This window comes from Erwinia sp. V90_4 (assembly GCF_029967685.1).
In the GTDB taxonomy this organism is placed as follows: domain Bacteria; phylum Pseudomonadota; class Gammaproteobacteria; order Enterobacterales; family Enterobacteriaceae; genus Erwinia; species Erwinia aphidicola.
On sequence record NZ_JASCAQ010000068.1, the window covers coordinates 1 to 49,911 of the forward strand.

General features: G+C 54.8%; 47 protein-coding genes and 4 tRNA genes. 14 read left to right on the forward strand and 37 right to left on the reverse strand.

Annotated elements, in window-relative coordinates; translation table 11 throughout:
* Positions 1 to 96 precede the first annotated feature (96 nt).
* From QLG07_RS22210 to sdhC, 20 genes are all read right to left on the reverse strand, one after another.
* Positions 97 to 172: transfer RNA gene (locus tag QLG07_RS22210), tRNA-Lys, on the reverse strand.
* Between the two features lie 164 nt (positions 173 to 336).
* Positions 337 to 1,140 (reverse strand): cell division protein CpoB, encoded by an 804-nt coding sequence (gene cpoB / locus QLG07_RS22215; RefSeq protein WP_133624159.1) that lies wholly within the window; start codon positions 1,138 to 1,140, stop codon positions 337 to 339.
* 9 nt (positions 1,141 to 1,149) lie between these two features.
* Entirely contained in the window at positions 1,150 to 1,668 is a 519-nt protein-coding gene (gene pal, locus QLG07_RS22220; protein ID WP_048916711.1) for a peptidoglycan-associated lipoprotein Pal, read from the reverse strand.
* Positions 1,669 to 1,712: 44 nt separating this feature from the next.
* Positions 1,713 to 3,005 carry a Tol-Pal system beta propeller repeat protein TolB gene (gene tolB / locus QLG07_RS22225; RefSeq protein ID WP_048916712.1) on the reverse strand — a complete coding sequence of 431 codons (1,293 nt, stop codon included), beginning with the start codon at positions 3,003 to 3,005 and terminating at the stop codon, positions 1,713 to 1,715.
* A 107-nt stretch (positions 3,006 to 3,112) separates the two neighbouring features.
* On the reverse strand, positions 3,113 to 4,396 hold the full coding sequence (gene tolA / locus QLG07_RS22230; protein WP_099753592.1) for a cell envelope integrity protein TolA: 1,284 nt from the start codon (positions 4,394 to 4,396) through the stop codon (positions 3,113 to 3,115).
* 29 nt (positions 4,397 to 4,425) lie between these two features.
* Positions 4,426 to 4,857 (reverse strand): colicin uptake protein TolR, encoded by a 432-nt coding sequence (gene tolR / locus QLG07_RS22235; RefSeq protein ID WP_048916715.1) that lies wholly within the window; start codon positions 4,855 to 4,857, stop codon positions 4,426 to 4,428.
* 13 nt (positions 4,858 to 4,870) lie between these two features.
* The gene (gene tolQ, locus QLG07_RS22240) at positions 4,871 to 5,548 is read right to left on the reverse strand and encodes a Tol-Pal system protein TolQ (RefSeq protein ID WP_180276721.1); all 678 of its coding nucleotides are present in this window, start codon (positions 5,546 to 5,548) and stop codon (positions 4,871 to 4,873) included.
* A gap of 5 nt (positions 5,549 to 5,553) precedes the next feature.
* Complete coding sequence (gene ybgC / locus QLG07_RS22245; RefSeq protein ID WP_048916717.1) at positions 5,554 to 5,958, reverse strand: tol-pal system-associated acyl-CoA thioesterase; 405 nt, start codon at positions 5,956 to 5,958, stop codon at positions 5,554 to 5,556.
* A gap of 251 nt (positions 5,959 to 6,209) precedes the next feature.
* Positions 6,210 to 6,503 carry a cyd operon protein YbgE gene (ybgE, locus tag QLG07_RS22250; RefSeq protein WP_048916718.1) on the reverse strand — a complete coding sequence of 98 codons (294 nt, stop codon included), beginning with the start codon at positions 6,501 to 6,503 and terminating at the stop codon, positions 6,210 to 6,212.
* Positions 6,503 to 6,613, reverse strand: coding sequence for a cytochrome bd-I oxidase subunit CydX (gene cydX / locus QLG07_RS22255; protein ID WP_099753591.1), 111 nt, complete (start codon positions 6,611 to 6,613; stop codon positions 6,503 to 6,505). The genes ybgE and cydX overlap by 1 nt, the downstream gene beginning before the upstream one ends.
* Positions 6,614 to 6,629: 16 nt before the next feature.
* Positions 6,630 to 7,769: a cytochrome d ubiquinol oxidase subunit II gene (gene cydB, locus QLG07_RS22260; RefSeq protein WP_282470175.1), complete on the reverse strand. Its 1,140-nt coding sequence runs from the start codon at positions 7,767 to 7,769 to the stop codon at positions 6,630 to 6,632.
* 15 nt (positions 7,770 to 7,784) lie between these two features.
* Positions 7,785 to 9,353, reverse strand: a complete 1,569-nt coding sequence (cydA, locus tag QLG07_RS22265) for a cytochrome ubiquinol oxidase subunit I (protein ID WP_099753589.1) — start codon at positions 9,351 to 9,353, stop codon at positions 7,785 to 7,787.
* 608 nt (positions 9,354 to 9,961) lie between these two features.
* Positions 9,962 to 10,834 (reverse strand): succinate--CoA ligase subunit alpha, encoded by an 873-nt coding sequence (gene sucD, locus QLG07_RS22270; protein WP_048916721.1) that lies wholly within the window; start codon positions 10,832 to 10,834, stop codon positions 9,962 to 9,964.
* Entirely contained in the window at positions 10,834 to 12,000 is a 1,167-nt protein-coding gene (gene sucC / locus QLG07_RS22275; protein ID WP_048916722.1) for an ADP-forming succinate--CoA ligase subunit beta, read from the reverse strand. Before sucC ends, sucD begins: the two co-directional genes overlap by 1 nt.
* Positions 12,001 to 12,088: 88 nt before the next feature.
* The gene (odhB, locus tag QLG07_RS22280; RefSeq protein WP_048916723.1) at positions 12,089 to 13,312 is read right to left on the reverse strand and encodes a 2-oxoglutarate dehydrogenase complex dihydrolipoyllysine-residue succinyltransferase; all 1,224 of its coding nucleotides are present in this window, start codon (positions 13,310 to 13,312) and stop codon (positions 12,089 to 12,091) included.
* 13 nt (positions 13,313 to 13,325) lie between these two features.
* A complete protein-coding gene (sucA, locus tag QLG07_RS22285) occupies positions 13,326 to 16,133 on the reverse strand; it encodes a 2-oxoglutarate dehydrogenase E1 component (RefSeq protein WP_282470176.1) in 2,808 nt (935 codons plus the stop codon).
* Between the two features lie 230 nt (positions 16,134 to 16,363).
* Complete coding sequence (locus QLG07_RS22290; protein WP_048916725.1) at positions 16,364 to 17,080, reverse strand: succinate dehydrogenase iron-sulfur subunit; 717 nt, start codon at positions 17,078 to 17,080, stop codon at positions 16,364 to 16,366.
* A 15-nt stretch (positions 17,081 to 17,095) separates the two neighbouring features.
* On the reverse strand, positions 17,096 to 18,862 hold the full coding sequence (gene sdhA / locus QLG07_RS22295) for a succinate dehydrogenase flavoprotein subunit (RefSeq protein WP_099753588.1): 1,767 nt from the start codon (positions 18,860 to 18,862) through the stop codon (positions 17,096 to 17,098).
* Positions 18,862 to 19,209, reverse strand: coding sequence for a succinate dehydrogenase membrane anchor subunit (sdhD, locus tag QLG07_RS22300; protein ID WP_048916727.1), 348 nt, complete (start codon positions 19,207 to 19,209; stop codon positions 18,862 to 18,864). Before sdhD ends, sdhA begins: the two co-directional genes overlap by 1 nt.
* On the reverse strand, positions 19,203 to 19,592 hold the full coding sequence (sdhC, locus tag QLG07_RS22305; RefSeq protein ID WP_048916728.1) for a succinate dehydrogenase cytochrome b556 subunit: 390 nt from the start codon (positions 19,590 to 19,592) through the stop codon (positions 19,203 to 19,205). Before sdhC ends, sdhD begins: the two co-directional genes overlap by 7 nt.
* Positions 19,593 to 20,227: 635 nt before the next feature.
* Here sdhC and QLG07_RS22310 point away from each other — a divergent pair.
* Positions 20,228 to 21,511 (forward strand): citrate synthase, encoded by a 1,284-nt coding sequence (locus QLG07_RS22310; protein WP_048916730.1) that lies wholly within the window; start codon positions 20,228 to 20,230, stop codon positions 21,509 to 21,511.
* Between the two features lie 90 nt (positions 21,512 to 21,601).
* Here the strand turns inward: QLG07_RS22310 and nei are convergent, their stop codons facing one another.
* From nei to QLG07_RS22365, 11 genes are all read right to left on the reverse strand, one after another.
* A complete protein-coding gene (gene nei, locus QLG07_RS22315; protein ID WP_282470177.1) occupies positions 21,602 to 22,393 on the reverse strand; it encodes an endonuclease VIII in 792 nt (263 codons plus the stop codon).
* Positions 22,394 to 22,410: 17 nt separating this feature from the next.
* A complete protein-coding gene (pcp, locus tag QLG07_RS22320) occupies positions 22,411 to 23,052 on the reverse strand; it encodes a pyroglutamyl-peptidase I (RefSeq protein ID WP_048916732.1) in 642 nt (213 codons plus the stop codon).
* Positions 23,053 to 23,059: 7 nt separating this feature from the next.
* Positions 23,060 to 24,049: a DUF979 domain-containing protein gene (locus tag QLG07_RS22325; protein WP_282470178.1), complete on the reverse strand. Its 990-nt coding sequence runs from the start codon at positions 24,047 to 24,049 to the stop codon at positions 23,060 to 23,062.
* Positions 24,049 to 24,777 (reverse strand): DUF969 domain-containing protein, encoded by a 729-nt coding sequence (locus QLG07_RS22330; RefSeq protein ID WP_282470179.1) that lies wholly within the window; start codon positions 24,775 to 24,777, stop codon positions 24,049 to 24,051. The genes QLG07_RS22325 and QLG07_RS22330 overlap by 1 nt, the downstream gene beginning before the upstream one ends.
* A gap of 64 nt (positions 24,778 to 24,841) precedes the next feature.
* Entirely contained in the window at positions 24,842 to 25,579 is a 738-nt protein-coding gene (gene pxpA / locus QLG07_RS22335; RefSeq protein WP_282470180.1) for a 5-oxoprolinase subunit PxpA, read from the reverse strand.
* The gene (gene pxpC, locus QLG07_RS22340; protein WP_048916736.1) at positions 25,563 to 26,501 is read right to left on the reverse strand and encodes a 5-oxoprolinase subunit PxpC; all 939 of its coding nucleotides are present in this window, start codon (positions 26,499 to 26,501) and stop codon (positions 25,563 to 25,565) included. Before pxpC ends, pxpA begins: the two co-directional genes overlap by 17 nt.
* A complete protein-coding gene (pxpB, locus tag QLG07_RS22345) occupies positions 26,495 to 27,151 on the reverse strand; it encodes a 5-oxoprolinase subunit PxpB (protein WP_048916737.1) in 657 nt (218 codons plus the stop codon). Before pxpB ends, pxpC begins: the two co-directional genes overlap by 7 nt.
* A 141-nt stretch (positions 27,152 to 27,292) precedes the next feature.
* Positions 27,293 to 28,036 carry a type 2 GTP cyclohydrolase I gene (locus tag QLG07_RS22350; protein WP_048916738.1) on the reverse strand — a complete coding sequence of 248 codons (744 nt, stop codon included), beginning with the start codon at positions 28,034 to 28,036 and terminating at the stop codon, positions 27,293 to 27,295.
* A gap of 2 nt (positions 28,037 to 28,038) precedes the next feature.
* Entirely contained in the window at positions 28,039 to 29,466 is a 1,428-nt protein-coding gene (gene phrB / locus QLG07_RS22355; RefSeq protein ID WP_282470181.1) for a deoxyribodipyrimidine photo-lyase, read from the reverse strand.
* A 14-nt stretch (positions 29,467 to 29,480) separates the two neighbouring features.
* Positions 29,481 to 30,437 carry a DUF523 and DUF1722 domain-containing protein gene (locus QLG07_RS22360; RefSeq protein ID WP_282470182.1) on the reverse strand — a complete coding sequence of 319 codons (957 nt, stop codon included), beginning with the start codon at positions 30,435 to 30,437 and terminating at the stop codon, positions 29,481 to 29,483.
* 155 nt (positions 30,438 to 30,592) lie between these two features.
* On the reverse strand, positions 30,593 to 30,799 hold the full coding sequence (locus QLG07_RS22365; RefSeq protein ID WP_048916741.1) for a YbfA family protein: 207 nt from the start codon (positions 30,797 to 30,799) through the stop codon (positions 30,593 to 30,595).
* 281 nt (positions 30,800 to 31,080) lie between these two features.
* On the opposite strand from QLG07_RS22365, the gene kdpE reads away from it, so the two are divergent.
* Positions 31,081 to 31,764 carry a two-component system response regulator KdpE gene (kdpE, locus tag QLG07_RS22370; protein ID WP_099753583.1) on the forward strand — a complete coding sequence of 228 codons (684 nt, stop codon included), beginning with the start codon at positions 31,081 to 31,083 and terminating at the stop codon, positions 31,762 to 31,764.
* Positions 31,765 to 31,824: 60 nt separating this feature from the next.
* On the opposite strand, the gene pgm is transcribed toward kdpE, so the two are convergent.
* Positions 31,825 to 33,465, reverse strand: a complete 1,641-nt coding sequence (gene pgm, locus QLG07_RS22375) for a phosphoglucomutase (alpha-D-glucose-1,6-bisphosphate-dependent) (RefSeq protein ID WP_048916743.1) — start codon at positions 33,463 to 33,465, stop codon at positions 31,825 to 31,827.
* Between the two features lie 24 nt (positions 33,466 to 33,489).
* Positions 33,490 to 34,044: a replication initiation negative regulator SeqA gene (gene seqA, locus QLG07_RS22380; RefSeq protein ID WP_282470183.1), complete on the reverse strand. Its 555-nt coding sequence runs from the start codon at positions 34,042 to 34,044 to the stop codon at positions 33,490 to 33,492.
* Positions 34,045 to 34,306: 262 nt separating this feature from the next.
* On the opposite strand from seqA, the gene ybfF reads away from it, so the two are divergent.
* From ybfF to fur, 4 genes are all read left to right on the forward strand, one after another.
* Positions 34,307 to 35,071, forward strand: coding sequence for an esterase (ybfF, locus tag QLG07_RS22385; protein WP_133624172.1), 765 nt, complete (start codon positions 34,307 to 34,309; stop codon positions 35,069 to 35,071).
* Positions 35,072 to 35,419: 348 nt separating this feature from the next.
* Complete coding sequence (gene ybfE / locus QLG07_RS22390; RefSeq protein ID WP_048916746.1) at positions 35,420 to 35,701, forward strand: LexA regulated protein; 282 nt, start codon at positions 35,420 to 35,422, stop codon at positions 35,699 to 35,701.
* A gap of 138 nt (positions 35,702 to 35,839) precedes the next feature.
* Positions 35,840 to 36,370 carry a flavodoxin FldA gene (fldA, locus tag QLG07_RS22395; protein ID WP_048916747.1) on the forward strand — a complete coding sequence of 177 codons (531 nt, stop codon included), beginning with the start codon at positions 35,840 to 35,842 and terminating at the stop codon, positions 36,368 to 36,370.
* Between the two features lie 395 nt (positions 36,371 to 36,765).
* Positions 36,766 to 37,209 (forward strand): ferric iron uptake transcriptional regulator, encoded by a 444-nt coding sequence (fur, locus tag QLG07_RS22400; protein ID WP_048916748.1) that lies wholly within the window; start codon positions 36,766 to 36,768, stop codon positions 37,207 to 37,209.
* Between the two features lie 51 nt (positions 37,210 to 37,260).
* Here fur and mtr read toward each other — a convergent pair whose 3' ends face one another.
* The 4 genes from mtr to nagE all read right to left on the reverse strand — a co-directional run bounded on the left by mtr (position 37,261) and on the right by nagE (position 43,021).
* Positions 37,261 to 38,508 carry a tryptophan permease gene (gene mtr, locus QLG07_RS22405; protein ID WP_048916749.1) on the reverse strand — a complete coding sequence of 416 codons (1,248 nt, stop codon included), beginning with the start codon at positions 38,506 to 38,508 and terminating at the stop codon, positions 37,261 to 37,263.
* Positions 38,509 to 38,624: 116 nt separating this feature from the next.
* Positions 38,625 to 39,014, reverse strand: coding sequence for a hypothetical protein (locus QLG07_RS22410; protein WP_099753580.1), 390 nt, complete (start codon positions 39,012 to 39,014; stop codon positions 38,625 to 38,627).
* 108 nt (positions 39,015 to 39,122) lie between these two features.
* Positions 39,123 to 40,790 (reverse strand): glutamine--tRNA ligase, encoded by a 1,668-nt coding sequence (gene glnS / locus QLG07_RS22415; protein ID WP_048916751.1) that lies wholly within the window; start codon positions 40,788 to 40,790, stop codon positions 39,123 to 39,125.
* A 281-nt stretch (positions 40,791 to 41,071) separates the two neighbouring features.
* Positions 41,072 to 43,021 carry a PTS N-acetyl glucosamine transporter subunit IIABC gene (gene nagE, locus QLG07_RS22420; RefSeq protein ID WP_282470185.1) on the reverse strand — a complete coding sequence of 650 codons (1,950 nt, stop codon included), beginning with the start codon at positions 43,019 to 43,021 and terminating at the stop codon, positions 41,072 to 41,074.
* 337 nt (positions 43,022 to 43,358) lie between these two features.
* Here nagE and nagB point away from each other — a divergent pair, with 337 nt between their 5' ends.
* The 8 genes from nagB to QLG07_RS22460 all read left to right on the forward strand — a co-directional run bounded on the left by nagB (position 43,359) and on the right by QLG07_RS22460 (position 49,814).
* Positions 43,359 to 44,159 carry a glucosamine-6-phosphate deaminase gene (nagB, locus tag QLG07_RS22425; protein ID WP_048916752.1) on the forward strand — a complete coding sequence of 267 codons (801 nt, stop codon included), beginning with the start codon at positions 43,359 to 43,361 and terminating at the stop codon, positions 44,157 to 44,159.
* 83 nt (positions 44,160 to 44,242) lie between these two features.
* Positions 44,243 to 45,391 (forward strand): N-acetylglucosamine-6-phosphate deacetylase, encoded by a 1,149-nt coding sequence (gene nagA, locus QLG07_RS22430; protein ID WP_282470184.1) that lies wholly within the window; start codon positions 44,243 to 44,245, stop codon positions 45,389 to 45,391.
* Between the two features lie 7 nt (positions 45,392 to 45,398).
* The gene (locus QLG07_RS22435) at positions 45,399 to 46,619 is read left to right on the forward strand and encodes an N-acetylglucosamine repressor (protein ID WP_048916754.1); all 1,221 of its coding nucleotides are present in this window, start codon (positions 45,399 to 45,401) and stop codon (positions 46,617 to 46,619) included.
* 21 nt (positions 46,620 to 46,640) lie between these two features.
* A complete protein-coding gene (locus QLG07_RS22440) occupies positions 46,641 to 47,393 on the forward strand; it encodes an HAD-IIA family hydrolase (protein ID WP_062818349.1) in 753 nt (250 codons plus the stop codon).
* 265 nt (positions 47,394 to 47,658) lie between these two features.
* Positions 47,659 to 49,323, forward strand: a complete 1,665-nt coding sequence (gene asnB / locus QLG07_RS22445) for an asparagine synthase B (RefSeq protein ID WP_048916756.1) — start codon at positions 47,659 to 47,661, stop codon at positions 49,321 to 49,323.
* A gap of 221 nt (positions 49,324 to 49,544) precedes the next feature.
* Positions 49,545 to 49,621 (forward strand) — tRNA-Met (locus QLG07_RS22450).
* A gap of 10 nt (positions 49,622 to 49,631) precedes the next feature.
* Positions 49,632 to 49,716: transfer RNA gene (locus QLG07_RS22455), tRNA-Leu, on the forward strand.
* 23 nt (positions 49,717 to 49,739) lie between these two features.
* Positions 49,740 to 49,814, forward strand: a tRNA-Gln gene (locus QLG07_RS22460).
* Positions 49,815 to 49,911: the final 97 nt, after the last annotated feature.

The following is a 49,911-nucleotide window of genomic DNA, read 5'->3' on the forward strand; positions in this document are numbered from 1 at the left end:
CCGACCCCCTCCGTGTAAAGGAGATGCTCTACCAACTGAGCTAATCACCCATATCGAAACTTTAAAGCACGGTTTACACCGCTTAAAACTTAATAGTGGTGGGTCGTGCAGGATTCGAACCTGCGACCAATTGATTAAAAGTCAACTGCTCTACCAACTGAGCTAACGACCCACTTTTGTGCTGCTGGCGTCTCTTAACATATCCCCCGGCAACGGCGGCATATATTACTGATTTGAATTTCCAGCGCAACCACTATTTCAGGTTAAGCTGTTCAACTGCTTAGCTTTCACGCGGTAAGACCAGAATTCAGGCGAAATCTGGCCAGATGGCGCAAATTAAAGAGCGGCCGAACGTTTTTGCGCCTGTTTCGCTGCATCAGTATTAGGGTAAAGTTTTACCACCTGCTGATACACCGCTTTGGCTTTTGCCTTGTCGCCTTTTTCCTGCATGATCACCCCCACCTTCAGCAGCGCATCGCCACTCTTCGGTGATTTAGGGTAATTTTTTACTACGGTGGCAAAATAATAGGCCGCGTCGTCTTTTTTACCTTTGTTGTAATTCAACTGTCCCAGCCAGTAATTGGCATTCGGCTGGAAGGTGGAATCCGGATACTTCTTCACAAAGGCCTGAAAAGCGGCGATCGCCTGATCGTACTGCTTTTTCTCCAGCACCAGTGCCACTGCGGCATTGTAGTCGGTGTTGGCATCACCGCTTTGCACAGGCGCAGCAGCAGCGGCGGCAGGAGCCGCCGCCGCGTCGCTACCTGACGCACCGCTATTGCCTGCCGCAGCATCGCCGCCAGCTGCTGCTGCGTTAGCATTTGCGCCACCGCTGCTCAGACTGTCGATCTGCTGGTAAAGGCCTTTCTGACGTTCCACAACCTGGTTCAGCTGATAGCTGTTTTCCTGGATCTGACCACGTAACTGGTCAATATCATTTTGGTTAGCGGAAAGTTGCTGCTGAAGCTGCTGGAGGAGCTGTGCCTGAGCATTAGAAATACGCTCAAGAGTGGTGACGCGGTCTTCAACCGAGCCAGAGCCAACGTTACTGATTGTTGCCTGGGCATTAGCGGCCCAGGGGGCCGCTACGCCAATCAGTAACGACAGACTCAACAGGTGAGTTCTGAAGCTACTAATCATGTGATTCTCTTAGTAAACCAGTACTGCACGACGGTTTTTAGCATAAGCTGATTCGTCGTGACCCAGTACTGCAGGTTTTTCTTTACCGTAAGAAACGATAGAGATCTGGTCAGCAGAAACGCCTTTACCCTGCAGGTACATTTTCACAGCAGTAGCACGACGCTCGCCCAGTGAAATGTTGTACTCAGGAGTACCGCGCTCATCCGCATGACCTTCTACGGTCACTTTGTAAGATGGGTTGCTACGCAGGAAGTTTGCGTGTGCATCCAGCATCTGAGCGAATTCTGACTGGATGTCAAACTTGTCCAGACCGAAGTAAACGATGTTGTTTTTCTGCAGTTCTTGCATCTGCAGACGTGCCTGCTCGTCAGAAGACATGTTACCGCTGTTCATGCCGCTGTTAGAACCGTCACCCATGCCCATACCGTTGGTCTGGTCATTGTTGTTGTTCTTGTGAGAGCTACATGCAGCCACTGCGATTACTGGCAGTGCCAGCAGTAAGCCTTTCAGCACTTTGTTCAGTTGCATTATTTAATTCCTATTATAGTTTGCCATACATATTTACACATGCATCACAGATACGGCGACCAGGCAGGAAATTTGACCTGTCCATCGGTTGCCGGAAGACGCGCTTTGAAACGCCCATCCGTCGAAACCAACTGCAATACGGAACCCATCCCCTGAGTAGAGCTATAGATTACCATCGTGCCGTTAGGTGCGAGACTTGGCGTCTCATCCAGGAACGTGTCCGTTAATTGTTGAACGGCTCCCGTTACCAGATCTTGTCGAGCGACGTGTTGAGCGCCGCTGTTGGTGCTGACCATCACCATTGATTTGCCATCAGTGCTTACGTCGCCATCCTGGTTTTGACCGCCTTCCCAGGTAATGCGCTGCGGCGTGCCGCCGTTAACACCAATTTTATAAATTTGCGGACGACCGGCCTGGTCGGAGGTATAGGCCAGAGTCTGGCTGTCCGGGAACCAGGTCGGTTCAGTGCTGTTGTAACGACCGTCGGTCACCTGAGTGATCTGGCCTGAACCCAGGTTCATCACGTAGAGATTCAGACTGCCGGTTTTCGACAGTGCGAATGCCAGCTTAGAACCATCGGGTGAGAATGCAGGCGCACCGTTGTGACGCGGGAATGAGGCTACCTGTTTAATTGCACCGTTAGCCAGCGTCTGAATCACCAGCGCAGACTTACCGCTTTCAAAGGTCACATAAGCCACTTTACTCCCGTCTGGAGACCAGGCAGGGGACATCAATGGCTGCGGTGAACGGTGAACCACAAACTGGTTGTAGCCGTCGTAGTCGGAAACGCGCAGTTCATACGGGAACTGGCCGCCGTTGGTCTGCACCACGTAAGCAATACGCGTACGGAATGCACCTTTAATGCCGGTCAGCTTTTCAAAGCTCTCATCACTGGCGGTGTGTGCGGCGTAGCGCAGCCACTGCTTGGTGACTTTGAACTGGTTTTGCGCCAGTACCGCACCAGGGTTACCCGAGGTGTCGACCAGCTGGTAAGAGACGGTATAGCTACCGTCAGCGCCCGGCTGAACCTGGCCCACAACCACCGCATCAATACCCAGCGCGGTCCATGCAGCGGGCTGCACTTCGGCAGCAGAGGTAGGCTGCTGTGGTAAACGTGAACGATCGATTGGGTTAAATTTACCGCTGTTACGTAAGTCGGCAGCAACGATGCCACCAATATCTTCCGGTGCTGCACCCGGGCCGTCCCACTTAAACGGCACAACGCCGATAGGACGCGCGGTGTTCACACCCTGAGTAATTTCAATGCGAACTTCTGCATGCGCAACCGCGACAAACAGCATTAAAACGCTCAGCGCTACACGAAATGCCTGCTTCATTATTTCTCCCTTACCCGGACATAGCACCCGTGGTAAATAGCCTTGTAATCAACAAACCTAAGAGTACGACATGGTGAACATAGTTCAACATGCCGCTTATTACCGAATTATTGTGGCTTGAAACGCATCGGGGCGTTTTTGAACACCTCATAAACCGCCTGCGAAGGGGGTTTAGGAATGCGAGCCTGCTTAGCTGCCGCTATGGCCGCCTGGCAAAGTGCCGGGTCACCACCTTCAGACTGAACACTGATCAACATACCATCCGGAGCTAGCTTAATTCGCAGATCGCAGGTTTTACCGGCATAAGTACTCGCGTCGTAGAACTTGCTCTGAATGGCAGCTGTAATTTGCCCCAGATAACCATTAATCTCCGCGCCAGATGCCCCTGCAGTTTTCTGGTTGCCCTGCCCTGCAGCCCCACCGCCTCCGGCAGCTTTACCGGACTTCGGCGCATTTTTACCTGAAGTCAGGTCACCCAGCAGGTCACCGACATCACCAGACTCTTTCGCGGCTTCCGCTGCGGCTTTCTTCTTGGCGGCGGCATCGGCTTTGGCTTTCGCCGCAGCGTCAGCTTTTGCCTGAGCGGCAGCATCAGCTTTGGCTTTGGCCGCGGCCTCGGCTTTTTCTTTCGCAGCAGCAGCGGCTTTCTCTTTCGCCTCTTCTGCGGCTTTGGCTTTCGCATCGGCAGCAGCCTGCTGTTTCGCTTCCTGGGCTGCTTTCGCATCCGCCGCTGCTTTCGCTTTGGCTTCCGCGGTCGCCTTGGCTTTCGCATCGGCCACGGCTTTCTCTTTAGCGGCTTCTGCTGCGGCCTGCTTCGCTTCGGCCTCAGCTTGTTTCTTCGCATCAGCAGCGGCTTTTTTAGCCTCTTCTGCCGCTTTTTTCTGGGCGTCAGCCGCAGATTTCGCCTGGGCATCTGCCTGAGCTTTGGCATCGGCTTTCGCTTTTGCCGCGGCGGCTTCTGCCTGTTTTTGCTCTTGTTGAGCCTGCTTCGCCGCGTCCGCTGCCTGTTTCTGCTCAGCCGCCTGTTGTGCGGCCTGCTGTTTGGCTTCTTCCTGCGCCTGCAGACGCTCTTTCTCCATCTGCTTTAGCTGCTTCTGTTCAGCAGCCTGCTTTTGCTGCAGCTCTTCCGCCTGCTGCTGCGCCTGTTTCTGGCGCTGCTGCTCGGCACGTTTGCTTTCGCTCTGCTGATTTTGCTGACGATTGTACTGTTCTACCACCGCGCCAGAATCGACCATCACTGCATCAATATCGCTACCGCCACCGCCGCCGCTGGCGTCGATGTTTTCGTCAAACGAGCTCCATACCAGTAGTGCAATCAAAATGATGTGCAAAATGACTGATACGGTTATGGCACGTTTTAACTTTTCGTCTTGCTCGGTTGCCTTCGACACTCTCGGTTCCCAAAAACGGTTCGAATGAATTAAATCGGCTGCGTCATTAATCCGACAGACTTAACGCCGGCCTGATGCAGCAAGTTGAGCGCCTTGATGATCTCGTCATAAGGCACTTCTTTGGCTCCGCCAATCAGGAACACGGTTTTCGGGTTAGCCGTGATGCGACGCTGCGCCTCGGCAACCACCTGTTCCGGTGGCAGCTGCTCCATCCGATCGTGATCAACCACCAGGCTGTACTGCCCGACTCCGGAAACTTCGACGATCACCGGAGGGTTATCATCGCTGGAGACGGTCTTAGAATCCGTTGCGTCCGGCAGATCGACTTCCACGCTCTGGGTGATGATCGGCGCCGTTGCCATGAAAATCAGCAGCAGCACCAGCAGCACGTCCAGCAGCGGTACGATATTTATCTCGGACTTAACTTCGCGGCGACCACCGCGACCACGTTTTCTGGCCATGCTAACCTCCGACTTACTTGCTGACGTCGCTTGAGAATGCCTGACGATGCAGGATAGCCGTGAACTCTTCCATGAAGTTATCGTAGTTCTGCTCCAGCTTGTTAACACGCTGGCTCAGGCGGTTATAGGCCATAACCGCCGGGATGGCTGCAAACAGACCAATCGCCGTGGCGATCAGTGCTTCAGCGATACCCGGTGCCACCATTTGCAAGGTGGCCTGCTTCACCGCGCCCAGCGCGATAAAGGCATGCATGATCCCCCACACCGTACCAAACAGGCCGATATATGGACTGATTGAACCGACGGTGCCAAGGAAAGGAATGTGGTTTTCAAGCGCTTCCAGTTCACGGTTCATGGAGATGCGCATAGCGCGCGTCGCGCCTTCTACCACCGCTTCCGGCGCGTGATTGTTGGCACGATGCAGACGGGCAAACTCTTTAAAGCCTGCGTAGAAAATCTGCTCAGAACCGCCCAGCTCATCGCGACGGGCCTGGCTTTCCTGATAGAGACGAGACAGCTCGATACCAGACCAGAACTTATCTTCGAAGGCATCCGCATCACGCGTGGCAGCATTCAGAATACGGGTACGCTGAATGATAACGGCCCAGGAGGCGATAGAAAACCCGATCAAAATCAACATGATAAGTTTGACCAGAAGGCTCGCCTTCAGGAACAAATCAAGAATGTTCATGTCAGTCACTGCTTGAACTCCGCGACAATAGACTTGGGAAGCGCTATCGGCTTCATTAGATGTGGATTGATGCAGGCAATAAGGACTTCTGCTTCATTGAGCACACGGCCTTCTGCATTAACGATGCGTTGTGCGAATGTCATGGTCGTTCTGCTCATGGCAATGACCTCGCTCTGCACGTCGAGCATATCATCGAGACGGGCAGCTGCAAGGTAATCGACCGTGATACGACGCACGACAAAGCCGACCTGCTGTTCCAGCAAAGCCTGCTGATTGAAATGGTGCTGGCGCAACATTTCAGTCCGTGCCCGTTCATAAAAAGCGACATAGCTGGCATGGTAAACCACACCACCGGCGTCGGTATCTTCGTAATAGACACGCACCGGCCATCGAAACAGCGTTGTACTCACTCTACATCCCGGTAATGCTAATCATTGGTACAGGAAAACGTTGCTACTATACGCAAGAGCTAACTGCTTGGGAATGGATTGCCAGAGGGTTACGAAAATAATTATCCGGCGGTAACAACTTCACTGATTTCAGCATATTTGTTAAACAATGATTGACAAAAAAGCAGGTAAAAAAAGATTGGCGAAGGCGGGAATGAAGTGGAATTTAGCGGGAAAAATTATGGGCCAGAGAAACCTGGCCCATGGCATGCTTAAAGGAAGAAAAATCCGACCCCGCTCAGCAATATCAGCAGCGCGGGCAGTGGCGCAAATAACCCACGCCAGCGCAGACGCTGGGGGCGGAATCCGACACCGTGGATCACCCCGGCACACACCGCCCACATCAGCAGTAACCCCTGCCAGATTGTCAGCTCGCTGCTGTTGGCTGCGAAGCGTGACGGGTCCCAAAACATGCAGCCCGCCAGCAGCAACGCCGCCACCAGGGACAGCGCCCGTAACGGGCCCTTATCCATCAGTTGATAAAGACGAGCGATGCCCTCCCCCATTACGATTTCTCTTCAGCGCTTGCCGCTTCAGCCTGCTCTAACGCCAGGGCTGTAATAATACCGAAGGCACAGGCCAGCAGCGTGCCGAGGATCCAGGCAAAATACCACATGATGACGCTCCTTCTGTTAATAGAGAGAATTGCTGTTACCTTCAATATGCTCTTTGGTCAGGCGACCGAACATTTTGTAGTAACACCAGGTTGTATAAGCCAGGATGATTGGCACAAAGATAATGGCTGCCACGGTCATCACTTTCAGGGTCAGCAGCGTCGACGTGGCATCCCACATCGTCAGGCTGACGTTAGGTACGGTGCTGGAAGGCATCACGAACGGGAACATCGCTACCCCCGCAGTCAGGATCACGCAGGCCATGGTTAGGGAAGAGAAGACAAATGCCCACGCCCCTTTCTCCAGCCACGAACACATAATGGTCAGCAGCGGCAGCACCACGCCCAGCGCCGGAATGCTCCAGAGAATCGGTGCATTATTGAAATTCACCATCCAGGCACCCGCCTGCTGACTCACTTCTTTCACCAGCGGGTTGGACGGGCCGTTATGATCCAGTACCGAGGTCACCACGTAACCATCAATCCCGTAAACGACCCAGATGCCTGCCAGCACAAAGCACACCATCATCACCAGCGCACAGATCTGCGCGGTAATGCGCGCGCGCAGGTGCAGCTCACCCACGGTACGCATCTGCAGATAAGTTGCCCCCTGAGTCAGGAACATCATCAGGCTAACGATACCTGCCAGCAGGCCAAACGGGTTAAGCAGCTGGAAGAAGTTGCCGGTGTAGAACAGGCGCAGGTCAGTATCAATATGGAAAGGCACGCCCTGCAGCAGGTTACCGAACGCCACCCCGATCACCAGCGGTGGTACAAAGCTGCCAATAAAGATTGCCCAGTCCCACATTCCACGCCAGCGCGGATCTTCTATTTTCGAGCGGTAGTCAAAACCGACCGGACGGAAGAACAGCGAGGCCAGCACCAGGATCATCGCCACGTAGAAGCCGGAGAAGGCCGCCGCATAAACGGTAGGCCAGGCGGCAAACAGTGCACCGCCGGCAGTGATCAGCCAAACCTGGTTGCCGTCCCAGTGCGGGGCGATACTGTTGATCATGATGCGGCGTTCGGTATCGGTACGGCCGAGAATGCGCGACAGCACCCCCACCCCCATATCGAAACCATCGGTGATGGCGAATCCGATACACAGGATGCCAATCAGCAGCCACCAGATAAAACGCATTAGTTCATAAGTTAACATGTGTGCACTCCTGTCTTATCGAACCGGCTGCGGCGCAGTGGCGGACTGTTCAAAGTGATAGCGCCCGGTTTTCAAGCTGCTTGGGCCAAGGCGCGCAAACTTGAACATCAGATACATTTCAGCGACCAGGAATAGCGTGTACAGACCGCAAATCAGTCCGATGGAGAACAGCAGATCGCCAATGGTCAGTGACGAGTTCGCCACGGCGGTTGGCAGCACTTCACCGATGGCCCACGGCTGGCGGCCGTATTCAGCAACAAACCAGCCTGACTCAATGGCGATCCACGGTAACGGAATACCGTATAGCGCGCATTTAAGTAGCAGCGGGCACTTGCCGATGCGATTGCGGATCACCGACCAGAACGACAGGCCGATAATCAACAGCATCAGTACGCCACACAGCACCATAATGCGGAATGAGAAGTAGAGCGGCGCCACGGCAGGAATCGAATCTTTAGTGGCCTGCTGGATTTGTGCTTCGCTGGCATCCGCCACGTTCGGCGTATAGCGTTTCAGCAACAGCCCGTAACCGAGGTCCTTCTTGGCCGCGTTGAATTCAGCACGTACGGCAGGATCCTGATTGCCGGTGCGAAGCTGCTGCAGCAGCTGATAAGCCTTCATGCCGTTACGAATACGCACTTCGTGCTCGCTCATCAGCTCTTTCAGGCCGGTCACCTGCTTATCCACGGAGCGAGTGGCAATTAAGCCCAGCGCCCAGGGGATCTGAATAGCATAGTTATTGCGCTGTGCTTCCTGATCGGGAATACCAAACAGGGTAAACGCCGCCGGGGCTGGCTGGGTTTCCCATTCGGCTTCAATAGCCGCCAGTTTGGTTTTCTGCACGTCACCGACTTCGTAGCCTGACTCATCACCCAGCACGATGACGGAGAGGATAGCGGCCATGCCAAAGCTGGCGGCAATGGCAAAGGAGCGTTTGGCAAAGGCCATATCGCGCCCGCGCAGAAGATAGTAGGAGCTGACCCCAAGGATAAACATCGCACCGCAGGTATAGCCTGCCGCCACGGTGTGAACGAATTTAACCTGAGCAACGGGGTTGAGGACCAGTTCAGAGAAGCTGATCATCTCCATGCGCATGGTTTCGAAATTGAAATCGGAGGCAACCGGGTTTTGCATCCAGCCATTTGCCACCAGAATCCACAGCGCAGAAAGGTTTGAGCCTAATGCCACCAGCCAGGTCACAGCCATATGCTGTACTTTACCCAGACGATCCCAGCCGAAGAAGAATAGCCCGACAAAGGTGGATTCAAGGAAGAACGCCATTAAACCTTCAATGGCGAGCGGAGCACCGAAGATATCCCCGACATAGTGAGAGTAGTAAGACCAGTTGGTGCCGAACTGAAACTCCATGGTAAGTCCGGTGGCGACGCCCAGAGCAAAGTTAATACCAAATAACTTGCCCCAGAATTTGGTCATATCTTTATAGATCTGTTTGCCGGACAGAACATATACGGTTTCCATGATTGCCAGTAAAAACGCCATACCCAGCGTTAATGGCACAAACAGGAAATGATACATGGCAGTCAAGGCAAACTGTAATCGCGACAGTTCGACAATATCCAACATTTCGACTCCTTGCTCCGCTAGCAGATCGCGCTGAATAATACCCGAGTAAAACACTCAGTTATTCTCGACGAAATCTCCAACAAATGAAATTTTATCCCATGGTAGTTTTCGACGCAGGGCGCGACGCCTTAGCCTGACGACTAAAGGTTACCAACGGCTTAAACACGCTAATTTTAGAGGTTTTACTATTGTACGCCTTTATACACACAACTTTAAAGCGGTTTTGTGACGACAGTATTATTTTTCCCTTTTCACATCAATTTGCTGAGCGGTATAGGTAAACCCGCCAAATTGATACAGCGCAATTTAAACTAAAAGCTAAGACACTTTCCAGCAATAAAGACGATAAATAAAACTGCTTTTCTTGATCCAGATTAAGATAATGACTGGCATTAATATGGTAGCAAAAAGGAGATGTTAAGTTATTGTATGCGCTTTCCAGATGGGCGTTAAATATAAACACAAGATCGTGCTTATTTTAGGTTAAATGATTTTTACCTGATGGAGGGATAAAAAATAAAGTTAAATCTCAAGCTGATAAAAGTGTGGCATAAGAAGATAAAAAAGCCACCCGCAGGTGGCTTTTTTTGCTGTATTGCACAGCGTGCTTACTGAGGCAGAACCGCTTTCACCGCGTCGCCGATGTCAGCCAGGCTGCGCACGGTTTTCACGCCTGCCGCTTCCAGGGCAGCAAACTTCTCATCAGCTGTCCCTTTACCGCCTGCAATAATTGCACCCGCATGGCCCATACGCTTACCTTTAGGCGCGGTCACGCCTGCAATGTAACCGACAACCGGCTTGGTGACGTACTCTTTGATAAACGCAGCCGCTTCTTCTTCTGCGCTACCACCGATCTCACCGATCATCACAATCGCTTCAGTCTGTGGGTCGTCCTGGAACAGCTTCAGGATATCGATAAAGTTAGAGCCCGGAATCGGGTCACCACCGATACCCACGCAGGTAGACTGGCCGTAGCCAATATCTGTAGTCTGCTTAACGGCTTCATATGTCAGCGTACCAGAGCGGGAAACGATACCGATACGGCCCGGCTGGTGGATGTGACCTGGCATGATGCCGATTTTGCACTCGCCTGGGGTGATAACACCCGGGCAGTTTGGACCGATCATACGCACGCCAGCTTCATCCAGCTTCACTTTTACCGTCAGCATATCCAGCGTTGGAATACCTTCAGTGATGGTGATGATCAGCTTGATGCCTGCATCGATAGCTTCCAGGATACCGTCTTTGCAGAACGGAGCAGGAACATAGATCACAGAGGCAGTTGCCCCCGTGGCTTCTACGGCTTCGCGTACGGTGTTGAATACCGGCAGACCGAGGTGCTCAGTACCGCCTTTGCCTGGGGTGACACCGCCAACCAGCTGAGTACCATAAGCTAATGCCTGCTCGGAGTGGAAAGTACCCTGCCCACCGGTGAAGCCCTGGCAGATAACTTTGGTGTTTTTATCGATCAAAATAGACATTATTTACCCTCCGCTGCGGCAACAACGCGCTGCGCCGCGTCACTCAGGCTGGTTGCTGCAATAATATTCAGGCCGCTGTCTGCCAGTTTTTTGGCACCCAACTCGGCATTGTTACCTTCCAGACGGACCACTACCGGGACGTTCACGCCCACTTCAGCGACCGCGCCAATAATACCGTCAGCAATCAGGTCGCAGCGTACGATGCCGCCGAAGATGTTAACGAATACGGCTTTCACCGCGTCGTCAGACAGGATGATTTTGAACGCTTCGGTGACGCGCTCTTTGGTTGCGCCGCCGCCAACGTCCAGGAAGTTAGCTGGCTGGCCACCGCTCAGCTTCACGATGTCCATGGTGCCCATTGCCAGACCGGCGCCGTTTACCATGCAGCCGATGTTACCTTCCAGTGCCACATAGTTCAGTTCCCACTGCGCTGCGTGTGCTTCGCGTGAGTCTTCCTGGCTTGGGTCACGCATTTCGCGCAGCTCAGGCTGGCGGAAAAGTGCGTTGCCGTCGGCAGTCAGTTTACCGTCCAGGCAGACCAGATCGCCCTGCTTGGTGATGACCAGCGGGTTGATCTCAACCAGTGCCAGGTCACGCTCCAGGAACAGCGTTGCCAGACCCATGAAGATCTTGGTGAACTGGCCAACCTGCTTACCGGTCAGACCCAGTTTGAACGCCAGCTCACGGCCCTGATAGGGCTGTGGTCCAGTCAGCGGGTCCAGCGCCATTTTATGGATCAGGTGCGGGGTTTCTTCCGCGACTTTCTCAATTTCTACGCCGCCCTCAGTAGAGGCCATAAACACCACACGACGCGTGCCACGGTCGACTACCGCGCCCAGGTACAGCTCCTGGTCGATGTCGGTCGCAGATTCAACCAGAATCTGGTTAACCGGCTGACCATGTGCGTCTGTCTGGTAGGTCACCAGACGTTTGCCCAGCCAGTTTTCAGCGAATGCGCGGATGTCTTCTTTACTATTTACCACTTTCACACCGCCCGCTTTACCACGGCCACCGGCATGAACCTGACATTTCACTACCCACGGGCCGGCACCAATTTTAGAGGCGGCTTCTTCTGCTTCGCGTGGCGTGGTGCAGGCATAACCGGTTGGTGCCGGTAAGCCATACCGTGCAAACAACTGTTTTGCCTGATATTCGTGTAAGTTCATGATGTTCTATCCATTCAGGTCTGAAAAGACTTAGCCACGTTGTGGCTACACATAGGGTTGGGCACGGCGCAAGGCCGTGCCCAGGGGGTTAGACATCCAGCAGCAGACGCTGTGGATCTTCCAGCAGTTCTTTGATTGCGACCAGATAACCGACAGATTCGCGGCCATCGATCAGACGGTGATCGTAAGAAAGTGCCAGATACATCATTGGCTGGATCACCACCTGACCATTCACCGCCATTGGACGATCTTTAATGGCGTGCATGCCAAGGATCGCGCTCTGCGGTGGGTTGATGATCGGGGTAGACATCAGCGAGCCGAACACACCACCGTTGGTGATGGTGAAATTACCGCCGGTCAGTTCGTCAACGGTCAGCTTACCGTCGCGCCCTTTCACCGCCAGCTCTTTAATTTTCTTCTCAATATCCGCCATGCTCAGCGCATCAACATCTTTCAGCACTGGCGTCACCAGGCCGCGCGGCGTGGAAACCGCGATGCTAACGTCGAAGTAGTTGTGGTAAACCACATCTTCGCCATCAATGGAGGCATTCACTTCCGGGTAACGCTTCAGCGCTTCAACCACCGCTTTGATGTAGAAGGACATAAAGCCCAGACGCACACCATGACGTTTCTCGAACGCTTCACCGTACTGCTTACGCAGTGACATGATTGGCTGCATGTTCACTTCGTTGAAGGTGGTCAGCATGGCAGTGCTGTTCTTCGCTTCCAGCAGACGTTCAGCGACGCGTTTGCGCAGGCGCGTCATCGGAACGCGTTTTTCGCTACGGTTGCCGAGTGAAGTTGCTGGAGCAGCAGCAGCAGGTGCCGCTTTAGGTTCTTCCGCTTTCGCAGGTGCCTTAGCCAGATGTTTTTCCACGTCTTCACGCGTGATTCGGCCACCGACACCCGTGCCTTTAATGGCTGCGGCATCAAGGCTGTGCTCAGCAATCAGGCGACGGATCGCCGGGCTCAGTGCGTCATTGCTCTCTTCTTCCAGCGAAGCAGTCTGGCGCTGTGCCGGAGTAGAATCATTGCTTTCTGCTTTAGCTGAGGTCTCTTTACCGCCGCTGTTGCCTTCTTTCAGGCGACCCAGCGCCTGGCGAGAAAGCACGGTCGCGCCTTCTTCTTCCAGAATCGCTTCCAGCACACCATCCGCAGGTGCAGGAACTTCCAGCACCACTTTATCGGTTTCAATTTCTACCAGCACTTCATCACGCTTAACGCTGTCGCCGGGCTTTTTATGCCAGGTTGCCACGCTGGCATCGGCGACGGATTCAGGCAGGTCAGGAACAACGATATCTACGCTACTCATTATTTATCCTTAATTATTCAACGTTCAGCGCGTCATTAACCAGATCTTGCTGCTGCGTCTGGTGAACGGACATATAGCCTACTGCCGGTGATGCAGATGCAGGACGACCGGCATAACGTAATGAAGCCCCAAACGGCACGACTTCGCGGAAATGGTGCTGGCTGCAATACCAGGCACCCTGGTTCAGTGGCTCTTCCTGACACCAGACAAAGTCATGCACGTGGGAATACTGTTGCAGCACATCCTGCACCGCTTTATGCGGGAACGGATAGAGCTGCTCAATACGCACGATGGCGACGTTGGTTTGTTCATTTTTGCGGCGCTTGTCAAGCAGGTCGTAGTAGACCTTACCGGAGCACAGCACAACGCGTTTCACGCCCTGAGGATCAAGGTCGTCGATCTCACCAATTGCCGTCTGGAACGCACCATTGGCCAGCTCTTCCAGTGAAGATACTGCCTGTGGATGACGTAACAGTGACTTCGGTGACATCACCACCAGCGGACGGCGCATGCCGCGCAGAGCCTGACGGCGCAGCATGTGGTAAACCTGTGCTGGCGTTGAAGGCACGCAAACCTGCATGTTCTGCTCGGCGCAAAGCTGCAGATAACGCTCAAGGCGTGCGGAAGAGTGTTCCGGACCCTGGCCTTCGTAACCATGCGGCAGCAGCATCACCAGGCCACACATACGGCCCCATTTCTGTTCGCCAGAGCTGATGAACTGGTCGATAACCACCTGAGCACCGTTGGCGAAGTCACCGAACTGCGCTTCCCAAATAGTCAGGGTGCGCGGTTCCGCAGTCGCATAACCATATTCAAATGCCAGCACGGCTTCTTCCGACAGGACGGAGTCCCAGACTTTGAAGATGCCCTGACCGTTATGAACGTGCTGCAACGGCGTGTAAGTCGAGCCGTTAGCCTGATTGTGGATGACGGCATGACGGTGGAAGAAGGTTCCGCGCCCCATATCCTCACCGGAGAGACGGCATGGAATGCCTTCATCAACCAGCGTGGCATAAGCGAGGTTTTCTGCAGCGCCCCAGTCGAACATTTTGTTGCCGGCCGCCATCTCTGCACGGTCATGGTAAATCTTGGCAACGCGCGACTGCATTTCCACCGCTTCCGGCACCGTACTGATGCGCTTAGCCAGTTCCTGCAGGCGCTTCAGTTCGATGGTTTCAGGATAACCTTCATCCCAGTCATGGTTCAGATAAGGCGACCATGTAAAGGAGTGCAGGCTCATCGGGCGCCATTCCGGCACAACGCACTCACCGGCATCCAGCGCATCACGGTACAGGTTGACCATTTCCGTGGCATCTTCCAGGCTGGCGACTTTTTCAGCTTCCAGCTTGTCAGCATAGATTTTACGCGGTGTCGGGTGCTTCTTGATTTTCTGGTACATCACCGGCTGCGTGGCGCTTGGCTCATCAGCTTCGTTGTGACCGTGACGGCGATAGCAGACCAGATCGATAAACACATCGCGTTTAAAGGTGTTACGGAAATCCAACGCCAGGCGGGTAACAAAGGCCACCGCTTCCGGGTCGTCGGCATTGACGTGGAAGATAGGTGCCAGCACCATTTTACCAATATCAGTACAGTACTGCGTAGAGCGGGCATCTTTCGGGTTTGAGGTGGTGAAACCAATTTGGTTATTGATCACGATACGCACGGTACCGCCCACTTCATAGCCGCGCGCCTGGGACATGTTCAGGGTTTCCTGCACCACGCCCTGCCCGATTACCGCGGCATCGCCGTGAATGGTAATCGGTAATACTTTATTGCTGCTCGGTTCATCCAGACGGTCAAGACGGGCGCGTACCGATCCCATCACTACCGGGCTGACGATCTCCAGATGCGACGGGTTAAACGCCAGCGCCAGGTGAACCATGCCGCCTTCGGTTTCCACATCCGAAGAGAAGCCCATATGGTACTTCACGTCGCCGGTGCCGAGGTGCTCTTTATGCTTGCCGGAGAATTCGTCGAACAGGTCCTGAGGCTTTTTGCCCAGCACGTTGATCAGTACGTTCAGACGACCACGGTGCGCCATACCCAGCACCACTTCGCGCGTGCCGCTCTTACCGGCATGGCGGATCATCTCATTGAGCATTGGCACCAGCGCATCGCCACCTTCCAGTGAGAAGCGTTTGGCACCCGGGAATTTCGCCCCGAGGTAACGCTCCAGACCTTCTGCTGCGGTCAGCTGTTTGAGGAAGCCTTTTTTCTCTTCAACAGAGTAAGAGGCCTGCCCCACTACGGATTCCAGACGCTGTTGGATCCAGCGCTTTTCTTCCGTGTTGGTGATGTGCATGTACTCCGCACCGATCGAACCGCAATAGGTCTGTTTCAGTGCAGCATACAGGTCCGCCAGTTTTAGCGTCTCTTTGCCAATGGCGAAGGACCCGACGTTAAAACTCTCCTGGAAATCTGCATCGCTCAGGCCGTGATAGGCTGGATCGAGATCCGGAACATCTTCCTGTTTCCACAGGCCAAGCGGATCGAGGTTTGCCTGCTGATGACCGCGGAATCGGAACGCGTTTATCAGCTGCAGTACCTTAACCTGTTTGGCATTGGTTTCAGGGTCGCTAACGGAGGCCGTATAGCGCGAGGCATCTTTCGCCAGACGGCGGAAATATTCGCGCGTGGTGGAGTGAAATTGCTCAGGTCTAACCCCAGTGCCAGGAAGCTGCTGGAAAAGGGTCTTCCAGGCATCATCGACAGAGTCAGGATCGGTTAAAAAGTCCTCATAGAGCTGCTCTATGTAGGACTGGTTCGCGCCGGCCAGCCAGGTGGAGTCCAGCCAGGGTTTCATCGCGCTGTTCTGCATTGTGATCCCTTAAGCATATGTGTGCTTTTTTTTTCGCCGTGGTTGTATTAGTGGAACCTTTGCAAGTCCCCGCCGCGTTAACGGCTTACCGTGGTACGGTTCTTCGATACGAGCGAAAGGCCCGTAAGGGAACCTTTGCAAAGGGTTTCCGGCAGGGTTACAGCACCGAAAACACCTTACAAAGATCGCCTGGTAAAACACCGGGAACCTGAGGCTCCCGGTATTTAACGCTATGCGCCCCGCTGCAGCAGCATCGACTTAATATGGCCGATCGCACGCGTTGGGTTCAGCCCTTTCGGACATACGCTTACACAGTTCATAATGCTGTGACAGCGGAAAACGCTGAAAGCATCATTCAGATTGTCGAGGCGCGCATCGGTTTCGGTGTCGCGGCTGTCAATCAGGAAACGGTAAGCGGCCAGCAGGCCTGCCGGACCAATAAATTTGTCCGGATTCCACCAGAATGACGGGCATGAGGTGGAGCAGCAGGCGCAAAGAATACATTCGTACAGGCCATCGAGCTTTTCACGCTGTTCTGGCTCCTGCAGATGCTCCCTTGCTGGTGGATTCTGCCCATTATTCAACAGGTAAGGCTTAATTTTCTCATATTGAGTATAGAATTGCCCCATGTCTACCACCAAATCGCGGATTACCGGTAAACCGGGCAGCGGGCGGATGACAATCTTCTGTTTACCATTGCCCAATGCAGAGACGGGGGTAATACAGGCAAGACCATTTTTACCGTTCATGTTGATACCGTCGGAACCACACACTCCTTCACGGCAGGAGCGGCGGAAGGCTAACGTCGGGTCTTTCTCTTTCAGACGCATCAGCGCGTCCAGCAGCATCATGTCACGGCCGTCTTCTGACTCCAGCGTATATTCCTGCATACGCGGAGCATCGTCGACTTCCGGGTTATAGCGATAGATGGAAAATTCGAGTCTCATGATTATCTCCGCAAACTAGTATGTACGCGCTTTCGGCGGGAAGGCCGCACGCAGTTTCGGCTGCATGTTCACCTCACGGCGCGTCATGCTTTCACTTTGCGGCAGATACAGGCTGTGGCATAACCAGTTTGCATCGTCACGTTCAGGATAGTCGAAGCGGCTGTGTGCCCCACGGCTTTCGGTACGGAAGTTAGCTGCAACTGCGGTTGCGTAAGCCGTTTCCATCAGGTTATCCAACTCCAGACACTCAACACGCTGAGTATTGAAATCTGGAGAACGGTCATCCAGGCGGGCATTCTTCAGGCGCTCACGCAGCACTTTCAGCTCTGCCAGCCCTTTTGCCATGGCATCGCCTTCGCGGAATACCGAGAAGTTATGCTGCATACAGGTTTGCAACGCTTTACGCAGTTCAGCCGGATCTTCACCGGTCACGTTGTTGTTCCAGCGGTTGAGACGTGCCAGAGAAGCTTCGACCTCTTCTTCGGTGGCATCGCGCAGTTCGCCCTGTTCGGCAATCGACTCTTGCAAATGCACACCGGCCGCACGACCAAATACCACCAGATCCAGCAGCGAGTTTCCGCCCAGTCGATTTGAACCGTGCACGGACACGCAGGCAATTTCACCCACGGCGAACAGGCCCGGGATCAGCACATCTTCGCCTTTGTCGTTAACGGTTAACGCCTGGCCAGTCACGCGTGTTGGAATACCGCCCATCATATAGTGGCAGGTAGGAATGACCGGAATCGGCTCTTTTACCGGATCAACGTGAGCAAAGGTGCGGGACAGCTCCAGAATACCCGGTAGGCGGGACTCCAGGACATCTTTGCCCAGGTGATCCAGCTTCAGTTTGATGTGTGGCCCCCAAGGTCCCTCGCAGCCGCGCCCTTCGCGGATCTCGATCATCATTGAGCGCGCGACCACATCGCGACCGGCGAGGTCTTTGGCATTCGGTGCGTAACGCTCCATAAAGCGCTCGCCGTGTTTATTCAGCAGATATCCGCCTTCACCACGACAGCCTTCCGTTACCAGTACACCCGCCCCGGCAATGCCGGTTGGGTGGAACTGCCACATTTCCATGTCCTGCACCGGCACACCGGCTCGCAGCGCCATGCCGACACCATCGCCGGTACAGATATGGGCGTTAGTGGTCGACTGATAAATACGCCCGGCTCCGCCGGTTGCGAGAACAGTGGCTCGCGCTTTAAAGTAGACGACTTCACCATCTTCAATATTCAGCGCAGTGCAGCCGACAATAGCGCCATCGGCATTTTTCACCAGATCCAGCGCATACCATTCGGAGAAGATAGTGGTTTTGTTCTTCAGATTCTGCTGATACAGCGTATGCAGCAGAGCATGCCCGGTACGGTCAGCGGCAGCGGCAGTACGTGCCGCCTGTTCACCGCCGAAGTTTTTCGACTGACCGCCGAACGGACGCTGATAGATGCGGCCATCTTCCAGACGAGAAAATGGCAGCCCCATATGTTCCAATTCGGTCACCGCTTCCGGGCCGGTTTTACACATATACTCAATCGCATCCTGGTCGCCGATATAGTCGGAACCTTTCACCGTGTCGTACATGTGCCATTCCCAGTTGTCATCATGGGTATTACCCAAGGCAACGGTGATACCACCCTGCGCAGACACGGTATGGGAACGGGTTGGGAAAACTTTAGACAACAGGGCACAGCTCTGGCCCGATTGGGAAATTTGTAACGCGGCGCGCATACCTGCGCCGCCTGCGCCGATTACTACGGCATCAAATTCTCTTACTGGCAACTTCATTACGCACCCCACACTACTACAGTTCCATAAATCGCATATACCAACAGCGCAACCACAATCACCAGCTGCAGCATCATGCGCATCGCCAGTGGTTTAATGTAGTCGGTCAGTACCTGCCACATGCCGATCCAGCCGTGCACCAAAATGGAGAACAGCGTCAGAAGGGTGAACACTTTAGTAAAGGAGGATGCAAAAAATCCGCGCCAGATGTCATAGGTCAGGGTCCCAGACATCACAATAAAACCGAGGATATACAGCACATACAGGGTCATAACCATGGCGGCAGCACGCAGCAGCAACCAGTCATGAATGCCGTTGCGACCCAGTGCAGAAGCGTTGCTTACCATACGAGGACTCCAGCCAGGATTGAGAGCACGACAGTGATACCGAATGCAATTTGCGCGGAGAGCTTGCCAGTTTGCAAGGTTTCACCCAGGAAGCCAAAGTCCATCATCATATGGCGAATGCCGCCGGCGATATGATACGCCAGTGCGGTTAAGATGCCCCACATAATGAATTTAGCGATAAAGCTGTCCATCACGGCAGATGCCTGCAGGAAGCCTTCGGGTGAAGAGAGCGACAGACCCAGTAGCCAGAGCAGAATCCCGATCGCCACGAAGGTGATCACGCCGGAGACGCGGTGGAGAATGGACGCAATTGCAGTTAAGGGAAACCGGATCGTAGTGAGATCCAAGTTGACAGGTCTTTGTTTTTTCACGGTTTTGCCCACACAGCCTTTCTTATTTTGCTTCCTCCGGTCCTGAAGGCGGGTCAGACAGCGTTAATAAGGCAAGCATTCGCGCCAGGCACCAAAACAACAACGAACGTCCAGTGTCAAAAACGACGCGTATGAAACGCTGGGTGGCTCCTACTGCAGGGTATTTCCGGAGACCTGGCGGCAGTATAGGTGGATCACATTCTCATTACAATTCCCCTACAAACACTTTGGGAACATTTCGGCGGAACAGTGATCGGCCTCACGATTTTCACAATTGATACAATTTTAATTATCTGATTTGACAAAAGTTCAACATTCTTGTTACAAACGGACGGATAAAAGTTCTATGATGCACAAAAGTTATGGGGATACACTTTCCCCTAAGCACAAGTTATGTAACATTGGTCAGGATCATCAATAGACTATCAGGATTGGTTATCACTTTTTGTTATAGCCATACCGCACCGATGAACGACCATGTTACACATCAGAATTGCGCCACTCCGGCCAGCACGCGCCGTCACTCTGTACCCTGCACGTAAAAAGATGCCACAGAGTTGATTACCTCATGCGCCAGGCAAGAGGCTGGGGAAATGCCGCATTCTGTTGATTACGATCCCTATATAAGGCGCTAAGGAGACTGTAAAATGGCTGATAAAAAAGCAACGCTAACCCTCGATGGCGAAGCTCCTATTGAGCTTAATGTGCTAAAAGGCACATTGGGTCAGGAAGAAATTGATGTCCGCACTCTCGGCTCAAAAGGTTACTTCACTTTTGACCCCGGCTTTACCTCTACTGCGTCCTGCGAATCTAAAATCACCTATATCGACGGCGATGAAGGCATTCTGCTACACCGTGGCTTTCCGATTGATCAGCTGGCTTTGCACTCCAACTACCTGGAAGTGTGCTACATCCTGTTGAATGGCGAAGCCCCAAGCGCAGAGCAGTTCGAAGAATTTAAGACCACGGTGACGCGCCATACGATGCTGCACGAGCAGATTCACCATCTGTTCCGTGGTTTCCGTCGTGATTCACACCCAATGGCCGTGATGTGCGGTGTAACCGGTGCACTGGCAGCATTCTACCATGATGCGATGGACGTCAACATTGAGCGCCATCGTGAAATCGCCGCTTTCCGCCTGCTGTCGAAAATGCCGACCATGGCCGCGATGTGCTACAAATATTCCATTGGTCAGCCGTTTGTTTATCCGCGCAACGACCTCTCCTATGCCGGTAACTTCCTGAACATGATGTTCTCCACGCCGTGCGAAGAGTACGTGGTGAACCCGGTGCTGGAGCGTGCGATGGATCGTATTCTGATCCTGCACGCTGACCATGAGCAGAATGCTTCCACCTCTACCGTGCGTACTGCCGGCTCTTCCGGGGCTAACCCGTTTGCCTGTATCGCGGCAGGGATCGCCTCCCTGTGGGGACCCGCACACGGCGGCGCCAACGAAGCCTGTCTGCGCATGCTGGAAGAGATCAGCACCGTTGAGCATATTCCTGAGTTCCTGCGCCGCGCCAAAGATAAGAACGATTCGTTCCGTCTGATGGGCTTCGGTCACCGCGTGTATAAGAACTATGACCCGCGCGCCACCGTCATGCGTGAAACCTGCCATGAAGTGCTGAATGAGCTGGGGATGAAAGATGACCTGCTGGAAGTGGCGATGGAGCTGGAACACATTGCGCTGAACGACCCGTACTTCATCGAACGTAAACTCTATCCAAACGTCGATTTCTATTCAGGCATCATTCTGAAAGCGATGGGCATTCCGTCTTCCATGTTTACCGTGATCTTCGCGATGGCGCGTACCGTGGGCTGGATTGCACACTGGAAAGAGATGCATGACGACGGCGTGAAAATTGCCCGTCCGCGCCAGTTGTATACTGGCTACGATCAGCGCGATTTTACGTCGAATATTAAGAAGTAATTTGCGGGCGGACCGAAAAAGAGAGTCCGCCCCACAGTAACAGAGTAGATTGACGTAGGGGCCGATCGTTTTTGATCGGCCCTTATTTTTTCATTTCTGACAGCCCGGACACCAGTAAAACGGCCGCGACGACAGCGTGGTGCGTTCAATGATGGCACCACAGCGCTCGCACGCCCTCCCTTCCCGATGAAACACCTTAAAGCGAAACAGAGCGCCGTGATGATGATTCTCATCCGCCTGTCCGCGCGTCTGGTAAGAGAGTCGCGGGAGCGCCAGCAGTGCCTTAACCAGCGCATTTAACTGAGCATCATTAAGCGTTTCCGCTTTATGCTGCGGCGCCAGCGCGGCCTGCCAAAGAATTTCCACCCGCAGGTAGTTTCCCAGCCCGGCCAAAAATGACTGGTCCAGCAACAGCCCGCTGAACTGACGTCGGCGAAAACGCTTTGATAATAAACGCTCGCGCACCTGTGCTTCTGTCAGGGTCATATCTAACACGTCCGGCCCGACGCGCTGCAAAAACGGATGGCTGGCCAACCCGTCTGCATCCAGCAGCTCAATTTCCGAAGCGCTATAGAGCAGCAGGGTTTTATCCGCTGCCGCCAGTCTCACCCGCAATACGCGCTTGCTGGCAGGTTCAGTACCGCTATCCACCACGCGCCAGACGCCGTACAGCTGATTATGGCTGTACAGCGTAAGCCCGTTTGAGAAATGAGTTAGCAGCGCTTTGCCACGGGTTTCGATTGCGATGACCCGTTCACCCACCAGCGCCTGCTGATAAGTTTGCAATGCCGGAAAGGCGAACCAGACGTCGGTTAACACCTTGCCCTTAATCGCCTGTTCCAGCCGATCCGCCGCGCGGCGGATTTCAGGACCCTCTGGCATGCTCTCCTCCCTGCGAATTAATGTGTGGCGCCGCCCTCGAGAGGGATATCCTCTTTCACCGTCAGCGCAATACCGATGGCCATCTCCAGCGCCAGCGTTACCGTGGTCAGCGACATGCTGGGTACGCCAGGGTGCTTTATCGCCTGTTCCGGCAGATAGGGAATGTGGATAAAGCCGCCGCGAGTTTTACGGCGCCGCAGGTGGTGCAGCAGGCCATACATCACGTTGTTACAGACATAGGTGCCCGCGGTCTGCGAGACCGAAGCGGGGATCCCCGCCTCGCGAATACCCGCCACCATCGCTTTTACCGGCAGCGTGGCAAAATAGGCAGCCGGTCCCTGCGGCTCGATAGGTTCATCAACCGGCTGCGCCCCGGCGTTGTCGGGAATGCGGGCATCATTCACGTTGATCGCGACGCGCTCCACGCTGATATCGGCTCTGCCGCCCGCCTGCCCCACCGCAATCACCAGTTCGGGTTTCAGCTCATCAATAATGCGGGTGATCTCATCTATCGCAGTACCGAACACGCAGGGTAGCTGTCTGGCGACCACTTTGGTCGAGCCAATCATCCGGTCGCTCAGTTGGCTGACTGCCTCCCAGGCCGGGTTTAACAGCTCGCCATCGAAGGGTTCAAAGCCGGTAATCAATACAGTTTTCATCGTTCCCTCACAAAAACATCAGGAAATAGAGCAGGAAGGTATTGGCCACTAACAGTAGCACACCGGTTGGGATCTGAGCTTTGATCACCGCATTTCGGTCCGGCAGCTCCAGCAGGCGCGCCGGAACAATGTTGAAATTCGCTGCCATCGGCGTCATTAACGTGCCGCAGTAACCGCAGAACATGCCAATCGCCGCCATAACCGCCGGATTGCCATGATGCTGCAGCACCAGAATCGGAATGCCGATGCCGGCAGTCACTATCGGGAATGCGGCAAAGGCATTGCCCATCACCATCGTCAGCAGCGCCATACCCACGGTATACAGCACCACGGCGATGAAGCGGTTATCAACCGCCAGATAGCTTTCGGTCAGATGAGAAATCGCCGACCCCACCCCCGCGCTGGTAAACAGTAATCCGAGGGTCGCCAGAATCTGCGGCAGGATAAACGCCCAGCCGATCGAGTCCAGCAGGCGGCGGGCTTCCTGTAAAGACTGTGCCGGTGCTTCATGCGTCATCTTCAGCGCGATCAGCCACGCCAGCAGGCAGCCAACCGACATCGATAGCAGTGTCACCAGCGTCGAGTGATTCCCCGCGCCGAACACTGCCAGCTGCAGGCCAGGAATGTTATTGAACGCCAGCACGCCAATCACCGTGACCACGGGAATAACCAGCGCCGGTAAAAACAGGCGATTGCCGAGGCGACTCGCGCTCTCTTCGCGCTGCTGCGGCGTGCGGGTAGAGTAGCTGCCCAGCCTGACGCCGCCGCAGCCGGCTATCAGCGCCATCACCACCACACCCACGCCCACACCAATATGCAGGGTGCGTGCGCCGATCCAGGCCGTTGCCCAGTCGCCGATAAAGAAAACCAGGCCGTACAGCGCCCAAAACAGCCCGGTAGTTAAGCGGCGTGGATTACTGTTATCACGCCATGACATCAGCGCCACGATCAGCAGAATAGTGCCTGCCAGCCAGAAGAGATAAGCCTGCTGGAACATTATTTAGCCCCCTTCTGCTGTAAGGCACTGGCATTTAATTTACCCAGTTCAGCCGCCAGTTTTTTATCCAGACGATGCAGGCGCACCGCATGGATCAGGAAAGCACAGACCGCGGTCGGAATACCCCACAGGGCAATATGCAGCGGTTCGGTCTGAATACCCGCCGATTCCTGCATAAAGTTGTGCATAAAGATAATCGCGCCGAATGCCACGAAGATATCCTCACCGAAGAACAGGCCAACGTTATCCGTTGCCGCCGCCATTGCCCGCAGGCGGTAGCGCACCGGAGGCGGCAGCTCGCCATAGCGGTTCTCGCTGGCGCCTTCGGCCATCGGTGCCAGCAGCGGACGCACCATCTGCGGGTGCCCGCCGAGGCTGGTCAGCCCCATGGCGGCCGTCAGCTCACGCGCCAGCAGATAGACAATTAACAGACGTCCGGCAGTGGCGCTGCGTATCCGCGCAATCCATGCCTGCGCCCTCTCCTTCAGCCCGTGGCGCTCCAGCAAGCCAACAACCGCCAGCGGCAGCAGCAGGATAAACGGCAGGTTACGGGTATTCAGGAAGCCGGAGCCCAGCTTTTCCAGGATGTCGCTAACCGGCATCTGTGCGGTCAGTCCGGTGATCACGCCGGCGGCGACCACGACAATGACCGGGTTGAAACGTAAAATAAAGCCGACGACGATGGCAGCAATGCCCAATAGCGGCCAGAGATTAATAGCAGCGTCCATGTTGATTCCTCAGAAAAAAATGCCCCGACGCGGTGGACGGGGCAGAATGAAAATTCGCCGACGATTAGCGGCTGGTCACGTCGATATTCTGCTGGCTAAATGCCTGACGCAGCTCGCGGGCAAACGCCAGCGCGTGCGCGCCATCGCCATGCAGGCAAACGCTGTCGGCCTGCACCTTCACCCACTCGCCGCTCAGGCTTTTCACCTGACCTTTCTGAACCATGGTCAGCGTCTGGCTTATCGCCTGCTCGTCACTTTCCACCAGCGCACCGGGCTGACTACGCGGCACCAGCGAACCATCCGCCATATAGCCGCGATCGGCAAACACCTCCTGGCGGGGGGTTAAGCCGTGACGTTCGGCGGCGCGAATCGACTCGCTGCCCGCCAGCCCGACCAGCACCAGCGCCGGATCAACCGCCTTCACCGCCCGCGCAATCGCATCGGCCAGCTGGGGGTCGCGTGCGGCCTGGTTATACAGCATGCCGTGTGGCTTGACGTGGACCAGCTTGCCACCTTCACTCTCGGTCAGCGCCTTCAGCGCCCCGACCTGATACAGCACCTGGGCATAGACGGTTTCCGGCGGCAGCTGCATGGCGGTACGGCCAAAGTTTTCCCGGTCCGGGAAGCTGGGATGCGCGCCGATAGCCACGCCAAACTCCAGCGCCCAGCGCACGGATTGCAGCATGGTTTCCGCATCGCCCGCGTGGAAGCCACAGGCGATATTTGCCGAGGAGACCAGCTGCAATAAGGCGCGGTCGTTTTCACACCCTTCGCCGAGATCGGCATTAAGATCGACTTTCATTGGCAAGCCCCCAGGCCATTTGTTCCAGTGAGCGCTGCTGTTCACGCTTCGCCTGCAGCGCTTCCTGCAGCGTGCAGTAGACGAAGTGAATCGGCTCGCCGAGCCGCAGCTGCGCCAGGTGGTAGAGATCGGCTTCAATCACGCAGGCAATGCGCGGATAGCCGCCGGTGGTCTGCGCATCGGCCAGCAGCACGATCGGCTGACCGTTCGGCGGCACCTGAATCACCCCTGGGATCAGCCCGTGGGAGAGCAGGTCGCGGCCGACGTTGCGCGTCAGTTTGCGCCCCTGAAAACGGTAGCCCATGCGGTTACTCTGTGGATTAAGCCGCCACGCGCTGCGCCAGAAGGCTTCCTGACTGTCTGCGCTGAACTCATGATATTCCGGGCCGGGCATCGCCCGCACCCGATTCCCCCACAGCAGCTGTCGTACGCCTGCGGGCTGGCTGAAGTCGCAGGTTGGCTCGCCCAGCGGCAGGCTGTCACCATCCTGTAGCTGACGCCCGTTAAAGCCGCCGAATCCGGCTTTCAGATCGGTGCTGGCTGAGTCGAGCCGCTGCTCAACCGCATAACCGCCATTGACCGCCAGATAGCTGCGCATTCCGCGCTGCGGCATACTCAACGTCAGGCGCTGGCCCTTTTTCACCGCGGTGCGCCAGCCCGTCCAGACGGGTTCGCCATCAAGCTGGGCCTGGCAGCCTGCACCCGCGAGGCCAATCCAGCCGTCGCGCTGGAACTCGGCACAAAACTGCCCGAGGGTAATTTCCAGCACCGCGCTGTCGGGCGCATTTCCCACCAGCATATTGGCAGTCTGCATCGCCGGGTGGTCAAGTACGCCACTCAGACTAATACCATATTGCCGCCAGCCGATACGGCCCGCGTCCTGGATACTGCTGCTCATTCCGGCACGAATAATTTTCAGCATACGCCCTCCTTCTGCGGCACAAAGCGCACGCGGTCGCCAGGGCGCAGCAGCACCGGAGGATGCTGGTCCGGGGCAAACAGTGCCGTCTGCGTCTGCCCAATCAGCTGCCAGCCACCGGGGGCGACGACCGGATAGATACCGGTCTGGCTGCCGCCAATGCCGACAGAACCCTTTGGTACCTGCACGCGCGGTTCGGCGCGGCGCGGGGTATGCAGGCGCTCATCCAGTCCGCCCAGATACGGGAAGCCAGGCTGGAAGCCGATGAAATAGACCACGTAATCCACTGATGCGTGGCAGGCCACCACCTGGCTGGCGCTCAGCCCGCTGTGATGAGCCACTTCGTCGAGGTCCGGCCCCAGCTTGCCCCCGTAGACCACCGGGATCTCTATCAGGCGCGACTCCAGCTCCAGCGCATCGCTGGTTTCCCACCACTGCTGCAGCCATTCGATCGCGTCCAGCGCGCTCTGCTGCGGGTTGCTTAACATCACGGTGATATTGTTCATCCCGGGGACGATTTCCGCTACTTCCGGACGGTCCTGCAGGCGTTGTGTCAGCCCCCAGATACGCTGCTGGCTGGCAAGGGAGACCGGAGGTTCTAACTCCAGCACCACTGCGCGTTCGCCCAGCAGGTAACAACGTGCTCGTTGCAAAAGCTGCCTCCTGACAAATAGGAAAAAGTGATACTTAATATCAATTATGACAGGTAGTTATGCGGAATTGTCGCGTGGCTGTCAACCTCCAGCGCGGCCTTAATGCTGCGCGCTGAAGGTCATTGGCAGTGACAAAGAGGATCAGGCAGGGTTGAAAATATCGACGAAGGTGACATCCAGACCATGATGCTGCGCCAGCCAGTCGCCCAGCGCCTGAATACCGCAGCGCTCTGTGGCATGATGCCCGGCGGCGAAGAAATGCAGCCCCTGCTCGCGCGCGCTGTGGATGGTCTGCTCAGAGACTTCTCCGCTGATAAAGGCATCGACGCCAAACGCCGCGGCGTCATCAATGTAGCCCTGACCGCCGCCGCTGCACCAGGCGACGCGCTTAATCAGTGCCGGTGCATTATCCCCGCAGTGCAGCGGCTCACGGCCTAATACCTGAGCAATGCGCTGCGCCAGCTGCTCGCCGCTTAACGGCGTTTTCAGCTCTCCCCACGGCAGCAGCAGCGCGATCTCACCTTTGACGTCGATATCGAACATCTTCGCCAGCAGCGCGTTATTCCCCAGCTCGGGGTGACCATCCAGCGGCAAATGCCAGCCAAACAGGTTGATATCGTTGGCCAGCAGCGTTTTCAGACGCTGGCGCTTCATGCCCTTGATCGCCGGGGCTTCGCTCTTCCAGAAATAACCGTGATGCACCAGCACGGCATCGGCATCTAAGCGCACCGCCTCGTCGAGCAGTGCCTGGCAGGCAGTTACGCCGGTCACCACTTTTTTAATTTCGCCCCGCCCTTCAACCTGTAATCCGTTGGGGGCGTAATCTTTGAAATTCTCAGTGTTGAGCAGCTGGTTAACCAGCCGTTCCAGTTCAGTATTCAGCATAATCAGTCCGTCTGTTTGCGTGCCGCTTCAAAAGCGGCCAGGGTTTGCAGGCGTGCCTGTTTATGTTCCACGATCGGCTGCGGATAATCGAGGGTTTGCTGATTTTTCTTTGCCCACTCCTGCGGCTGGTGGATATATTTCTCCGGCACATCGCGCAGTTCCGGCAGCCAGTGGCGAATAAACTCACCGCTTTCATCGAAGCGCTCACCCTGAGTAGTGGGGTTAAAAATGCGAAAATAAGGTGCGGCATCGGTACCGGTAGACGCTGCCCACTGCCAGCCGCCATTGTTAGCGGCCAGATCACCATCAATCAGCTGCGACATAAAATATTGCTCGCCCACCCGCCAGTCGATCAGCAGATCTTTCACCAGGAAACTGGCGGTAATCATGCGCAGGCGGTTATGCATCCAGCCCAGCGTATTAAGCTGGCGCATCGCAGCATCAACAATGGGGTAGCCGGTTTTTCCCTGCTGCCACGCCTTCAGCCCCTCGGCATCGTCGCGCCATTTGACGCCGCGCGTCCAGCGGGTAAACGGCTGATGACGGCACAGCGACGGGTAAGCCACCAGCAGATGGCGGTAGAACTCGCGCCAGATAAGCTCGTTAAGCCAGACAAACACTTTGCCGTCTTCCAGCCCGCGCGGATGCTGCTTTAGCAGGCGATGCAGGCACTGGCGGGGTGACAGCACCCCGGTCGCGAGATAAGCCGACAGGCGGCTGGTGCCGTCAAGCGCCGGGATATCACGCTGCGCCTGATAGTGGGTCACCGGAGTCTGGCAGAATTCGCGCAGCCGGGCGATGGCGGCCTTCTCTCCGGGGGGAAACAGCGCGCTGTTGATATCCTCGCGCGGATAGTCAAACGCTTTCAGCCGGTGGGGGTTCACCGCACCTTCCGCACGACAGGCCGGCGCTGGCAGACATTCGGGCAATCCTTCCTGTAGCCGCTTCACAAAGGCTTTACTGAAAGGCGTGAAAACTTTGTACATCTCGCGGCTGCCGGTCAGCACGCTGCCTGGCGGCAGCAGCAGACTGTCGTCGAAGCCCTGTACCGTCACCTCGTCTTCCAATAGCGTACGTTCTACCGCAGCATCACGCTGGCGCTCATTCACCTCGTACTGATAGTTGTAGAACAGGCGGTCAACCTGGTGTTCCTGACAAAACTGCCGCAGCAGCGGAACGGAGGCGTCGAAGTCGGCGCACTGCTCAAGATGCAGTGGGATACCTTTTGCCGCCAGCGACTGCTGGAGTTCCTGCAGGCTTTGCCAGATAAACTCCGCCTGCTTCGGTGCCATATGGTGTGACTGCCACTGCCCGGGCGTGGCGATGAACAGGGCAATAACCCGTGCATTGTCAGAACGACAGGCGGCGTACAGCGCATGGTTGTCGTTGATGCGCAGGTCATTGCGCAACCAGACCAGATGAGTTGTCATAATGCTCCCTGAAATTATTGTCCATACCGCAGGCGCAGTGCTTCCGGATAAGGCGCAAAGTAGCGCTGTTCGGCCAGCCACGGGTGCGGGTATTCCGCCATATAGTGTTTAAGCAGGGTTATCGGGGCCAGCAGCGGCTGCAGGCCCTGGCGATAGTGGTCGATCAGGTTAGCCAGCTCCTGGCGCTGGGCTGAAGTCAGCTCCCGGCGGAAGTAGCCCTGAACGTGCATCAATACGTTGGTGTGATTGCTGCGCGTAGCCTCATGCTTCATCAGGTCCATCAGGCGCTGACGATACTCCAGTGCAAATTCTTCCAGCGATTCCCACTGGTCCATTTTGGCGACGAACGGGCCAATCTGGCGGTAGGCAGGCTGTGAATGAGACAGCAGCAGCAGCTTGTAACGGGTATGAAAGGCCATCAGTTTGGCGCGCGTCAGGCCACTGCTCCACAGCTGGTTAAACTCGTGCAGGGCATACACCCGCGCCACAAAATTCTCACGCAGATTGGGATCGTGCAGGCGACCATCTTCTTCCACCGGCAGCCACGGCATCTGTGCCATCAGCTCGCGGGTAAATAGTCCCGTGCCTTCTTTACGGTTGTTATTGTTATCAGGCTGATAGACGCGTACCCGCTCCATCCCGCAGCTGGGAGATTTAGCGCAAACGATATAGCCGCAAAGGTGGCGCAGACGTTGCACTTTTTCGGCAGAGAATGCCTTCATCGCTTCGGTGACCGGATCCGCCTGGCCGTTACTGAAGCGCAGGGAGACTTCTCCGCCCTCCTCCTCTGTCAGGCGCAGTGCCGGGCGTGGTGTTGGCAGGCCAATCGCCATTTCAGGACAGGCGGGCTCATAACGTATAAACGGTGCCAGCTGCTCGGCAGCAAAAGCATTGCGTTTATGACCGCCATCGAAGCGCACTTTTTCGCCCAGTAAACAGGCACTGATACCCACCGGAATTTTTTCGCCCATAGTTATACAACCTCTAAAGCCATGTACAACTTTTAGTGTAGCGGAAAAAGCCCGACGACAGGCAAAAAAAATCCCGCCAATGGGCGGGAAACTATTCGTATAGGAGGGTCGACTGGAAATAGGTCGGCCCGCTACCGGTCGGTCAACCCCAAAAGTTACAGGAATTCACACCCTGCGGCTTCTGACTGCGCCAGCCAGACCGGCTGGTCGCTGGTTTTAACCCATACGCGATGCAGATAGCTATAGAAACGTGCGCGATCGCCACGGAATAACATCACCGGCAGGGCCAGCACGCCGCAAACCACGACGGCGGCACGACGCATGAAAATCCGTGTGGGTGAATAGTTGTGATAAAGACTCATACGTCCTCCTGAATAATTGTTGAAAAGATGCTGTGTGTAATCTGACTAAAATAGTAGCGCTTCTGGTGTAATTTTACTACTGATCAGACCACTTTTGGCGAAAAAAAAGCCATTTAATTCAGTCTGACTGAAACTTAGTTACATAATTGTTAAATTCGTAGCGTGAATAGCATGATTAAAGCGACTCTGTTAACCCCTCAGGTGATTGCGAACTATCACAGACGCTCTGTCTACTTTTTGCTAAATTAGCTTCTATTACGCGGTTATGCAGCAGAGGCAATGTGGTCACCATTCTGATTGTGGAAGATGAAAAAGAGATCCGCCGTTTTCTGCGCCTGGCGCTGGAGGGGGAAGGTTTTCGTGTCGTTGATGCAGACACGCTGAGCCGCGGTCTGATTGAAGCAGCAACGCGCAAGCCGGAGCTGACGATCCTCGATCTCGGGCTGCCGGACGGTGATGGCAGCCAGTTTATCCGTGAGATCCGCCAGTGGAGCAGCATGCCGGTTATCGTGCTCTCCGCCCGCAGCGATGAGCAGGATAAAATCGCGGCGCTGGATGCCGGAGCCGATGATTTCCTCACCAAGCCTTTCGGCGTGGGCGAACTGATGGCGCGGGTGCGCGTGGCGCTCCGCCACCGTCCGGCCCAGAGCAGTGACAGCCTCAGCGCACAGGTCAATTTTGGCAGCGTCAGCGTGGATATCGCCACCCGTCGCGTTACCCGTCACGGTGAAGAGCTGCATCTGACGCCGATAGAATTTCGCCTGCTGGTCAGCCTGCTTAATCATCCCGGCAAGGTGATGACTCAGCGCCAGCTGCTGACTCAGGTCTGGGGGCCCAATGCGGTTGAGCACAGCCACTATCTGCGCATCTATATGGGCCACCTGCGCCAGAAGCTGGAGCACGACCCGGCACAGCCGCAGCATCTGATCACGGAAACCGGCGTCGGCTACCGCTTTATTCCGTGATTCTGCAATAAAAAAAGGGCCACTCACAGCGTGAGCAGCCCTTATTCAGCGTGTCAGCAATCAGGCGTTTTTCAGTACCGCACTGACAATTTCCACGGCTTCTTTTTCAATCAGCGCACGATGCTCGGCGCCGAGGAAACTTTCACAGTAGATCTTGTAAGCGTCTTCAGTACCCGAAGGGCGCGCGGCAAACCAGCCGTTTTTAGTCATTACCTTCAGGCCACCGATGGAAGCACCGTTACCCGGAGCCGCCGTCAGACGCGCAGTGATCGGATCGCCCGCCAGCGTGTCGGCACTGACCATTTCAGGCGACAGTTTTGACAGCGCGGCTTTCTGCGCGGAGGTTGCCGGAGCCTGAATACGGTTATAGCTCGGTGCGCCAAAACGGGCCGCCAGCTCATCGTAATGCTGCTGCGGGTTCTTACCGGTCACAGCCGTGATTTCAGCCGCCAGCAGGCACATGATGATGCCGTCTTTGTCAGTCGACCACGGCGTACCGTCGAAGCGCAGGAAGGAAGCTCCCGCACTCTCTTCGCCACCGAAACCGAAGCTGCCGTCGAACAGGCCATCCACAAACCACTTGAAGCCAACCGGAACTTCCACCAGCTTGCGGCCCAGATCGTCCACCACGCGGTCAATCATCGCGCTCGACACCAGGGTTTTACCCACGGCGACGTCTTTGCCCCACTGCGGACGATGCTGGAACAGATACTGAATCGCCACCGCCAGATAGTGGTTCGGGTTCATCAAACCGGCCGGAGTCACGATACCGTGGCGGTCGTAGTCCGGGTCATTGGCAAAGGCCAGGTCAAATTTGTCACGCAGCGCCAGCAGGCCCGCCATGGCAGATTCAGACGAGCAGTCCATACGGATCACGCCGTCATGGTCCAGATGCATAAAGCGGAAAGTCTGGTCGACAGCATCGTTTACGATAGTCAGATCGAGGTTGTAGAACTCCGCAATACGCTGCCAGTAGGCGATACCGGAACCGCCAAGGGGATCCACACCAATTTTCAGACCCGCTTTCTGGATCGCCGGAATATCAACGATCTGTGCCAGACCTTCAATATAAGGCTGGATCAGATCTTTTTCCGTCAGGTGGCCGCTGGCCCAGGCCTGATCCAGCGTCATGCGCTGCACGCCTTTCAGGCCATCTTTGATCAGCGCATTGGCACGATCTTCCACCACTTTGGTGACGTTAGTATCCGCCGGACCACCGTTCGGCGGGTTGTACTTGATGCCGCCATCTTCTGGTGGATTGTGCGAAGGCGTGATGACGATGCCGTCCGCCTGTGCGCCGCCAGATTTGTTGTGCTCAAGGATAGCATTGGAGATCGCCGGAGTTGGCGTGTAGCCATTATCCTGCTGGACAATCACATCCACCCCGTTGGCAGCCAGCACTTCCAGCACGGAAATAATGGCGGGCTCAGACAGCGCGTGGGTATCTTTACCCACGTAGCAAGGGCCGGTAATACCGTTCTTTTTACGCTCTTCGGCAATCGCCTGCGCGATAGCCAGAATGTGATTCTCGTTGAAGCTGTGACGACCCGCGCTACCGCGATGGCCGGAGGTGCCAAATTTCACCGCATGCTCTGCATTGCCCAGTTCAGGCTGCAGGACATAATACTGAGATGTTAATTGTGCAACGTTAATCAAATCGCTCTGCTGGGCGGGTTGCCCGGCACGGGGGTGATTGGCCATTGGCGCTTCTCCCTGACGCTTCAGTTAGAGGGTACCGCAAACTTTCTCAGTCAGTTCCGTCGGGAACTGCATCGACTGCATTATGTGTTCAACCATGCTGCGTTTACGGCCAGTATTTGTGTTGGTGATCACCCAGTACGGCGTGCCCGGAACGTGCTGCGGCTTGGTATGGGTGCCATTTTCTACCAGCGTTTGCTGATTGCCCGCGAAGTAAACGCGCGTGCGACCGTGCAGAGACTCTGTCGCTGCGCCAAACGCTTTGGCATCCAGACTGTATAAAGTCGATAAAACCAGCATAAAGCGGTTCACTGCTCTTTTCTGATCGGCATACTCATCAGAAAGCAGCAGTTCACGTACCGCACGCACACGATCCTGCGGACGGGCTTCAGTTTTCACCGCCGTGTTCGCTGCTGGCTCTTTGCCCGCCGCTGCAGCGGATGTTGCCGCTGTAGCCGGAGCCGTCTGACCCGCAGTGAACTGCAACATGCGGCGCAAAATATCCGATGCGCTTTCACCAATATGCTGAGTGTGGCTGGCAATATAACGGTATAGCTCTTCGTCGACTTCTATCGTTTTCATCTTTATCCAGTACGGTTAGTGCTTGTGTCAGAACGCGGGTCACAGAGACGAAAACGATCGTCGGGATCGCCCGTGCTCAACCGATCCAGTTCTAACATCAGGATTATAAAGTTAAATCCTGCCGGGTTGTAGCGCCAGACCCATTTCAGGGCAAAAGTCGGAATATGCCGCAAAAAGATCGTAACCGCATATGGCGCCTGCGGCAGAAATTGTGGGATCCATGATACCCTAAGCCTTCACATCAACTGTAAGAACTTTCTCTATGAATTTAAACTTCCGCCTGCAATCTGAACAATCCGCATCAAACGATCTTCCGCTGGTGCTAATCCACGGTCTGTTTGGCAGCCTGGATAACCTTGGCGTGCTGGCGCGGGGGTTAAAAGATGACCGTCGTCTGATTCAAATTGATGTGCGCAATCATGGGCTTTCGCCGCGGGCTGATGAGATGAGCTATGCGCTGATGGCGCAGGATATTCTCGATACGCTCGATGAACTCAAGGTTGAACGCTTCAGCCTTATTGGCCACTCCATGGGTGGCAAGATCGCGATGGCGCTGGCCGCGCTGGCCCCCGAGCGTGTAGGTGAGATCGTGGTCATCGATATCGCCCCCGTGGCTTATAGCACTCGCCATCACGACGACATTTTTGCCGCCTTGCAAGCGGTGTCGCAGGCCGGAATTAAAACGCGCAGCGAAGCCGCCGCGCTGATGCGCCTGCATATAGATGAAGAAGGCGTGATCCAGTTTCTGTTGAAATCATTCCATGAAGGTGACTGGCGCTTCAACGTGCCGGTGCTGTGGGAGTGTTACGACCAGATTATTGGCTGGCAGCCTCTGGCCCCCTGCCCGCATCCGGCACTGTTTATCCGCGGCGAACGCTCGGCTTATCTGGCGGATGAGTACCGTGATGCCCTGCTAGCTCAGTTCCCTCAGGCGCGTGCGCATGTGATAGCCGGAGCCGGCCACTGGGTACATGCGGAAAAACCTGATGCCGTGTTACGCGCAATCCGTCGATTTTTTGCGCTGTAAAAACAATTATTTCCTCGGGTTGATATAGCCAAAATAATTCGAGCTGCAGAAAGGCGGCAAGGCCATGAGTCCCCGGCAGCATAGATCGCTCTGTGACAGGGGTGACAAATCTGCCCGGAGCAGATTTGAACGCTGTCTACAGTGCTCCCGAAGGGGGGAGGTCCAGGGATGGGCCGAATAATGGATGAAGCCAACGCATCTGCGGCTTGAAGAATGAAGGGTATAAATGATTGTCGTCATCACTTTCGCTGGGGTATGATGGCGCGCTAAAATTTGCCGCTGCTGATTCTTCACGCGGCATAACGACCCTGGTCTTCAGAAATTCAGCCTTTCAGTATCACTATCCCTATGGCAAAAGAGAACACGGACCGCACAACGATCGATCTGTTCGCAGATGAACGTCGCCCGGGACGACCTAAAACGAATCCGCTAACGCGTGATGAGCAGCTACGCATCAACAAGCGCAACCAGCTGAAGCGGGATAAAGTGCGCGGCCTGAAGCGCGTTGAGCTGAAAATGAACAGCGACGCGGTTGATACCCTGAACCAGCTGGCAGAAGAGCGCAATATGAGTCGCAGCGAACTGATCGAAGAGATGCTGCTGGAACAGCTGCAGCGTCATCAATCCTGATCGCCTGGCTTAAGCACTCAGCGACAAAACCAGCAGCATTACACGTTTATCCGCTTCCGGCGGTCTGTTATCATTAGCGATATCTGCGAAAAATTCAGCAGTCACCATATCATTAAGATTCAAGAGGTTATTAAACTCATGGCACTCGTCGGCATTTTCTTCGGCAGCGATACAGGCAATACGGAAAACATTGCAAAACAGATCCAGAAACTGCTGGGTAAAGATGTTGCAGAAGTTCGTGATATTGCCAAAAGCAGCAAAGAAGACCTTGAAGCCTTTGATATTCTGCTGCTGGGCATTCCCACCTGGTACTACGGTGAGGCCCAGTGCGACTGGGATGACTTCTTCCCAACGCTGGAAGAGATCGACTTCAACGGTAAGCTGGTCGCGCTGTTTGGCTGCGGCGATCAGGAAGATTACTCTGAATATTTCTGTGATGCGATGGGTACTATTCGCGACATCATTGAACCGAACGGGGCGATTATCGTTGGTCACTGGCCGACCGAAGGCTATCACTTCGAAGCCTCTAAAGGCCTGGCAGATGACAACAACTTCCTCGGTCTGGCGATTGATGAAGACCGCCAGCCAGAACTCACTAACGAACGTGTTGAAAAGTGGGTAAAACAGATTTTTGATGAACTTCAGCTGAAAGAGATCATCGAAGCCTAACCACAGCGGCTTGATGTGGGAGTTATCTCACATCAAGTCAGTGGTTTTTCCTATAGAAGTAATAGATACATGTTTGTAACTTTCACCTGCAAAACTGTACAATAACCCCATCGGTTACCCGCTTACTCAGCGCCCGTCACACTGTTTGACGACACTTGGTTTACCGAGTGTGATGAGATGAGGGAGAACGAAATGTTAACCCAGCATAATTCGGGCGCGCGCTTCCCAGGATGTAACGACATTAATCCTTACATCCCTCAGCGGTTCAGGCATCCCTTTTAGTTTTCATTTCGAACTATCAGCTCTATACTGAGACGCATTCAGCTTTAGCGTCGACCGATGTTCATGGCTTTTCAGCCACTAAGTGACTAGCAAAGTAACAGGACAATATCCGCATGACTGACAATAACACCGCATTAAAGAAGGCCGGCCTGAAAGTCACGCTTCCCCGACTGAAAATTCTGGAAGTGCTTCAGGAACCAGAGGGCCATCACGTCAGTGCGGAAGACTTGTACAAACGCCTGATTGATATGGGCGAAGAAATTGGTCTGGCCACGGTTTACCGCGTGCTGAACCAGTTTGACGACGCGGGGATCGTTACCCGCCATAACTTTGAAGGCGGTAAATCCGTTTTCGAACTGACCCAGCAGCACCATCACGATCATCTGATCTGCCTGGACTGCGGTAAAGTTATCGAGTTTCGTGATGAATACATCGAGGAGCGCCAGCGTGAAATCGCTAAGCGCCACGGCATCAAACTGAGCAACCACAGCCTCTATCTTTACGGTCACTGTGCTCTGGGCGACTGCCGCGAAGACGAGACTCTGCACGACCAGTAATCTCCATGATTGTGTAAAAACCGCTGCCTGCCAGCGGTTTTTTTATGCCTGCTATTCGCCGAATACCGGCAGCCAGTGACCGTATGAGAGCAGTGATACCAGGGCATTCAGCACGCCAAAGCAGAGCACCAGTACGATGGGCGCAACGCCGCCCCTCACCCGCCAGGCCGCGGTGGCAAAGCGGCGGCGCGACTGCCAGGCGAGCAGCGCGGGCGTAATCACCGCCCAAAGGGTAGCAGCCAACCCGGCATAACCTATCGCCAGCAGAAAGCCGTTGGGCCAGATCAGCGCGGCAGTAAGCGGGAAAATAAAGGTCAGCACGGTGGTCTTCAGGCGCCCTGTGGCAGAGTTATCCAGCTTAAACAGGTCGGCAAGGTAGTCAAAAAAGCCAAGGCTGACGCCGAGGAATGAGCAGGCCACGGCAAAGTTGGAGAAGATATCCAGCAGCAGATTCAGGTACTGACTGTGCAGTACGCCGGACAACGCCGCAACCAGCACATCGATATTCCCCCCCTGTGCGGCAATCGCTTTAAAGTCATGGCGTGGAATATTGCCCATGGTGCCGACGATCCACACCAGGTAAATTGCCAGCGCCAGCAGCGTGCCGTAGATCAGGCAGCGGCTGACGCGCCCGGCGTTTTTACGGTAGTAACTCACCAGCCCGGCAATATTGCCGTGGTAGCCAAATGAGGCCAGGCAGAACGGCACTACCGCCCAGAGATAACGCAGGTAGTGGCCGTCTTCCGCCGCGCTGTCGAGCAGATTCACCGGCTCGATGTGCCACAGCAAGCCGCCAAAAATCATCAGGAATGTGATCACCTTCGCGCCGAGAAATATCAGCGTCATGCGGCTGACCACAGCCGTGCCCAGCCAGATAAACAGCGCCACCAGCAGCGCAAACAGCAGCCCGGCGGTGCGGGCAGAGAGATCGACACTCAGCTGGCTCAGGCTGTGCTGAATAATCGCCCCGCTGGCGGAGATATAGGCGTAGGTCAGAATACCGAGTACAAAAACCACCGACAGCCCGTTAATCAGATTCCAGCCGCGCCCTAACAGATCGCGCGTAACGGTATCGAAGCTGGCGCCCGGCGGATAATGCAGGCTGGCCTCAAGATAGAGCAGCCCGGAAAGCAGCATGCAAAACCAGGTGAGGATCAGCAACAGTGAAGACCAGAGGAACCACGCCCCCGACATGACCACCGGCAGGGAGAACATCCCGGCACCGATAATGGTGCCGCTGATGATTAAGGTCCCCCACAGCGTGGAGGGTAACGGAGCAGCAGAAGCAGGCAGAGCCATGGCAAATCCTTAGCGAGAAACGGTAACAAAACGCACGCGCCGGGATATTCCACTGGCTAAACGGCATTAATGCCGCATAGTCTACACAAAATCACACTCGCGAACTAGTACGGTAACTAGTCGGCAACCATCGTTTCCTGCAAATAGCGCCAGCGTGGTGGGGTTGCGCTACAGTCAATCACCGCCAGCGAGATACGATGAGTATGCACATCCCCCTGCTGCTGCAGCTCATGGTAGTGAATCACCACATCCTGATCTGACTGCGAAATAATTTGGCACTGCTCAATACGAATCACCACGCCCTGACGTCCGCCAGTCAGGCGGGTAAACAGTGCGGCAACGTCTGCCAGCGCCAGCATTTTTCCACCGGGAGTGACCATGGTGAATTCGGGGGCAAAATGAGCGAGCAGTTCGGGCACTTTACTGCCGTCGCCGTGAAACACTTCGGCGATCAGTTCATGCAGCACAATCACGCTGCGGCTGGCTTGTTCGGCTAATCCAGACATGCAATATCCTTCAGGTGAGATTGTCGATACGTCGCTGATAGCGGTATCCAGCGGACGAAAAAAAAGGGCGAATCATCGCCCTCTTATTCTTATATAGCTGATTACGGCTTATTCGCCCATTTTCGCCCAGGTATCGCGCAGGCCAACGGTGCGGTTAAACACCAGATTGCTGGCGCTGGAATAGACGCTGTCGGCACAGAAGTAACCTTCACGCTCGAACTGGTAAGGTGCAGAAGCTTCAGCCTGCTGCATGCCCGCTTCGACGTAACCGTGACGAATCACCAGGGATTCCGGGTTAACGGTGGTCAGGAAATCTTCTGCTGCGCCCGGGTTTGGCACGCTGAACAGACGGTCATACAGGCGGAACTCCGCAGGCAGGCCGTGAACTGCGGACACCCAGTGGATCACGCCTTTCACTTTACGACCATCGGCCGGATCTTTGCTCAGGGTATCCACGTCGCAGGTGCAGAACAGGCAGGTAATGTTGCCCTCTTCATCTTTGGCTACGCGCTCAGCTTTGATCACGTAGGCATTACGCAGGCGCACTTCTTTGCCCATCACCAGACGCTTGTACTGCTTATTCGCTTCTTCACGGAAGTCAGCACGATCGATCCAGATCTCACGGCTGAACGGCACTTCGCGCGTACCCATCTCCGGCTTACTCGGGTGATTCGGCATGCTGATCATCTCTTCATGATGCGCAGGCAGGTTTTCGATCACCACTTTTACCGGGTCAAGAACGGCCATCGCACGCGGCGCGTTTTCGTTGAGATCGTCGCGAATACAGGATTCCAGCGCGGCCATTTCCACGTTGTTATCCTGTTTGGTCACGCCAATACGGCGGCAGAACTCACGAATTGATTCCGCGCTGTAACCGCGGCGGCGCAGGCCAGACACGGTCAGCATGCGCGGGTCATCCCAGCCCTCAACCACTTTCTCAGTGACCAGCAGGTTGAGCTTACGCTTGGACATAATGGCGTATTCAAGATTCAGGCGTGAGAACTCATACTGACGCGGATGCACCGGGATGGTGATGTTGTCCAGCACCCAGTCATACAGGCGACGGTTGTCCTGGAACTCCAGCGTACACAGCGAGTGGGTGATCCCTTCCAGCGCATCGGAGATGCAGTGGGTGAAATCGTACATCGGGTAGATGCACCACTTATTGCCGGTCTGATGGTGCTCGGCGAATTTAATGCGGTAGATAACCGGGTCGCGCATCACGATAAAGTTGGACGCCATATCGATTTTTGCACGCAGGCAGGCGGTGCCTTCAGCAAAACCACCGGCGCGCATTTTGGCAAACAGCTCAAGGTTCTCTTCCACGCTACGGTCGCGGTAAGGGCTGTTTTTACCCGGCGCCGTCAGGCTACCTCGGTATTCACGGATCTGCTCAGGTGACAGTTCGTCAACGTAAGCCAGACCTTTACCGATCAGCTCAACCGCATAGTTGTGCAGCTGTTCGAAATAGTCAGATGAGTAGCGTACTTCGCCGCTCCACTCAAAGCCAAGCCACTTCACGTCACGTTTAATTGACTCAACAAACTCCAGGTCTTCTTTCACCGGGTTGGTGTCATCAAAACGCAGATTGCACTGCCCGTGATAATCCTGCGCGATGCCAAAGTTCAGGCAGATAGATTTTGCATGACCAATATGCAGGTAACCGTTCGGCTCAGGCGGGAAGCGGGTATGCACGGTGGCATGCTTACCGTTCGCCAGATCTTCGTCGATGATCTGACGAATAAAGTTAGTTGGGCGGGCTTCAGCCTCACTCATCTCAATTTCCTCAATAATGCATGGCATTTACTCTAGATAATTCGAGTTGCGGCAAGGCGGCAAGTGTGAGAATCCCCGGGAGCTTACAAAGTAAGTGACTGGGGTGAACACACGCAGCCAACACAGCTGCAACTTGAAGAATGACGAGTATAAATTAGCTGTCAAATAACGGAGTATGATCCACAAAGCGGGGAGGCGAAACAACCGTTTGTTGCGGGAATCTCATAAAAAAAGGGCGGGAATCGCTTCCCGCCCTTTTAATCAAGCCTCAGCCGGGTGGCTTAGCCATTAATTTCGTATAACCGGGTCTCACCGGCAACCACCGTTTCGCCTGCCAGCAGCGTGATGCCAGCGAAATCATCGATGTTGCTGACCACGACCGGGCTCACCATCGAACGGGCATTGGCATTGAGGAACTCAAGGTCCATTGCCAGCACCGGTTGACCGGCGACCACCTGGCTGCCCTCTTCCACCAGGCGGGTGAAACCTTTACCTTCCAGCGTCACGGTATCCAGCCCCATATGCACCACCACTTCAACCCCTTTTTCCGTTTCCAGGCAGAAGGCATGGTTAGTATTGAAGATTTTCACCACGGTGCCTGCAGCAGGGGATACAACGGTGCTGCTGGTTGGCAGAATCGCCAGGCCATCGCCTACCGCTTTACTGGCAAAGGCTTCATCCGGAACCTGGTCAATGGCGACAACTTTGCCGCTGACCGGCGCAACCAGCGTGCCGATAATGCCTTTCGCCACGTTTGGTACGGCTTGTGGAGCCGCAACCGGTGCCACAGGTGCTGCGCTGGCAGCAGAAGCCGCAGCCACCGGGCCTTTAGCAATCTGCTTTTTCATCTCTTCAGCAATCGATTCGGCTTTGGCACCGACGATCACCTGAATCGTCTGCTTGTTCAGTTTCACCACACCGGAAGCACCAAGGCGCTTACACTGAGCGTCATTAACCAGGGAAGCATCTTTCACCGACAGGCGCAGACGGGTAATACAGGCATCAATCACGTTCAGGTTTTCGGAGCCGCCAATCGCACCAATGTAGCTACGCGACAGCTGGGCCAGCCCCTCTTCGGTATTGCTATTCGCTTCGTCGGTCACCACCAGGTCACTCGCATCTTCACGACCCGGCGTTTTCAGGTTCAGCATGCGGATAACCGCACTGAACAGCACGAAGTAAACCAGGAAGGCGATAACGCCCATCACCAGCAGCATCCAGACGTTCTGACTGGCCGCAGGCAGTTTGTACATCAATACGTAGTCGATAGCGCCGGCAGAGAACGAGAAGCCCGCGTGGATGCCCAGAGTGGTGGCAACGAACAGGCTGATACCGGTCAGCAGGGCGTGGATCAGATACAGCATCGGCGCCAGGAACATGAACAGGAATTCCAGCGGCTCGGTGACACCGGTCAGGAAGGCGGTAACCGCAACGGACAGCAGCATGCCACCGACCATTGGACGACGCTCTTTCGGCGCGGCCAGATACATCGCCAGCGCGGCACCCGGCAGACCAAACATCATGATAGGGAAGAAGCCAGACATAAACATGCCCGCCGTGCCATCGCCCGCATAGAAGCGGTTAATGTCACCGTGGAATACCGCACCGGCCGCATTGGTAAACTCACCAATCTGGAACCAGGCAATGGTATTCAGCACCTGATGAAGACCGGTTGGGATCAGCAGACGGTTAACGAAACCGAAGATACCGGCGCCTAACGCGCCTTCAGAGACGATCCACTCACCGCCTGCGTGAATGCCCGCCTGCACCGGTGGCCAGACGTAACCAAATATGGCGGCCAGCACCAGACAGAAGAAGCCGGTGGCAATCGGTACAAAGCGTTTACCACCAAAGAAGCTCAGGAAGTCAGGCAGTTTGATGTCGGACCAGCGGTTGTAAGTCATACCGGCAACCAGACCCGTAATAATCCCCGCCAGCACGCCCATATTGACCGTTGGGTTAATGGTGACCATCGCTTTGGTGAGGATAAAGTACCCCACCGCACCCGCCAGCGCAGCTGCACCGGCGTTATCTTTCGACCAGGTTGATGCCACACCGATAGCGAAGATCAGCGCGAGATTGTCAAAAATCGCACCACCCGCCTGGGCAATAAACGGCATGTTGAGTAAGTCGGGCTGGCCGAAGCGCAGCATCAGTGCTGCGACTGGCAGCACGGCAATCGGCAGCTGTAACGACCGCCCTAATCTTTGAAAGAAGCCTAGAATATTCACCATTTCCCCCTATGAGACCCGATATAGCACCAAAAACCGCTTTGATTTTTTTACACGGTTTTTTGGAATTTGTATGACACTACACACCACGAGGCGAAGTGTAAAAAAAAATTAATTCGCTTCGCAAATTAAAGCACCGTATCTGTGACTAAAATCACCAAAAAACGCATTATTCTTAGCATGCAGCTGGCGATCGGCACAAACTTATTTTATGATTCGAAAAATCATAACGGATAAATCCCTCTGTTCTCCTGCGGTAATCACGTTACGCTTACCCTGAGCCATTACAGAGCACCGTTTTTAACCCATTCCAACTCTGCATAAAATGAGGTGCAACATGAGACTGATTCCTCTGGCAACGCCAACTCAGGTCGGCAAGTGGGCCGCACGCCACATTGTTAACCGCATCAACGCTTTTAACCCGACTGCCGACCGTCCTTTTGTATTAGGTCTGCCGACGGGCGGTACGCCGCTTGAAGCCTATAAGCATTTAATCGATATGCATAAAGCGGGCCAGGTTAGCTTTAAACACGTTGTCACTTTCAACATGGACGAATACGTAGGCCTGCCAAAAGAGCACCCGGAAAGTTACCACAGCTTTATGTACCGTAACTTTTTTGATCATGTTGATATTCCAAGTGAAAACATCAATCTTCTCAATGGCAATGCCCCGGATATTGACGCAGAATGTCGCCAGTATGAGGAGAAGATCCGTTCTTATGGCAAAATCCACCTGTTTATGGGCGGTGTCGGTAACGACGGTCATATCGCTTTCAATGAGCCGGCGTCATCACTGGCTTCACGCACCCGCATTAAAACGCTGACTCACGATACCCGTATCGCCAACTCACGTTTCTTCGGCGGGGATGTTGATCAGGTACCAAAATATGCGCTGACCGTCGGCGTGGGTACGCTGCTTGACGCGGAAGAGGTAATGATTCTGGTGACCGGCCACGTGAAAGCTCAGGCACTGCAGGCCGCCGTTGAAGGCAATGTGAATCACATGTGGACCATTAGCTGCCTGCAGCTGCACGCCAAAGCAGTCGTGGTCTGTGATGAGCCCGCCACCTCAGAACTGAAAGTCAAAACCGTGAAGTATTTCCGCGAAATGGAAGCAGGAAATATTAAAGATCTGTGATGCCCGCATCACTGAACGGCTCTGCCTGAGTGCAATAACCGCCGGGCAGAGCCGGAATTATCAGGAAAGTCAGGAGAAAAATTATGTACGCGTTGACCCAGGGCCGCATTTTCACCGGCCACAAAATCCTCGATAACCATGCTGTTGTCATTGCCGATGGTCTGATCGAGCGAGTCTGCCCGCTGGAAGATCTGCCCGCTGGCATCGAAACTCGCGATGTCGCTGGTGCGATTATTGCCCCTGGATTTATCGACCTGCAGCTCAACGGCTGTGGCGGCGTGCAGTTTAACGATGACATTGCGGCGATCAGTGTAGAAACGCTGCAAATCATGCAGAAAGCCAACGAAAAATCAGGCTGCACCAGTTTCCTGCCTACCCTGATTACCAGCACCGACGAATTAATGAAGCGCGCAGTTGAAGTGATGCGCGCTTATCTGGCGCAGAATGCCAACCAGGCACTGGGCCTGCACCTGGAAGGGCCGTGGCTCAACCCGCTGAAAAAAGGCACCCATGACCCTGCCCTGATCCGTGCGCCAGACCAAGAGCTGGTCGATTTTCTCTGCGCGAATGCCGATGTGATTACTAAAATCACCCTTGCCCCGGAAAAAGTGGATGCAGCAATAATCCGCCAGCTGCGCGCAGCCGGGATCGTCATCTCTGCGGGACACTCGCACGGGACCTATGAGGAAGCTGCCGCCGGAATCGATGCAGGCGTGACCTTTGCTACTCATCTGTATAATGCCATGCCTGCCACCAGCGGACGCGAGCCGGGGCTGATTGGTGCGCTGTTTGATTCACCAGATGTATGGTGTGGCGTGATCGCCGACGGTTTACATGTGCATTACGCTAACATTCGTAACGCTAAACGGATCAAAGGCGACAAGCTGATCCTGGTGACCGATGCTACCGCCCCTGCCGGAGCCAGTATTGATCGGTTCATTTTTGCTGGTAAAACAATATACTATCGCAACGGGCTGTGTGTTGATGAGAACGGCACTCTGAGTGGTTCTGCGCTAACTATGATTGAAGCTGTAGAGAACAGCGTTGAACATGTTGGCATCTCCCTCGATGAGACGCTGAGAATGGCAACACTTTACCCAGCCCGCGCAATGGGGGTGGATAACCAGTTAGGTTCAATTGAAGCCGGAAAAGTGGCAAATCTGACCGTGTTCACCCGCGATTACAAAATCATTCGGACCATCGTTAATGGTAACGAGGTCTTAAGCGAGTAGCGATTTAATGACCACCGGCGGCCAGGCTCAAATTGGAAATGTTGATCTCGTTAAACAACTTAATAGCGCAGCCGTTTACCGGCTGATCGATCAGCAAGGACCTATCTCACGCATTCAGATAGCCGAGCACAGTCAGCTCGCGCCCGCCAGCGTCACCAAGATCACCCGCCAGCTCATTGAGCGCGGGTTGATCCGTGAAGTCGACCAGCAGGCCTCCACCGGGGGCCGCCGGGCGATTTCTATCATTACGGAAACACGCGGCTTCAATACTATCGGCGTGCGCCTTGGGCGCAATGACGCCACCGTCACCCTGTTCGACCTTAGCGGAAAATCGCTGGCGGAAGAGCACTACCCGCTACCGGAACGCACCCAGGAAACCCTGGAAAATGCCCTGTTCAACGCCATTGCCGATTTCAGTGAGCAGCACCAGCGTAAGCTTCGCGAGCTGATTGCCATTTCAGTGATCCTGCCCGGCCTGGTTGACCCTAAAAATGGCATTATCCGCTATATGCCGCATATCAGCGTCAGCCACTGGCCGCTGGTTGCCAATATGGAAAAGCGCTTCAACGTTACCAGCTTTGTCGGTCACGATATTCGCAGCCTGGCGCTGGCAGAGCACTATTTTGGCGCATCGCGCGACTGCGCAGACTCCATTCTGGTGCGTGTACATCGCGGAACCGGGGCCGGTATTATCGCTAACGGGCATATTTTTCTTGGCAGCAACGGCAACGTGGGCGAGATTGGGCATATCCAGGTTGACCCACTCGGCGAGCGCTGCCACTGCGGGAATTTTGGCTGTCTGGAGACGATCGCGGCCAACAGCGCGATTGAAAACCGCGTGCGCCACCTGCTGACTCAGGGCTATCCAAGCAGCCTGACCCTCGACGATTGTCATATTCAGCCGATCTGCCGGGCCGCAAACCGCGGCGATGCGCTGGCCGCTGAAGTGATTGAGCACGTGGGCCGCCATCTCGGCAAGGCGATTGCGATTGCCATCAATCTGTTTAATCCACAGAAAATTGTGATTGCGGGTGAAATTACCGAAGCCGATAAAGTGCTGCTGCCCGCCATTGAAGGCTGCATTAATACTCAGGCGTTGAAAGCATTCCGAAAAAATCTGCCGGTGGTCCGTTCCGAAATTGATCACCGCTCGGCTATTGGCGCCTTTGCCCTGGCGAAACGCGCCATGCTGAATGGCATCCTGCTGCAACGTCTGCTGGAAGGTTAATAGAAAATGGATTCCGAACGAATGACTATAAAGAACGTCATCTGCGATATCGACGGCGTACTGATGCACGACAATACCGCCGTGCCGGGTGCGCGTGAATTTCTCCAGCGTATTATTGGCAACAATATGCCGCTGGTGGTGCTGACCAACTACCCTTCGCAAACGGCGATGGATCTGTCGAACCGCTTTGCCTCTGCCGGAATCGAACTGCCGGACAGCGTGTTCTACACCTCGGCCATGGCCACCGCTGATTTCCTTAAGCGCCAGGAAGGTAAAAAAGCCTATGTGGTCGGTGAAGGCGCACTTATCCACGAGCTGTATAAAGCCGGATTCACCATTACCGACATTAATCCTGACTTTGTTATCGTTGGCGAAACCCGGTCGTTTAACTGGGACATGATGCATAAAGCGGCCTTTTTCGTGGCGAACGGCGCGCGCTTTATTGCCACCAACCCGGACAGCCACGGCCACGGCTTCTCCCCGGCCTGCGGCGCACTGTGCGCGGGTATTGAAAAGATCTCCGGTCGCCAGCCATTTTACGTTGGTAAACCCAGCCCGTGGATTATGCGCGCCGCGCTGAATAAGATGCAGGCGCACTCGGAAGAGACGGTGATCGTTGGCGATAATCTGCGTACCGATATCCTCGCCGGTTTTCAGGCAGGGCTGGAAACGATTCTGGTACTTTCCGGCGTCTCAACGCTTAGCGATATCGACGCTATGCCGTTCCGTCCGACCTGGGTTTACCCCTCTGTGGCCGACATCGACATTATTTAGTTATCCCCTGCCCGGTTTACCGGGCTCTCCCCGCCCTACTGGATAGTTTTCATCCACTTTCCGACGTTTATTATCGATTCCACAATAAAAAAAGCCATAAACTGAAAATCCGTTAAGGATTGACGCACGTCAACAGTCTATTTTTCACCTATTACCTAAATTACTTGCATCACCTGCCGCGTTAGCGCATTTTCTTATACATCACGCGGCAACTGTCGCTTAAACCAATATCACCACCGCAAGGTAAGTCGTTAGGGAGCTGTTTATGTGTTCTATTTTTGGTGTACTCGATCTGAAAAGCGATCCGGTTGAACTGCGTAAGAAAGCGCTGGAGCTTTCCCGCCTGATGCGTCACCGTGGCCCGGACTGGTCCGGTGTCTATGCTGATGATAAAGCGATCCTCGTCCATGAGCGCCTGTCGATCGTTGACGTGAACAACGGCGCACAGCCGCTGTACAACGCAGCACATACCCATGTTCTTGCGGTAAACGGTGAAATCTACAACCATCAGGCGCTGCGTGCTGAGCTGAGCGATCGCTATGAGTTCCAGACCGAGTCTGACTGCGAAGTGATCCTCGCGCTGTATCAGGAGAAGGGCATCGACTTTCTCGACGACCTGGAAGGCATGTTCGCTTTCATTCTGTATGACAGCGTGAAAAACACCTGGCTGATCGGTCGTGACCATATCGGTATCATTCCGCTGTATATGGGCAATGATGAGCACGGCAACCTCTATGTTGCCTCAGAAATGAAAGCGCTGGTGCCGGTGTGCCGCAGCATTAAAGAGTTCCCGGCGGGCAGCTACCTGTCGAGCACCGACGGTGAAATCCGCCGCTACTGGCAGCGCGACTGGTTTGATTACGCTGCGGTCGAAAACAACGTCACGGACGCCGCGGCACTAAAAAGCGCGCTGGAAGAGTCAGTAAAAAGTCACCTGATGTCAGACGTACCTTATGGCGTGCTGCTGTCCGGCGGTCTGGACTCATCAATTATCTCGGCTGTTACCAAGCGTTTTGCTGCCAAGCGTATTGAAGACCAGGATAAGAGCGAGGCCTGGTGGCCACAGCTGCACTCCTTCGCGGTCGGTCTGGAAGGTTCACCCGACCTGAAAGCGGCAAAAGCGGTAGCGGAACATCTCGGCACCGTGCACCACGAAATTCATTTCACCGTGCAGGAAGGTCTGGATGCTATCCGCGATGTGATTTATCACATTGAAACCTATGATGTGACCACTATCCGCGCCTCCACGCCGATGTACCTGATGTCACGCAAGATTAAAGCAATGGGCATTAAGATGGTGCTGTCCGGTGAAGGTGCTGACGAAGTATTTGGTGGCTACCTCTACTTCCACAAAGCACCCAACGCCCAGGAATTCCACGAAGAGAACGTGCGTAAGCTGCACGCGCTGCATATGTTTGACTGTGCGCGCGCTAACAAGGCGATGTCTGCCTGGGGCGTTGAAGCCCGCGTCCCGTTCCTTGATAAGAAATTCCTTGATGTCGCGATGCGCATCAACCCGCAGGATAAAATGTGCGGCAGCAACGGCAAGATGGAAAAACACATCCTGCGCGAATGCTTCGAATCTTACCTGCCGGAGAGCGTGGCATGGCGCCAGAAAGAGCAGTTCTCTGACGGCGTTGGCTACAGCTGGATTGATACCCTGAAAGAAGTGGCAAAAGAGCAGGTCAGCGATCAGCAGCTGCAAACCGCGAACTTCCGCTTCCCGTACAACACGCCGAACTCGAAAGAGGCGTATTTGTACCGTGAAATCTTTGAAGAGCTGTTCCCGCTGGCCAGCGCGGCAGAGTGCGTGCCGGGTGGCCCGTCAGTGGCCTGTTCTTCCGCTAAAGCGATTGAATGGGACGAAGCGTTCAAAAACATGGACGATCCGTCTGGCCGTGCCGTAGGCGTGCACCAGTCCGCTTACTAATAAGTCATGGATTAAAAAGCTAAAACGGGCCGCTCAGGCCCGTTTTTATTTACCCGTTGCGTCTGTTAGCATCAGAATTCGTTGATTTTATCGGCATGATGGTTACAAGGCGTGCAAACAACACGCTTGTGATAAAAAACGGCAAAAAACTTGTTGACGCTTTTGGACCAACTCCGCATAATGCGCCCCGCAACGCCGCAGAAGGTTACGCGAAAAAAGATGGCTACTTAGCTCAGCTGGTTAGAGCACAGCACTCATAATGCTGGGGTCACAGGTTCGATTCCCGTAGTAGCCACCATCTTTTTTGCGCGGGAGTGGCGAAATTGGTAGACGCACCAGATTTAGGTTCTGGCGCCGCAAGGTGTGCGAGTTCAAGTCTCGCCTCCCGCACCATTTCCAAGCGCGGTTTGCACGGATGGGGTATCGCCAAGCGGTAAGGCACCGGTTTTTGATACCGGCATTCCCTGGTTCGAATCCAGGTACCCCAGCCATTTTTTTTGGTAGTATGTATTAGCAGTAAAGCAGTAAAATTAGGCTACTTAGCTCAGCTGGTTAGAGCACAGCACTCATAATGCTGGGGTCACAGGT

Bases quoted from the DNA above. Each gene is read 5' to 3' on its own strand.
- cpoB (WP_133624159.1), bottom strand. From the start codon at position 1,140: ATGATTAGTAGCTTCAGAACTCACCTGTTGAGTCTGTCGTTACTGATT.
- pal (WP_048916711.1), bottom strand. From the start codon at position 1,668: ATGCAACTGAACAAAGTGCTGAAAGGCTTACTGCTGGCACTGCCAGTA.
- tolB (WP_048916712.1), bottom strand. From the start codon at position 3,005: ATGAAGCAGGCATTTCGTGTAGCGCTGAGCGTTTTAATGCTGTTTGTC.
- tolR (WP_048916715.1), bottom strand. From the start codon at position 4,857: ATGGCCAGAAAACGTGGTCGCGGTGGTCGCCGCGAAGTTAAGTCCGAG.
- tolQ (WP_180276721.1), bottom strand. From the start codon at position 5,548: ATGAACATTCTTGATTTGTTCCTGAAGGCGAGCCTTCTGGTCAAACTT.
- ybgE (WP_048916718.1), bottom strand. From the start codon at position 6,503: ATGGGGGAGGGCATCGCTCGTCTTTATCAACTGATGGATAAGGGCCCG.
- cydX (WP_099753591.1), bottom strand. From the start codon at position 6,613: ATGTGGTATTTTGCCTGGATCCTCGGCACGCTGCTGGCCTGTGCCTTC.
- cydB (WP_282470175.1), bottom strand. From the start codon at position 7,769: ATGTTAACTTATGAACTAATGCGTTTTATCTGGTGGCTGCTGATTGGC.
- cydA (WP_099753589.1), bottom strand. From the start codon at position 9,353: ATGTTGGATATTGTCGAACTGTCGCGATTACAGTTTGCCTTGACTGCC.
- sucD (WP_048916721.1), bottom strand. From the start codon at position 10,834: ATGTCTATTTTGATCGATAAAAACACCAAAGTTATCTGCCAGGGCTTC.
- sucC (WP_048916722.1), bottom strand. From the start codon at position 12,000: ATGAACTTACACGAATATCAGGCAAAACAGTTGTTTGCACGGTATGGC.
- odhB (WP_048916723.1), bottom strand. From the start codon at position 13,312: ATGAGTAGCGTAGATATCGTTGTTCCTGACCTGCCTGAATCCGTCGCC.
- sucA (WP_282470176.1), bottom strand. From the start codon at position 16,133: ATGCAGAACAGCGCGATGAAACCCTGGCTGGACTCCACCTGGCTGGCC.
- QLG07_RS22290 (WP_048916725.1), bottom strand. From the start codon at position 17,080: ATGAGACTCGAATTTTCCATCTATCGCTATAACCCGGAAGTCGACGAT.
- sdhA (WP_099753588.1), bottom strand. From the start codon at position 18,862: ATGAAGTTGCCAGTAAGAGAATTTGATGCCGTAGTAATCGGCGCAGGC.
- sdhD (WP_048916727.1), bottom strand. From the start codon at position 19,209: ATGGTAAGCAACGCTTCTGCACTGGGTCGCAACGGCATTCATGACTGG.
- QLG07_RS22310 (WP_048916730.1), top strand. From the start codon at position 20,228: ATGGCTGATAAAAAAGCAACGCTAACCCTCGATGGCGAAGCTCCTATT.
- nei (WP_282470177.1), bottom strand. From the start codon at position 22,393: ATGCCAGAGGGTCCTGAAATCCGCCGCGCGGCGGATCGGCTGGAACAG.
- pcp (WP_048916732.1), bottom strand. From the start codon at position 23,052: ATGAAAACTGTATTGATTACCGGCTTTGAACCCTTCGATGGCGAGCTG.
- QLG07_RS22325 (WP_282470178.1), bottom strand. From the start codon at position 24,049: ATGTTCCAGCAGGCTTATCTCTTCTGGCTGGCAGGCACTATTCTGCTG.
- QLG07_RS22330 (WP_282470179.1), bottom strand. From the start codon at position 24,777: ATGGACGCTGCTATTAATCTCTGGCCGCTATTGGGCATTGCTGCCATC.
- pxpA (WP_282470180.1), bottom strand. From the start codon at position 25,579: ATGAAAGTCGATCTTAATGCCGATCTCGGCGAAGGGTGTGAAAACGAC.
- pxpC (WP_048916736.1), bottom strand. From the start codon at position 26,501: ATGCTGAAAATTATTCGTGCCGGAATGAGCAGCAGTATCCAGGACGCG.
- QLG07_RS22350 (WP_048916738.1), bottom strand. From the start codon at position 28,036: ATGCTGAATACTGAACTGGAACGGCTGGTTAACCAGCTGCTCAACACT.
- phrB (WP_282470181.1), bottom strand. From the start codon at position 29,466: ATGACAACTCATCTGGTCTGGTTGCGCAATGACCTGCGCATCAACGAC.
- QLG07_RS22360 (WP_282470182.1), bottom strand. From the start codon at position 30,437: ATGGGCGAAAAAATTCCGGTGGGTATCAGTGCCTGTTTACTGGGCGAA.
- QLG07_RS22365 (WP_048916741.1), bottom strand. From the start codon at position 30,799: ATGAGTCTTTATCACAACTATTCACCCACACGGATTTTCATGCGTCGT.
- pgm (WP_048916743.1), bottom strand. From the start codon at position 33,465: ATGGCCAATCACCCCCGTGCCGGGCAACCCGCCCAGCAGAGCGATTTG.
- seqA (WP_282470183.1), bottom strand. From the start codon at position 34,044: ATGAAAACGATAGAAGTCGACGAAGAGCTATACCGTTATATTGCCAGC.
- ybfF (WP_133624172.1), top strand. From the start codon at position 34,307: ATGAATTTAAACTTCCGCCTGCAATCTGAACAATCCGCATCAAACGAT.
- ybfE (WP_048916746.1), top strand. From the start codon at position 35,420: ATGGCAAAAGAGAACACGGACCGCACAACGATCGATCTGTTCGCAGAT.
- fldA (WP_048916747.1), top strand. From the start codon at position 35,840: ATGGCACTCGTCGGCATTTTCTTCGGCAGCGATACAGGCAATACGGAA.
- fur (WP_048916748.1), top strand. From the start codon at position 36,766: ATGACTGACAATAACACCGCATTAAAGAAGGCCGGCCTGAAAGTCACG.
- mtr (WP_048916749.1), bottom strand. From the start codon at position 38,508: ATGGCTCTGCCTGCTTCTGCTGCTCCGTTACCCTCCACGCTGTGGGGG.
- QLG07_RS22410 (WP_099753580.1), bottom strand. From the start codon at position 39,014: ATGTCTGGATTAGCCGAACAAGCCAGCCGCAGCGTGATTGTGCTGCAT.
- glnS (WP_048916751.1), bottom strand. From the start codon at position 40,790: ATGAGTGAGGCTGAAGCCCGCCCAACTAACTTTATTCGTCAGATCATC.
- nagB (WP_048916752.1), top strand. From the start codon at position 43,359: ATGAGACTGATTCCTCTGGCAACGCCAACTCAGGTCGGCAAGTGGGCC.
- nagA (WP_282470184.1), top strand. From the start codon at position 44,243: ATGTACGCGTTGACCCAGGGCCGCATTTTCACCGGCCACAAAATCCTC.
- QLG07_RS22435 (WP_048916754.1), top strand. From the start codon at position 45,399: ATGACCACCGGCGGCCAGGCTCAAATTGGAAATGTTGATCTCGTTAAA.
- QLG07_RS22440 (WP_062818349.1), top strand. From the start codon at position 46,641: ATGACTATAAAGAACGTCATCTGCGATATCGACGGCGTACTGATGCAC.
- asnB (WP_048916756.1), top strand. From the start codon at position 47,659: ATGTGTTCTATTTTTGGTGTACTCGATCTGAAAAGCGATCCGGTTGAA.